This is a genomic window from Nonomuraea insulae, from assembly GCF_042656245.1.
The window spans coordinates 325,685-380,266 of sequence record NZ_JBHSPA010000031.1 but is presented as its reverse complement, the minus strand read 5'-3'; the positions used below and the strand labels follow the sequence as shown (position 1 = coordinate 380,266).

Genomic DNA, 54,582 nt, shown 5'->3' with positions numbered 1-54,582 from the left:
TCGGGCACGCCCTGCAGCTCATCGAGGAGGGCACCGCCGACATCGTCATCACCGGCGCCGCCGAGGCCCCCGTCTCGCCGATCACCGTCGCCTGTTTCGACGCGCTGAAGGCCACCACGCCGCGCAACGACGACCCCGCCACCGCCTGCCGCCCCTTCGACAAGGAGCGCAACGGCATCGTCCTGGGCGAGGGCTCGGCGGTGTTCGTGCTGGAGGAGGCCGAGCACGCCAGGCGCCGCGGCGCCAGGGCGCGCGCCGCCATCCCCTCCTACGCCAGCCGCGCCAACGCCTTCCACATGACCGGACTGAAGGAGGACGGAAGGGAGATGGCCGAGGCCATCAGGGTGGCGCTGCGCGACGCCGGGCTGACGCCGGCGGACGTGGACTATGTCAACGCCCACGGCTCGGGGACGAAGCAGAACGACCGGCACGAGACCGCCGCGGTGAAGGAGAGCCTGGGGGAGCGGGCGTACCAGGTGCCGATGAGCTCGATCAAGTCCATGATCGGCCATTCCCTGGGCGCGATCGGCGCCATCGAGATCGCCGCCAGCGTGCTGGCGATCGAGCACGACGTGGTGCCGCCGACCGCGAACCTGCGGAACTTCGACGAGGAGTGCGACCTGGACTACGTGCCGGTCGAGGCGCGCGAGCACAAGACCGACGTGGTGATCAGCATCGGCAGCGGCTTCGGCGGCTTCCAGAGCGCCGTGACGATCGCCGCCCCCCACAAGGTGGCGGCATGAGCGCGGCGGTGGTCACCGGCATCGGCGTGATGGCCCCGAACGGCCTCGGCGCCGAGGACTACTGGGCGGCCACGCTCGCCGGCAAGAGCGGCATCGACGTGATCTCGGCCTACGACGTCTCCGGCTTCCCCGTTCGGCTGGCCGGCGAGGTCAAGGGCTTCGACCCCGTGGAGCGCGTGCCCAAGCGGCTGCGCGCGCAGACCGACCACATGACCCACCTGGCACTGGCCGCCACCGACGAGGCGCTGGCCGACGCCGGGGTCGACCCGGCCGGGCTGTCCGAGTACACGATGTCGGTGATCACCGCGAACTCCTCGGGCGGCACCGTGTTCGGCCAGCGGGAGCTGCAGAAGTTGTGGGCCAAGGGCCCGTTGTACGTCGGCGCGTACATGTCGGTGGCCTGGTTCTACGCGGCCACCACCGGACAGCTGTCCATCAGGCACGGCATGCGCGGCCCCTGCGGCGTGATCGCGGCCGAGCAGGCGGGCGGCCTCGACGCGGTGGGCCACGCCCGCAGGCAACTGCGCCTGGGCAGCCGGCTGGTCGTCACCGGCGGCACCGACGCCTCGTTGTCCCCGGCGGGGCTCACCGCGCAGATCGCCACCCGGCTGCTCAGCCGCGGTGACGACCCCGCCACGGCGTACCTGCCGTTCTCGGCCGGCGCCCGCGGCTACGTGCCGGGGGAGGGCGGGGCGATCCTCATCGTCGAGGACGCGGCCGCGGTGACGCGCAGGCCGTACGGCAGGATCGCGGGCTACGCGGCCACGTTCGACCCGCCGCCGGGCTCACCGAGGCCGCCGACCCTGCGCAGGGCCATCGAGTCCGCGCTGGCCGACGCCATGGTGACGCCGGACGGGGTGGACGTGGTCTTCGCCGACGCCTACGGAGTCCCGGAGCTCGACGCGGCGGAGGCGGCCGCGCTGCGCGAGGTCTTCGGGCCGCGCCGGGTGCCCGTCACCGCCCCCAAGACCATGACGGGCCGCCTGTACGCGGGCGGCGCCGCCCTGGACCTGGCCACGGCCCTGCTCGCGATCCGCGACCAGGTGATCCCCCCGACCGTCAACGTGGCAGAACCGCTGCCCGCGTACGAGCTCGATCTCGTCTGCGGCGAGCCGCGGGAGGCCCGGTTGCGGACCGCCCTGGTGGTGGCCCGCGGTTACGGCGGATTCAACGCCGCCGCCGTCGTCAGAGACATCTGACCGAACTCAGGAGGAAGAGATGAGCCGGCTCACACTGGACGAGCTAAAAACGATCATGATTGCGGTGGACGCCGAGTCCGAGAAGGAGCTCAAGGGCGAGATCCTCGACACCGGACTCGACTACCTGGGCTTCGACTCGCTGGCTGTCCTGGAGATCGCCACCCGCATCCAGCAGACGCACCAGCTGCCGATCCCGGACGAGGCGATCGAGGAGATGACGACGCCCAGGAACATCCTGGACTACGTCAACGAACGGCTGGCGGCCTGACATGCCCGGCAAGACCGACAACGAGATCGTGATCGCCGCACCCGTGGACGTGGTCTGGGAGATGACCAACGACCTGGAGTCGTGGCCCACGCTGTTCACCGAGTACGAGCGGGTCGAGGTCCTGGACCGCGAGGGGGATCGTGTCCGCTTCCGGCTGACCATGCACCCCGAGCCCGACGGCACGGTGTGGAGCTGGGTCTCCGAGCGCCGTACCCACCCCGTCAGCCGCACGGTGCACGCCAAGCGCGTCGAGACCGGGCCGCTGCTGGAGTTCATGCACATCTTCTGGGAGTACCACGAGGTGGACGGCGGCACCCGGCTGCGCTGGATCCAGCAGTTCGAGATGAAGCCGAGCGCGCCGGTCGACAACGAGGGCGCCGCCCGGCACCTCAACGAGCAGACCAGGAACGAGATGCGGCACATCAAAGAGGTCATCGAACAGCGCGTCGCCGCCTGAGGACGCCGCGAGAAGGGGAGTGATGGCAGATGATCGACGCCCTGGTGCCACTGGCCCTGCTGGGCAGCGGTCTCGCGGCCGGAATCCTGTTGTCCACCACGCTCGGGATCATTCCCCTGATGGAGACGTTCCCCGCGGACAGGTACGTGTACTCCCACCGCTACCTGTGGGCCCGCTACGACCCGTTCATGCCGATCTGCTTCGGCCTCACCGTCGTCGCCGACGTCGTGCTGGCCGTCACCGCGCCGGACCGGGTCGCGCAGTTCCTGTTCGCGGCCGCGGCCGTCACCCTCTGCTGCGTGATGGGCATCTCGATCACCAAGCAGGTGCCCATCAACCGGTGGGTCAAGTCCATCGACCCCGAGGCGCTGCCCGAGGACTTCGAGCGCCTCGACCCGCGCTCGCGCTGGCGGAACTGGAACCTCATGCGCACGACCCTGTCGTGCGCGGGGTTCGCCCTCACCATCGCGGCCGCCTCCGTTCTGTGAAGGAGTCATCATGAGCCAGGAACTGTCAGGAAAGACGGTCCTCGTCACCGGGGGGAGCCGCGGGATCGGCCGCGAGATCACCCTCGGCGTGGCGCGGGCCGGAGCCAACGTCGTCTCCTGCTACCGGCAGGAAGGCGAGCACATCGAGACGCTCGCGGGCGAGCTCAAGAACATCCCCGGCGACCACCGCCTCGTCCCGGCCGACGTCACGGTCCCCGACGAGGTCGAACAGCTCGTGGCCGGGGTGCGCGACAACTACGGCTCGCTGCACGGCATCGTGCACAACGCGGGCGTCATCAGCCACGTGCCCTTCGGCAAGCTGCCGCTCGCCGAGTGGAACCGGGTCGTGGACACCTCGCTGACCGCCGCCTACCTCATCGTCAACCGGGCGCTGCCGCTGCTGTCCGAGGGCAGCTCCGTGGTGGCGATCGGCTCCCGCGTGGCCACCGTGGGCATCCCGCTGCGCGCCCACTACACCGCGGCGAAGTCGGCCCTCATCGGCCTCGTCCGCGGGCTCACCAAGGAGCTCGGACCGTCCGGCATCCGCGTCAACCTCGTCTCCCCCGGCATGATCGAGACCCCGGAGGCCGCCGCGAAGCTCACCCCCGAGCAGCGCCGTGTGTATGAGGAGCGCTACGCCGAGATCATCGCCATGGGCCGCTTCGGCCGGCCGCGGGACATCGCCGAGGCCGTGCTCTTCCTGCTCAGCGACCGCTCCGCGTACATCACCGGCGAGAACATCAACGTGGACGGAGGAATCTGACCATGACGGAGAACACGTTCCGCGTGATGTTGCGCGCGGAGATCAAGCAGGGCCTGGAGACGGAGTTCGAGCAGGCCTGGCTGGCGATCGGCACGGGCGTCACCGGTCATCCCGCCAATCTCGGGCAATGGCTCTACCGCAGCGAGTCGGAGGAGCGGGTCTACTACATCGTCAGCGACTGGGTCGACGAGCCCAGCTTCCGCGAGTTCGAGCGCGGCGACCAGCACGTCGAGCACCGGATGAAGCTGCACCCGTACCGCTCGGGCGGCTCGATGACCATCATGCGGACCGTCCACAGCCTGGTCGGCGGCCAGGCGGTGGCCCGATGAAAGGGCGCGCCAGGGTGATCATCTACCTGACCGTGCCCGAGGCGGGGCCGGCGGCGATCGAGGACGCCTACCACGACATCAGCGGCAGGCTCGCCGACACGCCTGGTCTGCTGCGGAACGAGCTGCTGCGCTCGGCGATGGACTCGACCGGGTTCGCCGTGTTGTCGGAGTGGGAGAGCATGGCCGACTTCAAGGCGTGGGAGGAAGGGGCGGGGCACCGCTCGTCCACCTCCCCGCTGCGGCCCTTCCAGGACCGCGCCGGTGAGCGGCACTACGGCATCTACGAGGTCGTGGCGGCGTACTGACCGCGCGGGGAGCGTGAGCATGAACGACGGGAACCGGGCCGGGCGCCTGGTGTGGGCCGCGCTGCGTGCCTTCGGCCGGGCCCTGGTCATCTGCGGCAGCTACCAGTGGATGATCACGTTCCCCGTGATCCACCACGCCGAGCCGGACCAGGCGCCCCCGAGCCCGCCCGAGACGCCGCCCGGCCATCCGGAACGGCTCACTCCCCTCACTCCGCCGACGGCCGCCGAGCGCGCTCTGCGGGCGGAGCTGGAGGAGATCTTCACGACACGAGGAGAGTCATGACCGACCTGGCCACCGACAGGACCGCGACAGGCTGGTCCACGTGCCCCGCCTGCCGCGGTCTGATCTACAACCGGCGTCTGGAGTCGCGGCTCGGCGTGTGCCCCGACTGCGGCCACCACGCGCGGCTGCGCGCGGACCAGCGCGTTCGGCAACTCCTCGACCCCGGCACGGCCGAGCCCATCCCCGGTCGGGCGGTGGCCGTGGATCCGCTGGAGTTCAGCGACGGCAGGCCGTACACGCGCCGGCTGATGGACGCCCGGGCGCGGACCGATATGGAGGACGCCGTCCTGTGCGTCAGAGGGACGATCGACGGCCGGCCCGTGGTCGTGGCCGCGATGGACTTCAGATTCATGGGCGGCAGCCTCGGCGTCGCCGAGGGGGAGCGGATCACGGGCGCGGCCGAGGTCGCGCTCCGCGAGCGCACGCCGCTGCTCATCGTGTCGGCGTCGGGTGGCGCCCGCATGCAGGAGGGCGCGCTGGCCCTCATGCAGATGGCCAAGACCAGCCAGGCGCTGGCCGCCCTCGACGAGGCGGGCGTGCTGACCCTGTCGCTGACCACCGACCCCACGTACGGGGGCGTCGCCGCCTCCTACGCCTCGCTCGGTGACGTGATCGTCGCCGAGCCGGGGGCGCGCATGGGCTTCGCCGGCCCGCGGGTCATCGAGCAGACCATCCGGCAGCGGCTGCCCGAGGGCTTCCAGACGGCCGAGTTCCTGCTGGAGCACGGGCTGATCGACGACGTCCAGCCGCGGGCGGCGCTGCGCGGGCTCCTGGCCAGGCTGGTGTCGGTCCAGGACCGTGGCGGCGTGGGCCGGCTGCCGGCGTACGCGGACGAGGGCGCCACCGAGCTGATCGAGGACTTCTCGCTGCTGCCCGAGATCCCGGCCTGGGACTGTGTACGGCTGGCCAGGGACGTCGAGCGCCCGACGACCCTGGAGTACCTCAGTCATGTCCTCGACTGGTTCGTCGAGCTGCGCGGCGACAGGATGGCGGGCGACTGCCCGGCGCTCGTGGGCGGCCTCGGCGTCTTCGCGGGCCAGCCGGTCGTGGTCATGGGCCACCAGAAGGGGCGCACCACGCACGAACTGGTCGCGCGCAACTTCGGCATGCCCAGCCCCGAGGGCTACCGCAAGGCGGCCAGACTGATGCGGCTGGCCGCCAAGCTGGGCCTGCCGGTCATCACGCTCATCGACACGCCCGGCGCGTACCCCGGCATGGAGGCCGAGGAGCGCGGGCAGGCGGGCGCGATCGCGGAGAACCTGCGGCTCATGTCGGGCCTGCCGGTGCCGATCGTCTCGGTCGTCATCGGCGAGGGCGGCAGCGGCGGCGCCCTCGCGCTCGGCGTCGCGAACCGGGTCCTGGCCTGCTCCAACGCCGTCTATTCGGTCATCAGCCCCGAAGGTTGCGCCTCGATCCTGTGGCACGACGCGGGGGCCGCCCCGGTCGCCGCGCAGGCGCTGCGGCTGCAGGCGCGGGAGCTGCTGCGCCTCGGGATCGTGGACGGGATCATCCCGGAGCCGGAGGGCGGCGCGCAGGCCGGCCACGTGGACGCGGCGGACGCCCTGCGGCACGCGCTGGCGGCCGCGCTGAACGAGCTCATGCCCATGACGTCCCAGGAACTGGTCCGGGACCGCCGGCGGCGATTCCGGAATTTCGGTCGAATCACTGAGTGAAGGTAGGGAGTGCCGTGGCCAAGAGGGAGAGACGGCCGGAGGACGGTTCCGAGCTGGAGCAGGTCCGCGCGAGCGCCATCGAGCTCATGCAGAACGCCTTGCCCCGGCTCAGGCGGATCAAGGTCCACTCGGGAGAGGCGGTCGTCGAACTGGAGTGGGCGGGGGACGACCCCGGCCCAGCAGGGGCTGAGGTCACGCTCGCCGTGGAGGCGCCGGACGCCGAGGACCTGCACTTCATCCGCTCGCCGATCGTCGGCACCTTCTACCACGCTCCCGAGCCGGGCGCCAAGCCGTTCGTCACGGCGGGCGGCAGGGTCGAGAAGGGCCAGCAGATCGGCATCGTCGAGGCCCTGAAGATGATGAACCCCATCGAGGCGGACTGCTCGGGAGAGGTCGTCGAGGTGCTGGCCGCCGACGCGGCCCCGGTCGAGTTCGACGAGCGCCTCATGGGAGTCAGGTCAGTCGAGTCCCCATGATCCGGTTAGGGAGCCCATGTTCAGCACCGTCCTGATTGCCAACCGAGGTGAGATCGCGTTGCGGGTCGCGCGGACGTGCCGGGAACTCGGCATCCGCACCGTCGCGGTCCACTCCACCGCAGACCGCGACTCCGCGGTGGCCCGCTTCGCCGACGAAGCCATCCAGATCGGACCGCCCCAGCCCAAGGCGAGCTACCTGAACGTGCCCGCCATCATGGAGGCCGCCCTGCGCACCGGGGCCGACGCCATCCACCCGGGGTACGGGTTCCTGTCCGAGGACCCGTACATCTCGGAGATCTGCGCCGCGCACGGCATCACCTTCGTCGGGCCGCCGCCGGAGGTGATGGCGCGGCTGGCCGACAAGGCGGAGACCCGGGCCGTCATGGCGGCGGCCGGGCTGCCGGTCCTGCCGGGCAGCAACCAGACGATCGCCGACGGGATGGCCGCCGCCGAACTCGCCGACGAGATCGGCTATCCGGTGATCGTCAAAGCCGCGGCGGGAGGGGGCGGGAGGGGCATGCGGGTGGTCGACGACCCGCGTGACTTCCGCTCCGCCTACCAGCGCACCAGGGCCGAGGCGCAGGCGATCTTCGGCGACGGCCGAGTCTATGTCGAGAAATATCTGGACAAGGCGCGGCATATTGAGGTGCAGGTGTTGTGCGACATGTACGGCAACGCCATTCACCTCGGCGAGCGGGACTGCTCGGTGCAGCGCCGGCACCAGAAGCTGGTCGAGGAGACCCCGGGACCCGGGCTGCCGCCCGGCCTCGGCGAGCGCATGGGGGAGATGGCGGTCCGCGGCTGCCGTGCGGTCGGCTACGCGGGCGCGGGCACGTTCGAGTTCCTGGTGGACACCGACGGGTCCTTCTACCTCATGGAGATCAACTGCCGGATCCAGGTCGAGCACCCGGTCACCGAGATGGTCACCGGGATCGACATCGTGGCCGAGCAGCTCAGGGTGGCGGCGGGCGAGCGGCTGGCGATCCGTCAGGAGGACGTCGCGCCGCGCGGGGTCTCGATCGAGTGCCGGGTCATCACCGAGGACGCCGAGCGCGGCTTCATCCCGACGCCGGGCCTGCTGGAGGAGTTCCAGCCGCCCGCGGGGCCGTTCGTCAGGGTGGACACGCACGCGCGGCCCGGATACCTGGTGACGCCCGACTACGACTCGCTGCTGGCCAAGCTCGTCGTCTGGGGCGCGGACCGGCCGCAGGCGATCGCCAGGATGGACCGGGCGCTGCAGGAGTTCACGGTGAGCGGCAAAGGCGTGCGCACGACGATCGGGTTCCTGCGGCGCATCCTGGCCGACCCGCAGTTCAGGGCCGGTGAGCACACCACGTCGCTGGTGGACAGGATGCTGGCGGAGGCCGCCAGGGCACGGGCCGGCTCACTCGCCTGAACGGGCACGAGAAAGGCGCTCCCGGCTTCCGGGAGCGCCTTCTTCGTGCCGGCTCAGAGGGTGCTGAACCAGTCGCGCCACTTGATGGCGAAGAAGGTGTTGCCCGACACCTTCATCTTGCCCGTCATGAACGCCTGCGGCCCCGCGAGTTTCCCGGTGGTCAGCTTGAGGAAGTCGTCCACGTCGATGCCGATCGTGACCTTGGGGGAGTCCAGCTGCCCCTGCCCGACCTCGCACGTGCCGTGGTCCACCGACACGTGGTAGAACTTCGGCCCCTCGGGCGTGGTGATCTCGTACTGGAAGGTCCCCTCGCCCTTGCGTGCCTTCTCCGCCCTGAAGCTCTCGGGCGTCAGCTCGAAGACCAGGCCGAGTACGCCGTCGATGCCGCCGGGCTGGTCCCCGATGTGGGTCAGTAGTTCGTCCCTGGAGCCGCCGTCGATGACGGGGCGCAGCTCTTCGAAACGGGTCCGTGCGTCACTCATGAACGCTCCTCCTTGGACGTGTCCTGCCCCGCAGCGTCACAGCAGCGCCTAGGAGGCACCTAGAGCTCCGCTCGACACCAGGAGTTCTCGATCTGGCTCCTAACCCAGGTTGCGACGATGCCTGCACCCGGATCGAAGGACGACCATGGAAACCACTCAGGCCCTGCTCACAGGGTTCGGCAGGACGGCGCCCACCCGGGCGTCGGTCGCCCGGCCGCGCTCCGTGCACGAGGTGGCCGAGCTGCTCGCCGGCCCGGGGGCGCGCGGCGTGATCGCCCGCGGCCTCGGCAGCTCCTACGGCGACGCCGCCCAGTGCGCAGGCGGCCTGGTGATCGACTGCACCGGCCTGCCCCCGTCGCTGCGCCTGGACCGGAACACGGGCCTGTGCGCCGTCGGCGGCGGCACCACCCTGGACGCGCTGATGCGCGCCCTGCTGCCGCGCGGCTGGTTCGTGCCGGTGACGCCGGGAACCCGCCAGGTCACGGTGGGCGGCGCGGTCGCGGCCGACGTCCACGGCAAGAACCACCACGTGGACGGCTCGATGGGCCACCACATCAGAAGCCTCACCCTGGTGCTGCCCGGCGGCGAGGTCAGGACGGTCACACCGGACTCCGACCCCGGCCTGTTCTGGGCCACGGTCGGGGGGATGGGCCTCACCGGTGTGATCACGCGGGCCGTCGTCCAGTGCGTGCCGGTGGAGACCTCGTTCCTGTGCGTGGACACCGAGCGGACGCGGAACCTCGACCACACGCTGGAGGTCATGGCGGCGACCGACGACCACCACCGGTACTCGGTCGCCTGGATCGACCTCACGGGACGTTCGGCGGGCAGGGGAGTGCTCACCCGCGGCCGGCACGCGCGCCGCGACGAGCTGCACCGGCGCGAGCGCCGGGACCCGCTGGCCTTCGCGCCCGGCCGCGGGCTGCGCGCCCCCGGCTGGGTGCCGCCCCACCTGCTGAACCGGCTCACGGTCGGCGCCTTCAACCAGGCGTGGTATCGCAGATCCCCCAAACTGCGCAGGAACGAGATCCAAGGCATCGGCTCCTTCTTCCACCCGCTCGACGGCGTACGTGGCTGGAACACCCTGTACGGCCCGCGCGGCCTGGTGCAGTACCAGTTCGTCGTGCCGTTCGGCGCGGAGGCGGCGCTGCGCGAGGCCGTCGCCCGGCTGTCGGGAGCGGGCGTGGCGTCCTTCCTGGCCGTGCTCAAGCGGTTCGGCCCCGGCAACCCGGCGCCGATGTCGTTCCCGATGCCCGGCTGGACGCTCGCCCTGGACCTGCCGGCCGCGGACCCCCGGCTGGGCCCCCTGCTCGCGGGGCTGGACGAGCTGGTGGCGGGTGCGGGCGGGCGCGTCTATCTCGCCAAGGACTCACGGATGCCGGCCGCGGTCGTGGCTCGCATGTATCCGCGGCTGCCCGAGTGGAACGCCGCCCGTCAGGCCGCCGACCCGGAGGGCCTGCTCGTCTCGGACCTGGCCCGCCGTCTGTCGTTGTCCGCCCGCCAGGAAGAGGTGCTCTCATGAAGAACGCGCTTGGGTCCGTCGCGACCGTGCTGCTGCTCGGCGGCCGCAGCGAGATCGGGCTGGCCATCACGGCCCGCCTGGTCCGCGACGGCGCCCGCCGGGTCGTGCTGGCGCCGCGCGCGGGCCACGCGCCGGAGGCCGTGGCAGGGCTGAAGGAGGCGGGCGCCGACGAGGTGCACGTGATCCCCTTCGACGCCGCCGAGCCGGACGGGCACGCGGCGCTCTTCCGCGACGCCCGGGAACTGCTGGGCGACGTGGACGTGGTCGTGGCGGCCTTCGGCGTGCTGGGCGACCAAGCCGCCTTCGAGCGCGACCCCAGGGCCGCCGCCCGCAGCGCGACGGTGAACTTCACCGGCCACGTCTCCACCGGCCTGCACGCCGCCGGCCTGCTGCGCGATCAGGGTCACGGCACCCTGGTCGTCCTGTCCTCGGTGGCCGGCGTGCGGGTGCGCAGGTCCAACTTCGTGTACGGCGCCGCCAAGGCCGGCCTCGACGCGTTCGCCCGCGGACTGGCCGACGCGCTGGCCGGCAGCGGGGCGCGGGTCATGGTGGTGCGCCCCGGCTTCGTTCGCACCCGCATGACCGAGGGCCTGCACCCGGCGCCGTTCGCGGCCACCGCCGAGCAGGTCGCGGACGCGGTGGCCGAGGGCCTGCGCCTGGACCGGCTCACGGTCTGGGTTCCAGCGCGGCTGAAAGCGCTCTTCGCCGGACTCCGCCTGATCCCCCTGCCCCTGTGGCGGCGGCTCACCCCCTGAACCGAGGAGATCTCATGACCACATCGACCAAGGCCACCCGGCCCCCGGAAGCCCCGCCGAGCACGTGGACCCGATCGATCCGCCCCGTCGCCTTCGCGCTGGGCGTGGCGATCACGCTGTCCATCCTGCTGTGGGCGGCCCAGCGCACGGTCATCTGGTGGATGGCCGACTGGAACGTCTACTACATGTCGAGCGAGGTCATCCTGCGCGGCGGCGGCGACCTCTACGACGTCGTGGCCCCGCCGCTGGGCCCTGACCTGGACTTCAACGCCCCCTTCAACTACCCGCCGTTCGCCGCGCTGCTGCTGACCCCGTTCAGTTTCTTCGGGGTGGACGCGCTGAGCCTGGTCTGGAACACGCTGAAGATGCTCACGCTCGGCGGCGTGGTGTGGGTGTCCCTGCGGGCGGTCGGCGTGGCGTACGGGCGCCGGCGGCTGGTGCTCACTGCGGTCATAGTCACGGTGGTCCAGCTGCTCGACCCCGTGCTGCAGGACGTGCAGGTCGGCAACATCAACGTCTTCATCCTGCTGGCCTTCCTCGACCTGATGCGCCCCGACGGGGCCAGGGGCAAGGGCTTCCTGGTCGGCCTGGCCGCCGGGATCAAGATCACACCCGGGATCTTCATCGTGTACCTGCTCGTCACCCGGCAGTTCAAGGCCGCCGTGACGGCGACCGCCACCTTCCTCGCCACGGTCGGCGTGGCCCACCTGGTGTTGCCCACCGACTCCCTGCGCTACTGGACCTCGGCCATGTGGGAGCCGGACCGGGTCTTCATCCCCGAGTTCACCTACAACCAGTCGTTGCGCGGAGTGGTCGTGCGGATGCTCGGCAACGACGACAACAACCTGCTGTGGCTGGCGCTGGCCGCGCTCACCTTCGTGGCCGCCCTGGCCATCGGCGCCGGCCTGCACCGCAAGGGGATGAACTTCGAAGGCGTCCTCGTGGTGTCGATCGCGATGTTGCTCATCTCGCCGTTCTCGTGGATCGCGCACTGGGTGTGGATCGTCCCCGTGCTGATCCTGCTGTGGACGATGGCGCGCCGGGTGCGGTCCCGATGGTTGTACGCGCTCACGACGTTCGTGGTGCTGGTCTTCATGCTCAGGCCGTACATGTTCGCCTCGTGGAACCCGCTGGAGGGCTACGGGCTGAGTCCGGGGGCGCAGCTCCTGGCCGCCTCCTTCGTGATCGCGGGCGTGCTGCTGATCGCGCTCGCCGAGGTCCACCGCCGGCGCGGGCCCCTGCCCGTGCTCACCGAGAGCGGTGAGGGACACGGTGCGGGACATGGCCTCCGTTGAGACCGCCCGCCGGGCCGGCACGCCGGCCCGGCGGCACGTCGCCCTCCTCGGCGGCCTGGTGCGGGCCGGCCGGCCCCGGCAGTGGGTCAAGAACGTGCTCGTGGTGGCCGCGCCGGGCGCCGCGGGCGTGCTCTTCACGGCGCGCGGCGGAGGGCTGACGCTCGTCGCGTTCGCCGCCCTCTGCCTGGCCGCGAGCGGCACCTACCTCATCAACGACGCGGCCGACGCCAAGGCCGACCGGCTGCATCCGGTCAAGCGGTTCCGGCCGGTCGCCGCGGGGATCGTCCCCGCCGGTGTGGCCGTCGCGGTGGGAGCCGTGCTGATCCTCATGGGGATGGGGGCGGCGCTGCTCGCGGGGCCCGAGCTGGTGGCGGCGGTGTTCGGATACGTCGCGCTCACCACGGCGTACACGTTCTGGCTCAAGCACATCGCGGTGCTCGACCTGATCGGGGTCGCCGGCGGGTTCGTCATCAGGGCGGTCGCGGGAGCGGTGGCGGTGGGCGTGCCGATCTCGGTCTGGTTCTACGCGGTCGTCTCGCTCGGGTCGCTGTTCATGGTCGCGGGCAAGCGCTCGGGCGAACTGCGGCACGCTGAGGCCGCGCGGACCAGGGCGACCCTGACTCAGTACTCGGCCCGGTACCTCGCGCACGTCCAGGCGATGTCGTCCGGGGCCGTGATCGTCACCTACAGCCTGTGGGTCTTCCAGCTCCACGACGGGATCGGGCTCGCGCTGCTGTCGCTCAGCATCGTGCCGTTCGTGGCGACCATCCTGCGTTACGCGCTGCTCATCGACAACGGGCAGGGCGAGGCGCCGGAAGAGCTGGTCTTCCGCGACCGGCACCTGCTCATCGCCGGTCTGATCCTGGTCGCGCTGCTCGTGGCCGGCACCTATCTGAACTGAGAGGAGATCACCGATGAGTGAGAGAGCCCATCGGCTGATGCGAGCCGGCCTGGTCGCCCTGACGGCGGGCGCCATTGTCGCGGTCCTGTGGACGTTACTCGGCGGGGTGCCGTGGTGGCTGGGTGACCTGCGGGTCTACGACTTCGGTGGTGAGCTGGCCAGATCCGGCCAGTCCCTGTACGGGGCGCCGCTCGTGGCGGAGCAGGCCACGGCCGATCAGTTGGAGATCAAGCTGTGGTTCACCTACCCGCCGTTCGCCGCCCTGCTGTTCGCGCCGCTGTCGTTCCTGCCCGTCTCAGCCTTCGGGGTGTTCATGCACCTGGCGACCGTGCTGAGCCTGATGGCCCTGGTGTGGCTGGTCCATCGGGCCGCCAGGCCCGAGCGGCGCCACCTGCGGCTGGTGCTGGCCGTGACCCCGGCGCTGCTCCTGCTCAACCCGGTCGCTGAGACGCTGATGCTCGGCCAGGTGAGCGTGCTGCTGGCGGTGATCGTCCTGGCCGACCTCATCCGGCCCGAGGGGGCCGCGTGGCGCGGCGTCGGGGTCGGCCTGGCGGCGGGCATCAAGATCGTGCCGGCCGTCTTCATCGTCCACCTGTTCCTCACCGGGCAACGCAGGTCCGCCATCACCGCGACGGTCACGTTCGCCGGGACGGTGCTCGCGGGCGCGCTGCTGTTCCCCGCGGACACGTGGAGGTACTGGACCGGGCTGCTGTGGGACGTGGCGCGCGTCGGCGAGGTGCACGTCACCTTCAACCAGTCGCTGCACGGCGTCGTGGCCAGACTGCTGCACGCGCCCGACGCCGGAATCACCGGAATGGTCCTGTCGGCGGTCGTGCTGGCCGCCGGCCTGTGGGTGGCGGCGCGGCTGCACCGGCGCGGCCACACCGTCGAGGGCCTGCTGGCCGTGGGGATCACCGCGCCGATGGTCACGCCCATCGGCTGGCATCACCACTGGTCGTGGATCGTGCCCGTGCTGGTGCTGCTCTACACGCTCGCGCGGCGGGCCCGCTCGGCCCGGATGTGGGCCTTCACCGCCTTCATCACGCTGTTGTACGCCGGCGGCCTGTTCTACCTGGCCAGCCCCTATCCGGTGCTCTATCCGGAGAGCGTGGCCGGGCACCTGCTCGCCAGTGTGTTCGTCATCGGCGGCCTCACCCTGCTGCTGGCCGGGGCGATCAGGTCCCGCCGCGCCACCGAGCCGTCGGGAGTGCGGCGCCGGGTTTCTCAGCTGGCGCACGAGGTGACCGCCTTCGGGGCGGTGGGCGCGGTCGCGTACGTGATCGACGTCGGCGGCACCAACCTGCTGTGGGTGCTGCTGGGCGAGGACCAGGGACACCTGACCGCCAAGGTGATCGCCGTCGCCGTGGCGACCACGCTCGCCTACTTCGGCAACCGGCACTGGACGTTCCGCGACCGCGAGCGCGGCGGCCTGGCCCGCGAGTACGTGCGCTTCGCCCTGCTCAACGGCGTCGCCGCCGGCATCTCCCTGCTGTGCCTGGGCTTCACGGTGTACGTGCTGCAGCTCGACGACCTGCTGGCCAAGAACGTCGCCGCGAACGTGGTCGGCGTCGCCCTCGGCGCGGCCTTCAGGTTCTGGTCCTACAAGAGGTGGGTGTTCCCGGCCCGCCTGGCCGAGGTCGAGCTCGCCCGGTGAACCGCACGGGCGGCTTCAGACGGCCTCGATTCCGCCCCTAGAGATGGTTGCGACGATGCGGAGGCCGCGGATCAAGGAGGTTTTCGATGGCAGCGAAGCAGGTCCGCCTGGCGATCGTCGCGTCGGTCACGGCCGCCGGGCTCATCGCCACCGCGGGGTTCGTCCTGGCGGAAGGCGGCGCGGCGGCGGGACCGCCCCAGGCGGCGAAGGGGCCCGCGCCCGCGGAGGCGCTGAAGAGCATGGCCTCCTTCGGCGGCGCGTGGCGGTGCGAGGGACGGAACTCCTCACCCGAGGGCACGTCCTTCCCGGTCCGGGCCACGGCGTGGGTCGAGTCCCGGCACGACGGCAACTGGCTGATGTTCGACCTGCGGGAGATGCGTACGAAGGAGAATCCGCGACCGGCCTCCGGCACCTGGATGTGGGGCTTCGAGAGCGCGAACAACCGCTACAGCGGGTTCTTCTTCGACAGCATCGGCAACCGCACCGAGCAGTACGCGCCCGGCTGGCGCGACGGCGGCCTGCTGTTCGAGGGCCGCATCCTCGGGCCGGGGTTCGAGGCGCCGTACAAGGACGTCATCAGGAAGACGGGTGACGCCTCCTTCAGCATCTCCGGCCAGGGCTACGTGGTCGGCAAGTGGATCGTCTTCCAGCATCTCGACTGTCACCGGTGAAGAGGAAGGAACGCGGATATGTGTGGAATCGCCGGTTTGGTGAACTTTGAACGGGACCTCTCCCAGGAGACCGGTCTCGCGGAGACGATGACCGACGCGATCGCCTGCCGGGGCCCCGACGGGAGGGGGATCTGGGTCGGCCGGCACGCCGTGCTCGGCCACACCCGCAACGCGGTCATCGACATCCCCGGCGGCGGCCAGCCCATGGTCGCCGAGGAGGACGGCCGGACCATCGCGGTGATCACCTACAACGGGGAGATCTACAACTACCGCGAGCTGAAGACCGAGCTGGAGTCGCACGGCCACCGCTTCCGCTCCAACTGCGACACCGAGGTGGCGCTGCGCGCGTACCTGCAGTGGGGCACCCGGTGCGGCGAGCACCTGAACGGCATGTTCGCCTTCGGCGTCTGGGACCTGCGCAATGAGCAGCTCGTGCTGGTCCGCGACCACCTCGGGATCAAGCCGCTGCACTACGCGCGCGTCCCCGGCGGCATCGTGTTCGGCTCCGAGCCCAAGGCGATCTTCGCCTCCGGCCGGCTGTCGCCCGAGGTGGATCTCGACGGCCTGCGCGAGCTGTTCGTCCAGGCCAAGACGCCCGGCGAGTCGGTCTACAAGGGCATGCGGGAGGTCGAGCCCGGCCACGTCATGGTGCTGCGCGAGAGCGGCGCGCGCCACGAGTGCTACTGGCGCCTTGAGTCCCGGCCGCACACCGACGGCCAGGCCGCGACCATCGACACCGTCCGCGGCCTGCTGGAGGAGTCCGTACGCTCGCAGCTCGTCTCCGACGTGCCGCTCGGCGTGCTGCTGTCCGGCGGCCTCGACTCCAGCGTGATCGCCGCGATCGCCGCCCGCGAGCTGCGCCGCCAGGGCGTGGAGTCGATGCCCACGTACGCGCTCACCTTCGCCGGCTACACCGAGAACTTCGAGCCCGACGAGGTCCGCGACACCCCCGACGCGCCCTACGCCCGCGAGATGGCCAAGCACATCGGCGCCCGCCATCGGGAGATCATGCTCACCCCCGAGCAGATGATGCACCCCGAGACGCGCAGAGCGACGCTGCGCGCGCAGGACCTGCCCACCCCCATGGGCGACGGCGACGCCTCCATCTACCTGCTGGCCCGCCAGGTCCGCGACGAGACCGTGGTGGTGCTCTCGGGCGAGACGGCCGACGAGATCTTCGGCGGCTTCAACTGGGTCCACGCGCCCCAGCTCGTGTACGCGCCCACCTTCCCGTGGGTGGCCATCGGCCAGCTCGTCGACCCGACGTGGCCCGGTCTCGGCGCCGGCCTGCTCGAACCCGGACTGCTGGAGAAGCTCGACATCCCCGGCGCCACCGCCCAGCGCTACCAGGAGGCGCTGTCGGAGGTGCCGCACCTGCCCGGCGAGGAGGGGCACGAGCGGCGCATGCGCGAGCTGCTGCACCTGCACATCACCCGCTGGCTGCCGGTGCTGTTCGACCGCACCGACCGGCTGGCGATGGCGGGCGCGCTGGAGATCCGGGTGCCGTTCTGCGACCCTCGCCTGGTCGAGTACGTCTTCAACGTCCCGTGGGCGCTGAAGAGCTTCGACGGCAGGGAGAAGAGCCTGCTGCGGGCCGCCTCGGCCGATCTGCTGCCCGCCTCCATCCTGGAGCGGCGCAAGAGCCCGTACCCGGTGACGCAGGACCCCGCGTACGCCGAGAAGTTGTGCGCCGAGTTCACCCGCTTCGCGGCCGACCCCGCCGCGCCCGCCGCCGGCTTCTACGACCCGAGGGCGGCGCGCGAGGTGCTGGCCGACCCCGACGAGCTGGCCACCGGCATGGGCGCCTGGGTGCAGCGCGCCAACCTGGAGATGGTCCTGCAGTTCAACTCCTGGCTGCGGGACTACGACGTCCGCCTGTCACTGTAGGGGAGGCACGATGAGCTATTCACCGCCCAGCGACGCGGAGGAACTGGCCGCCGCGATCGCTCGCGACCGCGTCGAGTTCCTGCTCGTGATGTTCGTCAACCTGTACGGCAAGCCGTGCGCCAAGCTCGTCCCCGCGAACACCGTCGGCACGCTGATGCGCGAGGGCATCGGGTTCGCGGGGCACGCCGCCGACGGACTGGGCCAGTCGCCCGCCGATCCCGACGTGGTGGCCGTCCCGGATCCGTGCTCGTACATGCCGGCCCCCTGGCAGGAGGGTCTGGCCGTGGTCCAGTGCGATCTGGAGGTCGAGGGCGAGCCCTGGCCGTACGCGCCGCGCGTCATGCTCAAGCGGCAGCTCGACCGGCTCTCCGCCAGGGGCATGGTGTTCAAGGCGGGGGCGGAGCCGGAGTACTTCCTCCTGGAGCGGGACGAGGCGGGCGTGCTCAAGGTCGCCGATCCCCTCGATGACGCCGGCTCGCCGTGCTATGACGCGCGGGCCGCCTCGCGCAACTTCGCGCACCTGGCCGCCGTCAGCCGGGCCATGAACCGGCTGGGATGGGAGAACTACTCCAACGACCACGAGGACGCCAACGGGCAGTTCGAGCACAACTTCGGCTACGCCGACGCGCTCACCACCGCCGACCGGGTGATCTTCCTGCGGTACATGGTGCACATGCTGGCCACGCGGGAGGGGAAGATCGCGACATTCATGCCCAAGCCGTTCGGCCACCTGACTGGCAACGGCCTGCATCTCCACCTCAGCCTGTGGGGTGAGGACGGGGAGGAGCTGTTCGACGGGCAGGACGCCCACGGGCTCGGCCTGTCCGCCCTCGGCCGGGCGTTCGTGGCCGGCCTGCTGGAGCACGCGCCCGGCCTGATGGCGCTGACCTGCCCGACCGTCAACTCCTACAAGCGGCTGGGCGCGGGGTCCGCCACCGCGTCCGGGTCGAGCTGGGCCCCGGGCTACGCGACGTACGGCGGCAACAACCGCACGCAGCTGCTCCGCGTGCCCGCGCCCGGCCGGGTCGAGGCCAGGTGCGTGGACGGGGCCGCCAACCCCTACCTGGCGCTGACGGGACTGCTGGCCGCGGGGCTGGACGGGATCGACAGGAACCTCGACCCCGGCCCCCCGAACACGCACGACCTGGAGCACCACAGCGGGGGCAGGCCCCTGCCCGGGACGCTCGTGCACGCGGTGGCCGAGCTGAGCGAGGACGCGGTGCTGCGGGCCGCGCTGGGCAAGGTCCCCGGTGGCGAATACTGCGACTACTACGCCAGGGTCAAGCAGGAGGAGTTCGCCGAATACCACTCCCAGATCACCGACTGGGAGCTCCGCCACTACCTGCTGGCCTGCTGACATGCCCGCCGACACGCAGGTCCTGGTCGTCGGGGCCGGACCCGCCGGGCTGACCGCGGCGGTGGAGCTCGCCCGCCGCGGGGTCGCCTGCCGCATCGTGGACCGCGCGCGGGGTCCCGCGCGCGGCACCGGCTGCCCCAACATCTGGCCGCGCACCCTGGAGACGCTGGACGCGCTGGGCCTGCCGATGACTTGTTACCTGTCCGCCGGTGTGCCGTTCACCAGGAAGGTGTGGCAGCCGTTCGGCGACGATCCGATCGCCATCGACATCCGCGAGGAGCACGGCCCATGGCCGACGCCGCTGCTGGTGCCGCAGGAGAGCACGGTGGCGCTGCTGCTCGCCCGGCTGCGTGAGCTCGGGGTCGAGGTGGAATGGGAGACGGACCTGCTCAGCCTCGACCAGGACGAGCGGGTGGCCACGGCGTGGTTGCCCTCTGGTGGCCTGCGGGCGGAATGGGTGATCGCCGCGGACGGGGCGGGCAGCACCGCGCGGGAGTCGCTCGGCATATCACGCGAGGTCACCGAATATCCGGACGTGACGTGGTTGCAGCTCGACGTCACCGTGAGGTCGCCGTACCCACTGGACCCCCACACCGAGTACATCTTCCACGGCCCCCGCACCCACGCGGGCCTGGTGCCGCTACCGGGCGGCCGGCACCGGCTGTTCATGAGCCGGCCGGGCGAGCTGGACGACGTCGAGGGGGTCCTGCGCGAGATCGCGGGCGCCGACCTGCGACTGTCCCATCCCGGACGCCCCTGGCGGGTGCGGCCCGCCGGGGTCCTGGCCTCCGCCTACCGCGCCGGGCGCTGCCTGCTGCTGGGCGAGGCGGCCAGGACCTTCCCGCTTCCCGTGCAGTCCATGAACACCGGCATCCAGGACGCCGCCAACCTGGCGTGGAAGCTGGCCTCGGTGATCGGCGGGACGGCCTCGTCCCGGCTGCTCGACACCTATGAGGCCGAGCGGCGGGCCGTGGCGCGCGAGCAGCTGGCCCGCACGGGATGGCTGCTGACGGGCAGCCTCGAACCCGACGCCGAGGCACTGTTCCGTGAGGGGCACCGGCGCAGGGGCGGCCGGCCGCTGATCCGCACCGAGCCGCCGGTGGACTACGCCGAAGGGGCGCTGAGCGGCCCGTCCTGTCCCGACGTGCTTCCCGCGGCGGGGCAGCGGGCGTTCGACGCGCCCGTCGCGACCCGCGAAGGGCACCTCACGCGGCTGTTCAGGCTGCTGAACGGGACCGAGTGGACGCTCCTCGTCCTGGCGGGCGCGGGCCTCGACCCGGCCGCGGAGCGACGGCTGACCGGCTACGCCCGCGCCGGGCTCGCCGTCAAGGTCGTGACCACCAGGGACGCCGGCGCCCTCCACGACGTGACCGGCCGGATCCACCAGACCTACGGGGCCGCCGGCCGGCCGCTCGCCTGCCTGGTGCGCCCCGACGGCTACCTCGCCGGCCACGCCACGCTCGACGGCGCCGCCGCCCTCGACGCGCACCTCCGCACCGTTCTCAGCTGACCCCACGGGAGACGATCATGTACGACGAGCACGTTCCCGTCCTGATCTCGGGCGGCAGCCTGGTGGGCCTGTCGACGGCGGTGTTCCTCGCCTGGCACGGCGTCACCCCCCTGCTGGTGGAGCGGCACCACGACACCTCCATCTACGCCAGGGCCTGGGGCGTGAACCCGCGCACGATGGAGCTCTACCGGTCCGTGCATCTGGAGCCCGCGATCCGCGCGGCGCAGCGCCGGCTGGAGGGCAAGGAGCGCGGCAGCGGGATCCTGCGTGCCGAGAGCCTCGCGGGGGAGGAGCACGAGTGGTTCGAGGTGCCCTACCTGCACGGCGTCTTCGAGGACTCCAGCCCGGTGAGCCCTACCGGCTGGGCGCCCTGCCCCCAGGACAAGCTGGAGCCGCTGCTGCGCGACCGGGCCGTGGAACTCGGCGCGGACCTGCGGTTCGGCGTCGAGCTGGTCTCGTTCGAGCAGGACGGCGACGGGGTCACGGCCGTGCTGGAGGAACGCCGCACGGGCACGCGCAGGACCGTGCGCGCCGGCTACCTCGTCGGCTGCGACGGCAACGCCAGCCCGGTACGCCACAACCTCGGCATCCCCACCGGCGGCCTCGGCACGATGGTGCACAACATGGCCATCCTGTTCCGCGCCGACCTGACCGAGGCGCTGCGCGGCCGGGCGTTCATGCACTGCCAGGTGATGAACGAGGACGTCATGGGCGTGCTGGGCACCGACGGCGAGCGCTGGCAGCTCGACGCCATGTACTTCCCCGGCGGGGAACAGGAGGAGTTCACCGAGGAACGCTGCGTCGCCCTGGTACGGGCCGCGGCCGGCGTGCCCGGCCTGGAGGTCGAGATTCTCGGCCGGCTGCCGTGGGAGCTCGCGGCCAGGGTCGCGGCGTCCCTCGGCTCCGGGCGCGTGTTCCTCGCCGGGGATTCCGCTCGCGTACACCCGCCCACCGGGGGCTTCGGGGCCAACACCGGGGTGCAGGACGCGCACAACCTGGCGTGGAAGCTGGCGTATGTGTTGGCGGGCAAGGCCGGCGCCGGGCTGCTCGGCAGCTATGAGGCCGAGCGGCTGCCGGTCGGCCGGTTCACCGTGGACCAGGCGGTCGCGCGATCGCTCGACCGGTTCAAGAACCCGGCGGTCGGGGACGTGACGGCGGTGCCGATCGCCGACGACCTGACGGTGATGATGGGCTACCGGTACCGGTCCCGCGCGGTGGTGCCCGAGCCGGGCGAGCCATGGGGGCCCGGCGGTGACCATGACGCCGGTGACTACGACCCCGGTGACTACGACGATGTGAACGCCCCCTCAGGGCGGCCGGGGACGAGGGCGCCGCACGTCGTGCTCGACTCAGGCGTCTCGACGCTCGACCTGCTGGGCAGGGACTTCACGCTGCTGGCAGGCGCGGACGGCGCCCCCTGGGCCGAGGCCGCCGCTCGTGCCGCCCGCCGCCGTGGCCTGCACCTCGACACCCACCTGATCGCCGACGAGCCGTGGGCCAAGGCGTACGGGGTGGGCAGCGGCGGCGCGGTGCTCGTCCGGCCCGACGGCTTCATCGCCTGGCGCACCACGCAGGAGTCCCGGCCGGGCACCGATCGCGAGAACACGTTCCTGGACGTCCTCGACCACGTGCTCGACCTGCCCCAAGACGACCGTTCTCACGAGGAGTCGAGATGAGGATCCTGTTCACCATGTCGCCGGGGCTCGGCCACTCGCTGAGCCTCGTCCCGCTGGCCTGGGCGGCCCGCGCCGCCGGTCACGACGTCCTGGTGGCCAGCAGCGGCCATTCGCTGCGGGCCATGGGCAAGGCCGGTCTGCCGGCCGTGGACGGCCACCCCGACGGCGACATCATGGCCGCCTTCGGGGAGCACGAGCAGAAGGCGGCCGCGGCGGGCTTCGAGCTGACCGGCTTCCTCGGCGGCCTGTTCGGCGACTTCACCGACCGGGTGGTGGACCGCTTCACGGCCCTGGCGGACGGCTGGGGGCCGGATCTGGTGGTGCACTCCTCGCTGGAGTACGCGGGCCCGATCGTGGCGGCGGCCCGTGGCGTGCCCGCCGTCTGCTACCACCTGGGCCTGCCCGTGCCGCCTGAGATCCGGGACGCGGTGCGCGCGAACGTGCGGGCCGCCGCCGAGCGCAACGGGGTCCGCGCCTGGCCCGTCGAGCCCGCCGTCATCCTCGACCCCATGCCCGCCAGCCTGCTCGACCCCGGCGTGGAGCTCGACCGGCCGATCCGGTTCGTCCCCTACAGCGGGGGCGACGCCGCCCGGCCGCCGTGGATGTTCCGCACGCCGCGACGGCCGCGCGTGTGCGTGACGCTCGGCACGGAGGTGCCGAGGTGGGCCGGGATCGGCGTACTGGAGGATTTCATCACGGCGGCGCGGGACCTGGACATCGAGCTGGTCCTGGCGCTCGGCGGCGCGGACCCCGCCGACCTGCCCGAACTGCCCGCCAACGTACGCGCCGCCACCTGGCTGCCGATCGCCGACGTGATCGGCACCTGCTCGGGCATCGTCCACCACGGCGGAGCGGCCACCATGCTGAACTCGTGCGCGGCCGGCGTGCCCCAGCTCGTCCTGCCGCACGGCGGCGACCAGTACATGCACGCGCCCCTGCTGGAGCGGCGCGGCCTGGCCGCGGTCCTGGACCCGTCGGAGGTGTCGGCGACGTCGGCCCGCGACGCGCTGCGCCGCCTGACGGAGGATGAGCACATGAGCCGGGCGGCCGCGGAGGTCCGGGCCGAGATGGACGCACTGCCCTCCCCTGCGGACGTCGTGCCGTTCCTGGAGAAACTGGCTTGACCCGGCGATGGCTACGCCACGCGCGGGACCGCCTGGAGCAGCGCCCGCGTGTAGGCGTGGCGGGGCTGCGCGAACAGGTCGGCGGCATGGGCGGTCTCCACGACGCGGCCCGCGCGCATGACCGCCACCCGGTCGCTGACCTGGCGAATGACGGCCAGGTCGTGCGAGATGAACAACATCGCCAGGCCGAGCTCGTCCCGCAACCTCAGCAGCAGGTCGAGCACCTGCGCCTGGATCGACACGTCCAGGGCCGAGACGGGCTCGTCGCAGATCAGCAGCGACGGCCGGACCGCCAGCGCCCTGGCGATGGCGACGCGCTGGCGCTGGCCGCCGGACAACTGGTGCGGGCGACGGCTCGCCAGCTCGGGCCCGAGCCCGACCATCGCCAGCGACTCCGCCACGGCGATCCCTCGCGAGTGCCGGGCGGAGAGGACCTCGCCGGTCTCTCGCGGGCGCCGGGCCTCGCCGGGTTCTCGCTCGTGGCGGGTGGAGAGGGCCTCGCCGATCAGCTTGGCGACCGTGTGGCGGGGGTCGAGCGAGCTGAGCGGGTCCTGCCAGACCACCCCGACCCTGTGCCGGAGCGGGCGGCGTTCGCGCTCGGTCAGCGCGCTCCACGGCTCGCCGTCGAGCAGCACCTCACCGCCGTCCGGCGCCAGCAGGCCCAGGGCGACGCGGGCCAGCGTGGTCTTGCCCGACCCCGACTCGCCGACCAGGCCGAGGATCTCGCCTGGCGACACCTCCAGCGACACGCCCTCCAGCGCCGCCGTGCCGTCGGCGAAGCGCTTGCCGACCTCCCGTACCGACAACAGGGCAGAGCCGGGGAACGTGCGCGCCGGGCGGGGCGCGGCGCTCGGCACGGCGGCCAGCAGCTCGCGCGTGTACGGGTGGCGCGGCTCGGACAGCACCTCCCCGGCGGGCCCCAGCTCCACGATCCGGCCCGCGCGCATGACCGCGATCCGGTCGGCCAGCCGGGCGACCACCGCCAGGTCGTGACTGATCAGCAGCAGCGCCGTCCCGGCCGCCCGGCGTTCGGCCAGCAGGTCGAGGATGCGCGCCTGCACGCTCACGTCCAGCGCGGTGGTCGGCTCGTCGGCGATCAGCAGCTCCGGTTCGCCCGCGAGCGCGCCCGCGATGAGCGCCCGCTGCCGCAGCCCGCCGGAGAGCTGGTGCGGGTACTGGTGACGGCGCTCGTCCGGATTGGGTACGCCGACCGCCCCCAGGAGCTCGCTAACCCTGCCGGCCACCTCGCCACGGGAGGCCAGGCGATGGGCCCGCAGCCCTTCCGCCACCTCCGCCCCGACCGTGCGGAGCGGGTCGAGCGCGGTCAGCGCGTCCTGCAGCACCAGGCCGATCCGCCGCCCCCTGAGCCGCCGCCAGTCCCTGGGCCGGTGACCGCGCAGGTCCTGGCCGTCGAGCACGAGCCGGCCCGCCCGCACCTTCGCGCCCTTCCCCGCCAGCCCGACCAGCGCGCGGGCGGTGACGCTCTTGCCCGAGCCGGACTCGCCGACGAGGGCCAGGCACTCCCCGGGCGCGATGGAGAACGACACCCCGTCCACCGCCACGGCGCCGTGGAACGACACGCTGAGGTTCTCGACGTCGAGGAGGCTTCCACCCGGGGAGAGCGTCATGCGCGGCGTCCCTCGAAGCGGAGCCGCAGGTGGCGGCCCATCACGTTCACCGCGACCACCGTGACGGTGATCGCCAGGCCGGGGAAGAGCGCCAGCCACCACGCCGTCGCCAGGAACTCGCGGCCCTCGGCGAGCAGCGCGCCCCATTCCGGCTGCGGCGGCCGGACGCCGAGGCCCAGGAAGCTGAGCGCCGAGCCGGCGAGTATCGCGGTGCCCGTGCCGAGGGTGGCCAGCACGAGGAGCGGGCTGAGAGAGTTGGGCAGGATGTGGCGGGCGACGACGGATCGGTGGGGGAGACCGAGCACGACGGCGGCGTCCACGTACTCGGCCCTGCGGACGACGAGCGCACGGGCGCGGATCATCCGCGCGTACCCCGGCATCTCGGACACGGCGATGGCGATCAGCGCGCTGCCCTGGCCAGGGCCGAGCACGGTGATCACGATGAGGGCCAGCAACATCCCCGGCAGGGCGAGCAGCACGTCGGCCGTCCGCATAACGGCCTGGTCGGCCGCCCGTCCGCCGAGCGCCGCCAGCAGGCCCGCGCACGTTCCCCCGGCCACCGCGAGCGCCGTGGCGGCCAGGCCGGTGAACAGCGACAGGCGCGTGCCGTACACGATGCGCGTCCATATGTCGCGCCCGAGCTGGTCCGTGCCCAGCAGGTGGCCGCCGCCGGGCGGGCGCAGCGCGAGCGCCGGATCCACCTCTGTCGGCGAGTACGCGGTGAACAGCCCGGGCCAGACGGCCGCCAGCACCAGCAGGCCCAGCACCAGCGCGGCGCCCGCCCTCATGACGCCGCCGGCCACCACATTCGCGCCCCGCGCGTCCACCTCCGCCGCGACCGCGCTCATGCCGGCCGCAACCGGGGGTCGATCAGCAGGTACGCCACGTCCACCAGCGTGTTCACCACCACGAAGACCAGGGCCGACAGCATGACCACGGCGATGACCACGGGAAAGTCGCGCCCCACGACCGCGGCCAGGGTGACCCGGCCCAGGCCCTGGCGCGCGAACACCGTCTCCACCAGCACCGCCCCGCCGAACAACCCGCCCAGCAGCCAGCCCGACAGGGTGACCATGGGGATCAGGGCGTGCCGCAACGCGTGCCTGACGCGTACGGCGGCTCCGCTGGCGCCCCTGGCCAGGGCGGTGGTGACGAACGGCTGCTCCAGCGCGTGCTCCAGCCCTTCGCGCAGCACCTGGGTGAGCGTCGCGCCGAGCGGCACCGCCAGCGTGAGCGACGGCAGCACCAGCGACGCGGGCTCCCCGTCTCCCACCGGCAGCAGCCCGAGCCGGAAGGAGAACACCGACAACAACACCAGCCCGAGCCAGAAGGTCGGCGTGGACAGCGCCACCAGCTCGGCCAGCGCGACCGTGCCGCGACCGCGACGCCCCGCGGTGAGCACCGCCACCAGGAGCGCCCCGGCGAGGGCCAGCCCGATCGCGCACACGGCGAGCTGCACGGTCGGCCACACCTGCTCGCCCAGCACCTCCGCCACCGGCCGCTCGATCTGGAACGAGCGGCCCAGGTCGCCGCGGGCCAGCCGGGCGAGGTAACGCAGGTACTGCTCGGCGAGCGGCAGGTCGAGCCCCATCTCGGCGCGGATGGCGGCCATGGTCTGCTCGGTGGCCGGCGCGCTGCCCACGATCGCCCTGGCGGGGTCGCCCGGGATGAGCTGCATCGCGACGAACGCCAGCGTGGCGGCCCCGAGCAGCACCCCCGCCGCCCGCGCCAGCCACCCGGCGACGAGCCGCAGGACGCCCGTCATCGGGGCAGCCGTACGCCGTCGAAGCGCGGGAAGCCGGCGGGATCGGAGGTGAGCCCTTCGACCGCCTTGGCGACGGCGACGAGCTGGACGGGCACGTACAGCGGGACGACCACCGCCCGGTCCACGGCCCACCGCTGCGCCTTCGCGTACGCCGACCGCCTGGCCTCCTCATCGCCGGTCCGCGCGGCGCCGGTCAGCCAGGAGTCCACCTCGGGGTCGTCGACCCTGGCGACGTTCTCGCCGGCCATCGGCAGGTTCTCCGAGTGCAGGAACCCGCGCAGGATGTCCGGGTCGGCGCGTGACCAGGCCATGTCGTACAGGTCGTACGTGCCGTCCTGCACCAGCCCGAACAGCTGCCCGTTCTGCACGCTGTCGCGCACCAGCTCGAACCCGGCCTTCCTGACCGCGGCCTGGATCCCCTGGGCGAGGATGCCACGCTGGTCGGCGCTCTCCTGCGCCTGGGTGGTCGGCCAGCGGACGGTCAGGCGGGCGCCGCCCTTGGTCCGGTACCCCTGGGCGTCCCTGGCCGTCCATCCGGCCTCGTCGAGCAGTTCGGCGGCGTGCTCCGGGTCGTACTTCCAGGAGTTCTCCACGGACTTGTCGTAGTACGGGGTGGTGGGGGAGAGGATGCTCCACGCGCGCTCGTACACGCCGAAGTGCGTGGTGCGGACCAGCAGGTCCACGTCGATGGCGGCGCGGAAGGCCGCGCGCAGGCGCGCGTCCTTGAAGACGCCGGAGCTGGAGTTGAGGTAGACGCCGTAGACGGCGCCCTGCGAGGGAGTGCGGACCAGGCGCACCCCGGGGTCGGCCTGGAGGGCGGCCACGCTGGAGGTGGGCACGGCCGCGATGCCGTCCACCTGCCCGCTGGTCAGCGCGCCCAGCCGGGTGGCGTTCTCCGGCAGGAACCGGAACGTCAGCGTGTCGAGATGAGCGGGACCCCCTCCTACCGGTGCGGCCCCGGGGCCCCACCGGTAGGAGGGGTTGCGGCGCAGGGTCACGCTCTTCTGCCTGGCGTAGGAGCCGAACACGAAAGGACCCGAGCCGACGACCTTCGCGCAGCGCGGCCCCTCGGGGCCCTTGGGGGACTGGATGCCCAGGTAGGCGGTGCTGGCCGCCTGGAGGAACGGCTGGAACGGCTCGGTGAACCTGACCCGTACGGTGTGCTCGTCCACGACGACGCTGTCCCGGTAGGGACCCAGCAGCACGTTCGCGTACTGCGACTTGGTGGTCCTGGCGACGACGCGGTCGAAGTTCGCCTTCACCGCGGCGGCGTCGAGCTTCGCGCCGTCGTGGAAGGTGACGTCCGTGCGCAGGTCGAAGGTGTACTCCTTGAGGTCCTTGGAGATCCGCCACGAGCGGGCCAGCCACGGGTGCAGGCCGCCGGAGGCGTCCTGGGAGACCAGCGAGTCGACCACGCCGCGCTGGATGAGCGCGGTGGCGTCGGCGATGCTGACGTGCGGGTCGAGGCAGCTCGGCTCGGTGTTGAGCGCGAAGCTGAACGCCGCGCCCGCCGAGGTGGCGGGCGGGGGGCCGCCGCCGCAGGCGGAGGCGAGGACGACGAGCGGTAGGACGGCGCGGGCAACCAGCCTCATGGAACATCCTCCGTGCGAGGTGGGCAGGTCAGTGGGACCGATCGTCGGAAGCGCCGCTGGAGCGCCGGTATAGGACAGCTGGAGCGGTCATCAGCGGCTCACCAGCGCAGGCCGCCGTTGACCTCCAGCACGTGGCCGTTGACGTACGAGGCCTCCGCGCTCGCCAGGAACACGGCCGCCGCCGTCACCTCCGCCGCGGTGCCCATCCGCCCCGAGGCCAGCGTCGCCCGATACCGCGGCCACACCTGCTCGTTGGCCGCCAGCGCCCGCCCCATCCCCACGTCCACGAAGCCGGGCGACAGGCAGTTCACGGTGACGCCGGACGGCGCGGCCTCCAGCGCGAGCACGCGGGTGAGCATCTCGACTCCGGCCTTCGACGCCGCGTACGCCGCCGCCCCCGGCGCCGGCCGCACGCCCAGCGCCGACGACATCGTGATGATCCGCCCGGCGGCCGACTTCTCCAGGTACGGCAGCGCCGCGGACACGCAGTGGAAGACCCCGGTGAGGTTCGTCCCCACGACGTCGTCCCAGTCCCCGGCCGACAACGCGCGCACCGGCCCAGGACGACTCACCCCGGCGTTGGCCACCACGATGTCCAGTCCGCCGAACCGGTCCGCCACCCCGGCCATCAGCTCCCGCACCGACTCCGGGTCCCGCACGTCCACCGGATGGAACTCGCCGTCGCCGGTCCTGGCGGCCCGGACCACGTGGCAGCCCTCGGCGGTGAACGCCTCCGCCACGGCCGCGCCTAGCCCGCGGGTGCCGCCCGTCACGACGGCGACCTTGTCCTTCAGTCTCATGGCGGGCAGCGTAGGAAGGCCCGCTCGAGTCGCTCTATAGCGCGCCCGCCCACCCTGGACGGCATGATCATGGTGATTGGTGCGACAGGGGCCATCGGCCGCGAGGTGGTGGCGGAGCTGCGCGGCTCCGGCGCCCGGATCCGGGCGCTGACCCGCGACCCGGCGCGGGCCGCCCTCCCGGAGGACGTCGAGGTGGCACGCGGTGATCTCGGCGACCCCGCCACGCTCCCGCCCGCCCTCGACGGCGTGCGCACGGTGTTCCTGACCGGCGTCGGCCACCGGCGGGCCGAGCACGACCGGGCCCTGGTGAAGGCGGCGTCGGCCGCGGGCGTCGCGCGCGTGGTGCAGTTGTCCTCGCTGGCCGTCGAGGAGCGCACGGCGGGGGTGCTGGCGGGCTGGCACGCCGAGGGCGAGCGGGCGGTCCGCGAGTCGGGCCTGCGCTGGACGATCCTGCGGCCGAACGGCTTCATGTCCAACGCCCTGCAGTGGGCCCAGGCCATCGCCGCCACCGGCGTGGTGCGGGCCCCGTACGGCGACCTGGCCTCTTCGGTGGTGCACCCGCGCGACGTGGCGGCGGTGGCGGCGGCCGTGCTGCTCGGCGAGGGGCACGACGAGGCCGTCTACCCGATCACCGGCCCGCACGCGCTCACGCCGGGCGAGCAGGTGGCCGTCATCGGCGAGGTGCTCGGCAGGCCCCTGCGGTTCGAGGAACTGCCGGTCGAGCGGGCGCGGGAGCAGATGCTCAGGCACATGCCGCCGGAGACCGCCGACGCCGTGTTGTCGGCTCGCGGCAACGCCGACGTGGCCGTCCGCGCACGGGTGGACTCCACGATCGCCGACCTGACCGGCCGGCCCGCCCGCACCTTCCGCGAGTGGGCCGGGGAGCACTTCACGCGTGACAGGTGAGCGGTCCGCCGTTCAGCGTCACCATCTCGGCGAAGACGGGAGCGGAGGGCAGGTACGCGCCGCGCCGCCCGCCCGCCGCCTCCTGGTAGGCGCGGTGCAGGTTGGCCACGAGCCGCTCCGGGTCACGCAGGCCGCCGAAGCGCCCAGGCCCGTACCGCCCGGCCAGCTCCAGCGGCGAAAGCCCCGCCTCGACCCCCTTGGCGGCCAGGTCCCGCACCCACAGCAGGTAGTCCTCGGCCACGTCGAACACCTCGGGCCCGCACACCGGCCCGTGCCCGCACACCACGGCGACGGGCTCCAGGGCGCGCAGCCGCCGGATCGCCGCCAGCGTCCCGTCCAGCGACCCCATCAGCACGAACGGCGCGCAGCCCGACAACACCACGTCGCCAGCCACCAGCACCCGCGCGTCCGGGAGCCAGGCGACCACGTCGTTGCTGGTGTGCGCGGGCCCCACGTGCAGCAGCTCGACGGTCCTGCCCAGGTGCAGGGTGAGCCGGTCGGCGAAGGTCACGCCGGGCAGGACGGGCGGCACCTCACCCCAGTCCACCTCCGGCCACACGGCCCGCAGCGCGCCGCCCTTGGCCGCCATCTCGGCCCTGGCCAGGTCGTGCGCCACGACGACCGCCTCGGGGAAGAGCCCGTTGCCGAAGGTGTGGTCGCCGTGGTGGTGGGTGTTGACCAGCACGCGTACCGGATCGGGGGTGAGCGTGGCCACGGCGTCTCGCAGGCCGCGGGCGCGCGCCTCGGTGGCGGCCGTGTCGATCAGGACCGGGCCGGCGCCGCCGGTCAGGACGACGGCGTTGCTCACGCACCAGCCGCCGTCCGGCTGCACGTACGCGTGCACCCCGCCGGCCACCTCCCGCAGGTACGGCCGCGGGTACGGCCTCACCCCGACGACACCACCGAGCACAGGTGCGGATCGCCGGTCGACACCTTGCCCACGCGGGCGGCCACGCGGAAGGCCTCCTGGCGGGTGGCCCGGCGGAACGACTCCTCATCCGTCCAGGCCGCGATGTTGATGTACACGTTCGGATCACTCTCGGAGCGCAGGAACTGGTACGACAGGAACCCCGGCTGCGCCGAGAAGAACGCCGCCACCCCCGCGTAGATCTTCTCCAGCTCCTGTGCGGAGCCCTTGAGCGTGAGCTTGTTCACGAAGACGACCATGCCGCCGACCTTCGCGGACACGTCTGGAGTCTCGGTATAGCGCGGTCCAGGGGGACTCCACTTCGACTCCAGGGCCCCTGCGGAGTATGGCCCACGTACCGGACAGACGAAAGGGCACAACGTGAGGCGTACGAACCGCAGAGTTGTGATAACCGGCATAGGAGTGATATCCCCCGGCGGGATCGGGGTCAAGGCGTTCTGGCAGTTGCTCACGGACGGGCGCACCGCGACACGGCTCATCACGGGGTTCGACGCCTCCCCTTTCCGCTCGCGGGTGGCCGCCGAGGCCGACTTCGACCCGGCGGCCCACGGCCTGACCCCGCAGGAGAGACGGAGGATGGACCGGGCGGCGCAGTTCGCCGTGGTCGCCGCCCGCGAGGCGGTGGCGGGCAGCGGCATCGACCTGTCCGCCACAGACCCCGCCAGGACGGGCGTGACCGTGGGCAGCGCGGTGGGCTGCACGATGAGCCTGGAGCGCGAGTACGTCGTGGTCAGCGACGGGGGCAGGAAGCGGCTCGTCGACCATGAATACGCCGTCCCCCACCTGTACGACTACCTGGTCCCCGGCTCGCTGGCCGCCGAGGTGGCCTGGGCGGTCGGCGCGGAGGGGCCGGCCGCCGTGGTCTCCACCGGCTGCACGTCCGGCCTGGACGCGGTCGGGCACGCCGTCGAACTGATCAGGGAGGGCTCGGCGGACGTCATGGTGGCCGGCGCCACCGACGCCCCCATCTCACCCATCACGCTGGCCTGCTTCGACGCGATCAAGGCCACTACGCCGCGCAACGACGACCCCGAGCACGCCTCCAGGCCCTTCGACCGGACCCGCAACGGGTTCGTGCTCGGCGAGGGGGCGGCCGTGTTCGTGCTGGAGGAGCGGGACTCCGCGCTGCGCAGGGGCGCGCGGATCCTGGCCGAGATCGCCGGCTTCGCCGCGCGCTGCAACGCCTACCACATGACCGGGCTGCGCGCCGACGGCAACGAGATGGCCGCGGCGATCGGCGCGGCGCTCGACGAGGCCCGGCTCGACCCGGGCGCCGTCGACTACGTCAACGCGCACGGCTCAGGCACCCGGCAGAACGACCGCCACGAGACGGCCGCCGTCAAGCTCGCGCTCGGCCACCACGCCTGGGACACCCCGATGAGCTCGATCAAGTCGATGGTCGGCCACTCGCTGGGGGCCATCGGGTCGATCGAGATCGCGGCGTGCGTGCTGGCCATCCAGCACCAGGTGGTGCCGCCCACGGCCAACCTGCACGAGCCCGACCCCGAGTGCGACCTCGACTACGTGCCGGTGACCGCCCGGGACCACCAGACCGACGTGGTGGTGTCGGTGGGCAGCGGCTTCGGCGGGTTCCAGAGTGCCATGGTGCTCACCAGTTGACATTCACCCGGCCCTCGATGACCGGGATCCAACCGTCGCCGGTTGGTCTTCCTGCTTCACGGCCAGTCGCCCGCCCGAGAGGATTCTCGTTGAGGTCTTACACCGGCTCCACAGGCGTTTCAGCTCTCCGCCAGCCCGGCGGCGAGGGTGTTTCCGATGGTTCGCCTGGTGGCTTTGTTATCACCACCGTCGAACACCTTACCGAACCGTGCGGTGTCGCGCCGCGTTTTGACGCCGCTCCGTATGGCGACGAATCGCCATGAGCGTTTCCGAGGTCCGGGCCGTCGTCACGGGGCTCGGGGTGGTGGCGCCGAACGGCCTGGGCGCCGAGGCGTACTGGGCGGCGACGCTCGAAGGGCGCGGCGGCATCGGCGCCGTCACGCGCTTCGACCCGCGGCAGTACCCGGCCCGGCTGGCCGGTGAGGTGCCGGGCTTCGACCCGGCCGCTCACCTGCCGGGACGGCTGCTGCCGCAGACCGATCACATGACGCGGCTGGCGCTGGTCGCCTCGGACTGGGCGCTGGCCGACGCCGGGCTCGACCCGTCGGCGGAGCCCGAGTACAGCGTGGGCGTGGTCACGGCCGCGGCTTCGGGCGGGTTCGACTTCGGGCACCGCGAGCTGGAGAAGTTGTGGAGCCGGGGGCCTGAGCACGTCAGCGCGTACCAGTCGTTCGCCTGGTTCTACGCCGTGAACACCGGCCAGATCTCCATCAGGCACGGGCTGCGCGGCCCGAGCGGCGTGCTCGTCACCGACCAGGCGGGCGGGCTGGACGCGGTCGCGCAGGCCAGACGGCAACTGCGCAAGGGCGGGCGGGCCGTGCTCACGGGCGGCGTGGACTCCGCGCTGTGCCCGTGGGGGTGGGTCGCGCAGATCGCCGGCGGACGGGTGTCGGCCTCGGACGATCCCGCGCGGGCGTACCTGCCCTTCGACGCGGCGGCGGCCGGGCACGTGCCGGGTGAGGGCGGGGCGATCCTGCTGCTGGAGGACGCCGCCAGGACGACCGCGACCCCGTACGGGGAGGTCGCGGGGTACGCCTCCGGCTTCGACCCGCCCGCGCACACGGGACGGCCGCCCGTGTTGCGCCGGGTGGTCGAGCAGGCGCTGGCCGACGCGGGAGAGTCCGGCGTGGACGTGGTCTTCGCCGACGGGGCGGCGGCGCCCGAGGCCGACCGCGTGGAGGCGGGGGTGCTGACCGGGCTGTTCGGGCCGTACGGCGTCCCCGTGACCGTGCCCAAGACGATGACCGGGCGCCTCTACTCGGGCGGCGCCGCGTTGGACCTGGCCACGGCCCTGCTGGCGCTGCGCGACCAGGTCATCCCGCCGACCGTGAACGTCACCGCGCCCGCTCCGGGGCTCGACCTCGACCTCGTCACGGGCAAGGCCAGGCCCGCGGCGCTGCGTACGGCGCTGGTGCTGGCCAGGGGGCACGGGGGGTTCACCTCGGCCATGGTCGTGCGCACGCATTCATGAGACGTAAGGCAAGAAGGGGACACACGATGTCGAAGCGCGATCTGACGATCGACGACCTCAGGCGGCTGCTGCTGGTGGCCGCGGGCGACAGTGACGTGGCGGACCTGCACGGCGACATCGCCGACGTCAGGTTCGAGGCGCTGGGCTACGACTCCATCGCGTTGCTGGAGACGGCGAGCCTGATAGAGCGGGATTTCGGGGTGAAGGTCGGCGACGACATCGCCGGCGCGGACACGCCGCGCGAGTTCCTGGCCCAGGTCAACGCGGCCGTGGGGGCTCCATGAGCGTCGAAGCCGAGGTGCGGGCGGGAAACTGGGAGCGCTGCGCCGGATGCGGTTCGACGGTGTACGGCCCGCGCCTGGAACGTGCGCAGCGCGTCTGCCCCGACTGCGGGCACCATCACCGGATCGGGGCGGCCGACCGGCTGCGCCTGCTCCTGGACCCGGGCTCGTTCAAACCCCTGACCTACCGGGCGGGGCCCGACGACCCGCTGGACTTCGCCGGCTACCGCGAGCAGCTCGCGCGGGCGCGCCGCCGCACCGGCAGGCCGGACGCCGTGTGCGTCGGCCTGGCCGCGATCGGCGGGCACCGGGTGATCGTGGCCGCCATGGACTTCGGGTTCATGGGCGGCAGCATGGGCACGGCCGTGGGCGAGGCGGTGACGGCCGCGGCGGAGGAGGCGCTGGCGTTACGCGTGCCCCTGGTGGTCGTGGCCGCCTCGGGCGGGGCGCGCATGCAGGAGGGCGCGCTATCTCTCATGCAACTGGCCAAGACGGCGCGGGCGATGCGGCTGCTGCGCCAGGCCGGGGTGTTGTCGGTGTGCGTGCTGACCGACCCCACGTTCGGGGGAGTGACCGCCTCGTTCGCGACGCTGGCCGACGTGCTGGTGGCCGAGCGGGGCAGCAGGATCGGTTTCGCCGGGCCGCGGGTCATCGCGGCGGCCACCCGCGAGCCGCTGCCGGAGGGCTTCCAGAGCGCCGGCGACCTGTTCGCCCGCGGGCTGGTGGACCTCGTGGAGTCCCGCGAGGCCGTCCGCCCGCTCCTGACCCGCCTCCTGGCCCTGCTCGGCCCCGCGCCGGCGCCCCAGCACCGTCCGGTGGACGGCGTGGCGCCTGCCCCCGCGGCGGGCGGGGATCCGTGGGAGACGTTACGGCTGGCCAGGGACATCGCCAGGCCGACCACGCTCGACCACATCCACCGCATCTGCGATGACTTCGTCGAGCTGCACGGCGACCGCGCGTACGGGGACGACCCGGCCGTCGTGGGCGGCGTCGGCTCGCTCGGCGGCACCGGCGTCATGCTGATCGGGCATCAGAAGGGCCACGACACGGCCGAGCTGGTGGCGCGCAACTTCGGCATGCCGCAACCGGAGGGCTATCGCAAGGCGGTCAGGCTCATGGCGCTGGCCGACCGGCTCGGCCTGCCGGTGGTGACGTTCGTGGACACCCAGGGCGCGGCGCCCGGCGTCGGGCCCGAGCAGCGCGGCCAGGCGTGGGCGGTGGCCGAGTCGATCGCCGCCATGTCCGAGCTGGGCGTGCCCGTGGTGGCCGCCGTCACCGGCGAGGGCGGCAGCGGCGGCGCGCTGGCCCTGGCGGTGGCGAACCGGGTGCTCATGCTGGAGAACGCCTGCTACTCGGTGATCAGCCCGGAGAGCTGCTCGACCATCCTGTACGGCGACCCGTCCCGCGGCAGGGAGATGGCCGCCGCGCTCCGGGTCGGGGCCTGCGAACTGGTCCGGCTCGGCGTGGCCGACACGATCGTGCCTGAGCCGCCCGGCGGCGCGCAGGCCGACGGCGCCGAGGCGTCCGCCCTGCTGGGCGCGGCCGTCCAGGCGGCACTGTCGGAGCTGCGCGGCCTGACCCCCGACGAACTGCGCCGCCAACGCCACGACCGCTTCCGCCGTCTGGGGGCGGCGTCATGACCGACCGCGAGGCGACGGCGGGCGACCGCGCCGTGGGCGGAGAGCGCGAGGCGACGCCCGGTGGGCGGGCCGCGAACGGGGAGCAGCGGGAGCGGCCGACGCTCGGCGAGTTGTCCTCGGAGCTCACCAGCCTGGTACGCGCCCTGCCCGGCCCGCTGGCCAGCGTGTCGCTGCGGGCCGGCGACTACGAGGTCGAGCTCACCTGGGCCAGGTCCGGCACCCCCGACCAGCCGCGGGAGCCGGACCCCGAGCCGGGAGAGCCGGGCTTCGAGGCCGCGGTGGCCCCCGTCGTCGGCACCTTCTACCACGCGCCCGAGCCGGGCGCGGAGCCGTACGTGAAGCCCGGCGACCGCGTGGAGCAGGGCCAGACGCTCGGCGTCGTCGAGGCGATGAAGCTCATGAACCCCATCTCCGCGCCGCGTCCAGGCGAGGTGGTCGAGGTGCTGGTGGACAACGGCACTCCGGTCGAGTTCGGCCAGGACCTCGTGCTGCTCCGCACGGAGCTGCCATGACCCTGTCCAGCGTGCTGATCGCGAACCGCGGCGAGATCGCCCTGAGAGTGGCGCGCACCTGCCGCGAGATGGGCATCAGGGTCATCGCCGTGTACTCCACCGCAGACCGGGACTCGCCCGTCGTGCGGTTCGCCGACGAGGCCGTGCTCATCGGCCCGCCGTCGGCCCGCCACAGCTACCTGTACATGCCCTCGCTCATCGAGGCGGCGCTGCGCACCGGCGCGGAGGCCGTGCATCCCGGCTACGGCTTCCTGTCGGAGGACCCGGACTTCGCGCGGGTGTGCGCCGAGCACGGCATCACCTTCATCGGCCCGCGCCCGGAGGTGATGGCATCGCTCGGCGACAAGGCCGAGGTCAGAGCGCTGATGGCGGCCGCGGGGCTGCCGGTGCTGCCGGGCAGCGACGGCACCCTGTCGGGGATCGCCGAGGCCGAGGAGGTGGCCGCCGCGATCGGCTACCCGGTCGTGGTCAAGGCCGCGGCCGGCGGCGGCGGGCGGGGCATCGCGGTGGCGGCCGACCGGGCCGGGCTGCGGCAGGCCTACCGGGAGACGACCGCGCTGGCCAGGCAGGTGTTCGGCAACGGCGAGGTGTACGTGGAGCGCTACCTCACCCGTACCAGGCACGTCGAGGTGCAGGTGCTCTGCGACGGCCACGGCGGCGCGGTGCACCTGGGCGAGCGCGACTGCTCGTTGCAGCGGCGCAACCAGAAGCTGGTCGAGGAGTCGCCCGCGCCCCGCCTGCCGGGCGGGCTGCGCGAGGAGATCGGCGCGTACGCGGTGGCCGGCGCCCAGGCCGTCGGCTACACCGGCGCCGGCACCATGGAGTTCCTCGTGGACGGCTCGGGCGCGGTCGCGTTCATGGAGTTCAACGCCAGGATCCAGGTCGAGCACCCGGTCACGGAGATGCTCACCGGGATCGACCTGGTCAGGCAGCAGATCCTCATCGCCTCGGGCGAGCCGCTGGCCTTCACGCAGCCGGAGGTGGCGCCGCGCGGCGCGGCCATCGAGTGCCGGGTCAACGCCGAGGACCCCGGCGCGGGCTTCCGCCCCACGCCGGGCACGCTGCGCGTCTTCCGCCCGCCCGGCGGCCCCGGCATCCGGGTGGACTCCGGGTTCGTGCACGGCGCCACCGTGCCCGCCGCGTACGACCCGCTGATCGCCAAGCTCGTGGCCTGGGCGCCCACCAGGGAGCAGGCCATCGCCCGCGCCGACCGGGCGCTGGCCGAGTTCGAGGTCGAGGGGCCGGGCGTGGCCACCACGATCCCGCTGCTGCGGCGGCTCCTGGCAACCCCGGAGTTCCTCAGCGGCGAGCACACGACGCGTTTCGTCGACGATCTCATGGCCCGCGAGAGGGCCGCATAGGGAGGTTCCATGTCCAAGGCAGTTCCCGCCGTGGTGACCGGCGCGACCAGCGGAATCGGGCTGGCCGTCGCCAGGTTCCTGGCGGCGCGGGGCCATCCCGTGTTCATCTGCGCGCGCACCGCCGACACGGTCGCGCTCACCGTCAAGGACCTGCGCGAGCAGGGCTACGAGGTGGACGGTGCCGCCGCCGACGTCCGCGACGCCGCCTCGGTGAGCGCGTTCGTGCGGGCGGCCGTCGCCCGGTACGGCCCCCTCGGCATCGTGGTCAACAACGCGGGCCGCAGCGGCGGCGGGCCCACCGCCGACATCGCCGACGAGATGTGGCTGGACGTCATGCGCACCAACCTCGACAGCGTGTTCTGGGTCTCGCGCGCTGTGCTAAAGGAGGGCGGCATGCGCGAGCGCGGGTGGGGTCGGATCGTCAACATCGCCTCGACCGGCGGCAAGCAGGGCGTCGTGCTCGGGGCCCCGTACTCGGCCTCCAAACACGGCGTCGTCGGCTTCACCAAGGCGCTCGGCCTGGAGCTGGCCAAGACCGGCATCACGGTCAACGCGGTCTGCCCCGGCTACGTCGAGACCCCGATGGCCGCGCGCGTGCGCCGCGGCTACGCCGAGGTCTGGCAGACCACCGAGGACGACGTGCTCGAACGGTTCAACGCGAAGATCCCGCTCGGCCGCTACTCCGAACCCGACGAGGTCGCCGCCATGGTCGGCTACCTGGTCACGGACGCGGCGGCCCCGATCACCGCCCAGGCGATCAACGTCTGCGGCGGCCTCGGCAACTACTAGGAGAGAATGTGGCGACAACCCATCACGCCGTCCACGAGATCACCGTGGCCGCCTCGGCCTCGCGGGTCTACGACCTGGTCGCCGACGTGGCGGCCTGGCCGGCGGTGTTCCCGCCGACCGTGCACGTCGAGGTCGTGGAGCGCGCGGGGCAGGACGAGCGGATCCGGATCTGGGCGACGGCCAACGGCGAGGTCAAGAACTGGACCTCGCGCCGCACCCTCGACCCCGAGGCCCTGTGCGTGCACTTCCGGCAGGAGGTGTCGCAACACCCGGTGGCCGCCATGGGAGGCACCTGGGTGATCAGGCCGGTGACCGACGGCCTGACCGCGATCACCCTCGAACACGACTACCAGGCGGTCAGCGACACCCACCTCGGCTGGATCGAGGAGGCCGTCGACCGTAACAGCCAGGCGGAGCTGTCGGCGCTCAAGAACCGCGCCGAGCACGCCCGGTCAGAAGATCTGACGCTGTCGTTCGAGGACACGCTCGAGGTCGCGGGCAAGGCCAGGGACCTGTACGCGTTCGTCGACGAGGCCGAGCACTGGCCCGACCGGCTCCCGCACGTGGCCAGGGTCGAGCTCACCGAGCCCGCGCCCGGCGTGCAGCGCCTGGCCATGGACACCCTCGCGCCCGACGGCTCCACCCACACCACCGAGTCGATCAGGCTCACCTTCCCGACGGGCCGGATCGTCTACAAGCAGCTCGGCCTGCCGAAACTGCTGACGGTGCACACCGGGGAATGGCGCTTCGCCGAGACAGGGACAGGTTCGAGGATCACCTCCCAGCACACCGTCGTGCTGGATCCTGACGCCATCGTCCCCGTGCTCGGCCCCGCCGCCGGCATCACTGACGCGCGCGAGTACGTACGCGACGCGCTCAGTCACAACAGCGCCACCACCATGCGCCACGCCAAGGACCACGCCGAGAGGAATGCCCGATGACCCAGCAGTCACTGACGGCCGCTCGCCCCGCGCACGAGCACTTCCAGTCGGTCCACCACTTCCTCAACCGGCAGATGCAACTCCTCGACGAGGGCGACGCCGCGGGGTGGGCCGCCACATTCACCGAGGAGGGCGTGTTCGCCCAGGACACCAGGCCGGAGGGCCGCAAGGGCCGGGCCATGCTGGCCGAGCGCATGACCCACCACGTCGGGGTGATCAGGCGCAGGGGCCTGACCCGGCGGCACTGGCTCGGCATGCTCACCGTGGACCACGGCGGCGACGGCACCGTGCGCGCCCGCTACTACGCCATCGTCGTCGACACCCCCGCCGGTGGCGAGGCGGCGCTGCACCTGAGCACGTCCTGCGAGGACGTGCTGGTGCCCGACGGTGACAGCTGGCTGGTGTCCTACCGGTTCATCCACCACGACAACATCGACAAGGGGCTGGGTTCGTGAGCGGTCCTGAGGCGGTGCTGCGGATCGCGTCCGGCGCCCGCGCGGCACAGGTGCTGTTCTCGGCGGTGGAGCTGGGTGTGTTCACCGCGCTGTCCGCCGAGCCGCTGAGCGCCGACGAGCTGGCGGGCAAGCTCGGGCTGCACCCGGCCGCCGTCCGCGACCTGCTGTCCGCGCTGGCGGCGCTCGGCCTGCTGGCACGCGAGTCGGGCCGCTACCGCCCGGCGGAGGCGGCCGAGACGTACCTGGTGGCCGGGCGACCCGACTACCTGGGCGGTTTCCTGGCCTTCCTGGACGGGGCGCTGCACCCCGCCTGGCGCGGCCTCACCGAGAGCCTGCGCACCGGCAGGCCCGTACGGCCGGGCGACCCGTACGGCTCCCTCTACACCGACCCGGCGGAACGGGACGGCTTCCTGAACGCCATGGACGTGCTCAACCGGCCGATCGGCGCCGCCCTGGCCCGGCTGGGCGGCTGGCGCCTGGCCGGCTCGTTCGTGGACGTGGGCGGGGCCCGCGGCAACCTGGCCGCCCAGCTCGTCCGCGCCCACCCCGGGCTGGAGGCGACCGTGTTCGACCTGCCCGCGCTGCGGCCCGCGTTCGACGCGCACATGGCCGCGCTCGGGCTCGGCACGCGGGTGCGCTTCGAGCCCGGCGACTTCTTCGCCGGCCCGCTGCCCGAGGCCGACGCGCTGATCTTCGGGCACGTGCTGCACAACTGGCCGGTCGAGCGCCGCCGCGAACTGCTGCGCAAGGCCCACGACGCGCTGCGGCCGGGCGGCCGGGTGCTCGTCTACGACCCGATGACCGACGAGCGGCGGCCCCGGCTGCCGATCGCGCTGGCCAGCCTCAACATGCTGGTCTGGTCGGACGGCGGCGCCGAGTACCCGGTGGGCGACCTGCGGGGCTGGCTGTTCGAGGCCGGGTTCGCCTCGGTCACGACCGGGCCGCTCACTCCTTCCAGCACGCTCGTCGTGGCCAGGAAGGCCCCGCGATGACCGTCGGGCAGGCGTGCGCTCCGGTGGGGGTTCCGGCGGGGACGCCGTTGGACGAGGGGTGGAGCGAGGCGAGCGCGGGTGTGGACGCGGGCCGGTTCAAGGCGCTCTTCGGGGCGCTGCCGACCGCCGTGGCCGTGGTGACCGTGCTGGAGCGCGGCGCCGTGCCGCGCGGGCTGACCTGCAACGCCGTGACCGCGGTCTCGCTGCGCCCGCCCCTGCTGCTGGTCTGCGTGGACCGGCGGGCCCGCTCGCTGCCCGCGCTGCGCCGCTCGTCCACGTTCGCGGTCAACTTCCTGGCCGAGGACGGCGATGAGCTGGCGGCCAGGTTCGCCGGCAAGGACGAGGACAAGTTCGCGGGCCTGCGGTGGGCGCCCTCGCCCGCGAACGGCGCGCCGCTGCTGACGGACGGCGTGCTCGCGCACGCCGCCTGCCGCCTGACCGAGGCCATCGAGGCCGGCGACCACTGGATCCTGCTGGGCCTGGTCGAGTCCGGCGAGGTGTACGACCGGCCGCCCCTGGTGTACAGGAACGGCGAGTACAGGAGGCTGTTGTGAGATTCGGCGTCAACTTCTTCCCGACGGTGGGCCCCGCCGACAAGAGCGCGGCCCGCTACTTCGAGGAGACGCTTCACCTGGCGGTCCTGGCGGAGCAGCTCGGGTTCGACCACGTCAAGACCATCGAGCACTACTTCGCCCGCTACGGCGGCTACAGCCCCGATCCGGTGACGTTCCTGGCGGCCGTGGCCGCGCGGACGAGCCGGATCCGGCTGGTGACCGGCGCGGTGATCCCGGCGTTCACGCATCCGGTGCAGCTCGCGGGCAAGCTGGCCATGCTCGACAACATCTCGGGCGGGCGGCTGGACGTGGGGTTCGGCCGGGCGTTCCTGCCCGAGGAGTTCGAGGCGTTCGAGATCCCCCTGGACGAGAGCCGGCCGAGGTTCGAGGAGGGCGTCGAGGCGTGCCGGCGGCTCTGGACGGAGGAGGACGTGGTCGTCGAGGGCCGCTTCCACCGCTTCGGGCCCGTGACGCTGCTGCCCAGGCCGTACCAGGTGCCCAGGCCGCCGATCCTGGTGGCCACGGCCATCTCGCCCGAGTCGTGCGTGGCGGCGGGGGAGAAGGGCTACGGCCTGATGCTGGTGCCCTCCATCCACAAGCCGGAGGCCGTACAGGAGCTGCTGACCCTCTACCGCAAGGCGTGGGCCGACGCGGGCCACGAGGGGCAGGGCACGATCCAGATGACCTACAACTGCTACCTGGCCGAGGACGGGGACGAGGCCAGGCGGCTCGGCCGCCTCTACAGCGAGCGCACCAACCAGGTGATGGCCGAGGCCGTGGCGTCGTGGGCGACCACCCGCAGCGAGGGCTACCGAGGCTACGAGAAGATCGCCGAGCGGGTGGCCTCCAGCGACTTCGGCCGTCAGCTGGAGCAGGGCAAGGTGTTGGTCGGCGATCCCGACGACGTGCTGGCCCTGCTCGCGGGCATCCGCGGCAGGTTCGGCGACGTGACGATCAGCCTGCAGGTGATCTCCGGGAACCTGCCGCCGGAGGAGTCGGAGCGAACTCTGCGGCTGTTCGCCGCACACGTGCTGCCCGCGATGTAGTTTATTTATACAAACCGCCTATTCAGTTAGACTGGTGAGTCCACACGCGAGACGGGAGGCCAGCCGTGGGCGGTGAAGTGCCGAGGGGGTTGCCCGCCAAGCGGGCCGCGGTGATGCGCGCGGCCCAGGAGGCGTTCATCCAGGAAGGATACGGCGGCGCGAGCATCGACAAGATCGCGGCTGACGCGGGCGTGTCGAAGCAGACGGTCTACAACCACTTCGGTGACAAGCAGCGGCTCTTCCTGGCCGTGGTCGAGGCGGCCAGGGCGGAGGTCGACGCGCAGTCGGTGGTCGACGACTCCCTGCTGCGCTCTCCCGAGCGTCTCGAACGTGATCTCACCACGCTCGGCACCGAGTTGCTGCGGGTGGTCCTCGACGAGCGCGTCTCCGCCATGCGCCGTCTGCTGATCGCCGAGTCCGCTCGGCATCCGGAACTCAACGATCGATGTGGGGGAGGTGGTCAGGGCAAGGGGACGATCCCCAGGGTCGTCGAGTGGCTGACGCTGCGCCTGGCCCTGCTCACCGTCCAGGGAGTCCTTCACGTTCCCGACCCGGAGGAAGCGGCGTCGCATTTCGTCGCGCTGCTGTCTTTCCCCGGCCAGCAACAGTCGAACTACGGGGCGCAACCACTTACCGACAAGCAAATGGAGAAACTGTCACGCTCGGCCGCCGACATTTTCCTGCGCGCTTATCGCGCGCACGACTGAATCTTTCAGGTCGCCCGGATTCCGTTACTTCGGCAGCACGGCGTAATTTGACTGAAACGATTTTCCTACTTGACATGTAGAGAATGTGGATTATTCTCATGTCATGCATGCTAGCTGCACCCGGGGGGATGGGGAGCATGCAACTCCGGGGGCAGGCTGCCATTGTAAATCGCGCCGCCCACACGGGGAGAGCATTGTGCGATTCGGAATTCTGGGCCCTCTTTTCATTTCCACAGACGAAGCGGCGCGCATGCCGACAGCGCCGAAACAGCGGAAGCTCCTGGCACTCCTTCTGCTCAACGCCAACCAACTCGTATCGGTGTCCGAATGCGTCGAGGAGCTGTGGGAGTACGACCCGCCGGCCAGCGCATTGGCCACCTTGCAGACGTACGTCATGCAATTGCGCCGTTTCCTGCGCACCGGCGCCGAGCCGCGCCTGGCGAGCATGGAGCGGCTGATCACCCGTGATCGCGGGTACGGCATTGTCACCCGCGAGGGAGAGCTGGACCTGGCGATCTACCACGACAAGGTGCGCCAGGGGCAGACCGCCCTGGCGATGGGGGACGACCGTACCGCCGCCCGTGTGCTGCGCTGCGCCCTGTCACTCTGGCGGGGCTCGGCCCTGTCCGACGTGGAGCCGGGGCCGCTGCTCAGCATCCAGCTCGGCGGGCTCGAGGAGAGCAGGCTCGGCGTGCTCCAGCAGCGCATCGAGGCGGACCTGCGGCTCGGACGGCACCAGGAGCTGCTCGGCGAGCTCAGCGTGCTGACCCGCCGTCAGCCGTTGCACGAGAACATGCACGCGCAGTTCATGCTCGCCCTCTATCGCTCGGGGCGTCAGGTCGACGCGCTCCAGGTCTTCCATCGCATCCGCCGGGTGCTCGCCGACGAGCTGGGACTCAGCCCGTCGCCGGTGCTGCAGCGCCTGCACGAGGCCATGTTGTCGGCCGATCCCGTCCTGGAGGCGCCCACCGAGGCTCCTCCGGCGATCTACAGCCTGATCTAGGCGCCTTTCCTCGCAGGCCGGCCGCCTGTCCCGAGCGAGATCCTCGCCGGAACGCGGCGGCCGGTTTCGGCGGCGTGCGGAAAACGGGCCCGGCCCTGTCGTTGACGGACTGGACCTTTTCGTCTAATACTTTGGACGAGTAGTCCAAATCTGGAGGTGTACTCCGTCATGTCCGTGCCAAAGCAGGCACCCGGATGGGCCGTGCTGACGCTGCTCTGCCTCGGTCAGCTCATGGTCGTGCTCGACGTCTCGATCGTGAACGTCGCCTTACCGGCCATCCGCGCCGACCTGGGCTTCACCGAGGTCGGCCTGCAGTGGGTGGTCAACTCCTACGCCCTGACCTACTGCGGCTTCCTGCTCCTGGGCGGCCGGGCGGCCGACCTGTTCGGCCGCCGCCGGGTGTTCGTCGCAGGCCTCGCCCTGTTCACGCTGGCCAGCCTGGCCGGCGCGGTCGCGCAGGACCCGACGGTGCTCGTGGTCGCCCGCTCGGTCCAGGGCCTCGGCGGCGCCATCCTGTCGCCCGCCACGCTCACCCTCGTCACCACGATCTTCACCGGAGCCGCGCGGCCACGGGCGATGGCCGCCTGGACCGCGGTCGCCGGCGGCGGCGCGGCGCTCGGGTCCGTGCTCGGCGGCGTGCTCACCGGCCTGATCGACTGGCGCTGGATCCTCTGGGTGAACGTGCCGATCGGCGTGCTCGCCATCGTGGCGGCGTACATGGTGCTGCCGGAGAGCCGGGCGGAGGGCGAGCGGCCCCGCCTCGACGTACTGGGCTCGCTGCTGGTCACCGTCGGGCTGATCGCGCTGGCGTACGGGATCGTGAACACCACCGGCGAGGGCTGGGGCGCGATCGGCACGCTCGTGCCGCTGATCGGCGGCGCCGTGTTGCTGGCCTGGTTCCTCTTCCACGAGGAGCGGGTGGCCCGCGAGCCGCTGATGCCGCTGCGCTTCTTCAGGACCCGGTCGGTGACCGTGGCCAACCTGACGATGTTCTGGCTGGGCTGCGCCGTCATCGCGCACTTCTACTTCCTGTCCCTCTACATGCAGAACGTGCTGCACTACGGACCGCTCGCCGCGGGCCTGGGCTTCCTGCCCGGGGCGGCGGTGATGACGATCGGCGCCTACAGCGGGCCCGCGTTGATGAAGAGGTTCGGCCTGCGCCCGCTGGCGATCTTCGGGCCGGTGCTCGTCGTGGCCGGGCTGGTGTGGTTGTCGTTCATCCCGGTGCAGGGCTCGTTCGTGACGCACCTGCTCGTGCCGATGATGCTGGTGACGTTCGGCACCGGCGTGGCCATGATGCCGATCAACTTCGCGGCCATGACCGGCATCGCGCCCCAGGAGGCCGGGCTGGCCTCCGGCATGATCAACACCACCCGTCAGGTGGGCGGGGCGGTCGGGCTCGCGGTGCTGGCCACGATCGCCGCCACCCGAACGGGCGCCTCGGCGCAGACCATGGTCGACGGGTACGGCCTCGCGTTCCTCATCGGCGGCGGCTTCGCCGTGCTCGCCGTGCTGACCTCCCTGGCCATGCCGAAGACGGCGGGACTGCCCGCCGCGCCACCCCCGCAACCCGCGGAATCCACCGATGCCAGTCCCTCACCAGCGTGACCCCGAGCTGACCCGCGAACGGCTGCGCGCCTGGCTGCCAGGCGGGCCCGCCGTGGGCCCGGTCTCGATCCCCGGCTCCGGCTTCTCCACCGAGACGCTGATCTTCGAGGCGTCCTGGCCGGACCGGGATCGGCGGCTGGTCGCCCGCGTGGCCGGACCGGGTCACCGCCTGTATCCCCAGGCCAGGCTCGACGTCGAGTTCCAGGTCATGAGGGTGCTCGGGCGTGGCGCCGACGTGCCCGTGCCCGCCGTCCACTGGTACGAGGACGACCCCGCCATCCTCGGAGGGCCGTTCTTCGTCATGGACCACGTCGACGGCCGGACCCCGGCGGACCTGCCCTCCTACCACCGGGAGGGCTGGGTCGCCGACCTGCCCGAGAAGGACAGGGCCCGGCTCTGGTGGTCGGGCGTCGAGACCCTGCGGCGCATCCACAGTCTCGACGCCTCCGATCTCGCCTTCGCCGACCTGCCTGTCACTGGGCCGAACCGCGGCGCGAGCGGCCTGGAGCGGCAGCTCGACCACTATGAGGAGCACCTCGGCTTCTTCGACGCCGAGCCCGCCCTGGCCCGCGACGCGCTGGCCTGGCTGCGCGAGCACCGTCCCCCCGAACCACCCGCGCCCAGCCTGCTGTGGGGCGACGCCCGGCTCGGGAACATGTTGTTCACCGCCTCGGGGCGGCCCGCCGCCGTGCTGGACTGGGAGATGACCTCGCTCGGCGACCCCGAGTCCGACCTGGCCTGGTACCTCTACCTCGACCGGCACCTCAGCGAGGGCATCGGCGCGGCGCGGCTGCCGGGCCTGCCGGACCGCGAGGAGACCGTCGCCGGATACGAGAAGTCGTCCGGCCGCCCCGTCCGCCATCTGCACTACTACGAGGTCTTCGCCGGGTTCCGGCTGATGCTCATCACCGCCCGGCTCACCAGACTGTTGCGGGCGAACGGGACCGTGGGTCCCGGCTTCCCGCTCGCCCGCAACACCGCAGCCCTGCTCGCCCGTACCTTGTGAGGAGTCGACGGTTGAAACTGTCCGTGCTCGACCAGTCCACCGTGGCGGAGGGCACCTCTCCCGCCCAGGCCCTGCACAACACGATCGAGCTGGCCCGCCTGGCCGACCGGCTCGGCTACGAGCGCTACTGGGTCGCAGAACACCACGGCATCCCCTCCCACGCCGGGCCCGCGCCCGAGATCCTCATCCCGAGGATCGCGGCCGAGACCACCGGCATCAGGGTCGGCTCCGGCGGCGTGCTGCTGCCCTACTACAGCCCGCTCAAGGTGGCCGAGGTGTTCCGCGTGCTCGAAGCGCTCCACCCCGGCCGCATCGACCTCGGCATCGGCCGGGCCGGCGGCGCCAGCCCCGCGGAGGCGCGCGCCATGCGCTGGGACGACCCGCGCGACGTGGACGACTTCGACGACAAGCTCGCCGCGCTGCGGGCCTACCTGCACGAGGACTTCTCCGCCGGCCAGACGCCGATCACGGTCATGCCGCGGGTGCCCTCCGTGCCTCCCGTGTGGCTGCTCGGATCGAGCGTGCGCAGCGCCGTCGCGGCCGCCCGCCTGGGGCTTCCGTACGCCTACGCGCACTTCATCAACCCCGAGTCCACCCGCGAGGCGGTCGAGGCGTACACCAAGACCTTCGCCGGCTCCAACCCGCGGCTCATCGTGGGCGTGGGCGTCTACGTGGCCGACACGGAGGCGCGGTCGCAGCGGCTGCTGGCCAGCCACCTGCTGGTGCGCAAGAGGTTGTTCGCCGGCGACATCCGCGCCATCCCCCCGGCCGACGAGGCCGCGGCCGAGCTGGCCAGAGGGCGGCACCCGCTCGCGGGGGAGGTCACCGAGTGGCCGCGGTACTTCGCCGGTCCGCCCGAGCGCGTCCGCGGGCTCATCGAGAGCCTGCGCGACGAGCTCGGCGTGACCGAGCTGATCGCGATGAACATGATCCACGACCATGGCGACCGGCTGCGCTGCTACCAGTTGCTGGCCGAGGCGCTCGAACTGACCTCGCGGGCCGATCCAGCCACGCTATAGAGCAGCTATACCGGCCATCTGCACTCTCGTTCGTAGGAAGTTCCCACAGAAACGAGGTTGCAGATGGCCCTGTTCGCCGTCATCAACGACGCCACGCCGACCGGCATCAGCGCCGATGAGTTCATGCGACGCCTGCCCGAGGGTTTCGTGTACATGAAAGGCCTGATCGACAAGGGCGTGATCGTCCACAGCTGGGTACGGGTGGGCGAGTCGGGCGGGCTGAACATCTTCGACGTCTCCTCGCACGAGGAACTGCTCGACGCCCTTTACAGCAATCCGATCAGCCCGCACCTGAAGTTCACCGTCTATCCGCTGACCGAGGTGGAGGCGTTCGATCCCACCGGCGGCTCGGCCGGCTGACCGCCCGTGAGGAACCCCTCCACGGCGGAGGCGAAGCGCTCGGGCTGGTCCACCCACGGGAAGTGACCGGCTCCGCCGAGCGTGATGTGGCGGGCGTCCGGGAAGTAGGAGGCGGCGACGTCACCGACCGCGACGCCCGTCAGCCCGTCACGCTCACCGGTCACCACCAGCACCCGCCCGCTCACCTCGGACAACCGGCCGAGCACGGCCTCGGGACCGGTTCCCGCCGCCCAGAACCCGGACCAGGCGGTCAGGGAGAAGCCCTTCAGCTGCGCCGCCGCGTGCTCGCGCTGCCGCTCGTCCCACTCGCCGTAGCCGGCCGGGGTGTAGCGGCTGAGCACGTCGAAGACGCGTTCCGGGTCCGCGCCCGGCCCGAGGGTCACCAGTTCCCCGGCCGCCGCCGAGACCTCCTCGAACCAGGGGGCGTCGGACCGCTTGGCGAGGATGTCCGGGATGTCCTCGCCACCCGCCCCGAACAGGTCGGGGCCGGGACCGACCAGCACGAGCCTGGCCACCCGCTCGGGCCGGGCCGCGGCGTAGGCGAGTGCGACGACCGTGCCGCTGGAGTGGGCGAGCAGGTCGATCCGCTCCTCCCCGAGCTCGGCGCGCAGCGCCTCCACGTCGTCGGCGAGCGACGGGTAGGCGTACGTGGCCGGGTCCCGTGGCACGGCCGACTCGCCGGTGCCACGGGCGTCGTAGCGGATGAGCGTCCTGGTGGCGTCGAGCCCGCCCAGGTTCTCCAGGTAGACAGAGGCGCGGGGGCCGCCGGGGACGAGGAGCAGCGGGGGGCCTTGACCGAGGGTCTCGTAGGCGAGCTCGGTGCCGTCGTACGAGGTGAATCGTGTCGTCATGCGGCGGACGCTACGGACGGGCGCTGGAGTTCCGGTGGAGCACGACGCGGCCCACGAGCCCGCCGTTCTCGAAGTCCTCCAGCGCCCGGCCGGCCTCGCCGAACCCGTAAGGACCGGCCACGAACGGCCGGATCCCGAGCGCGAGGACATGCGCGAGGACCCGCGGCGAGGGCCCGGTGTCCGCGACCACCACGCGCGGATCGCCCAGCCGCTCCAGGTCCGCGAGGTGCGCGCCGCGCGGCAGGTCACGGGTCGCCCAGTTGCCGTACGAGACCAGCACGCCGCCGGGCTTGAGCAGGCCCAGCGACTCGGTCAGGTTCGGCCCGCCGATGGTGTCGAAGACGGCGTCCACCCCGTCCGGCGCGTACGCGGCCACCCGGGACGGAACATCCTCGGTCCAGTGGTCGATCGGCTCGAACTCCAGCCCCTCGCACTCGGCGAGCTGCCGCGTGCTCGACACCCCGATGACCCGCGCCCCGGCCAGCCCGGCGAGCTGGACCAGCACGGTCCCCACCCAGCCGGGCGCCCCCGGCACCACGATGGTCTGACCGGCCGTGACCTGGGCCGGCTCGTGCAGCATGCGCCAGGCCAGCACGCCGGGGTAGGCGAGCGAGACGGCCTGCTCCCAGCTCAGCCCGTCGGGGATGGGCACGACGTCGGCGGCGGGCACGTTCACGCCCGTGGCCCAGCCGCCGCGTTCGACGAGCGCCGCCACCCGCCGCCCGCCGAGCCCGGTCACCCCCGGGCCCTCACGCTCGACGGTCCCGGCGACGTCGCGGCCGGGGACGAGGGGGAAGCCGGGGTGGCCGGGGGAGGTGCCGCGGCGCATGAGCATGTCGTCGAACGACACTCCGGCCGCCGACACGGCGATCTGGACGTGTCCCGGCGCGGGCGGCTCCAGGGTCCGCACGGACGGGCGGAGCTTTTCCGGCGCGATGAGGGGCTCGGGGAAAACGATCTCGGTGATCTCCACGCCTGTGAACCTTAGGGCCCGCGACTATAGCCGGGCTCGAGCGCGCCATGCCGCCTTGGCTAAGCGGACACGTGTCCGGTAGGGTTCGAGTCAACCGGACACATGTCCGCTTTGTCTTGGAAGGATTCATCGTGACCACCATCAGCGGCAAGGTCGTCGCCATCACCGGAGCGAGCAGCGGCATCGGCGAGGCCACGGCGCGCCTGCTCGCCGAGCGCGGCGCGGCCGTCGTCCTCGGCGCCCGCAGGACGGAGCGCCTCGACGAGATCGCCCGGAGCATTCGCGACCACGGCGGGCGTGCCGTCACCCGCGCCACGGACGTCACCCGGCGCGAGGACCTCGAACGGCTCGTCGGCCTGGCCGTGGCGGAGTTCGGCCGGCTCGACGTGCTGGTGGGCAACGCCGGCATCAGCAAGATCGGGCCCATGGCCGACCTCGACGTCGACGGCTGGTCGGCGATGATCGACGTCAACCTGCGCGGGGTGCTGCACGGCATCGCCGCCGCGCTGCCGGTGTTCCGCCGTCAGGGCCGGGGCCACCTGGTGACCACGGTGTCGACGGCCGGGCTGAAGATCGTCCCCACGATGGCGGTCTACGCCGGGACCAAGAACGCCGTCCGTACCCTCATGGAAGGGCTGCGGCAGGAGTCGACCGACGGCACGCTGCGGACGACGATGGTGTCGCCGGGCTACGTCCGCACCGAACTCGCCGACTCGATCGACGACGTCCGGGTGCGCGATGAGATCCGCCGCAACATGGACGCACACGCCATCGCACCGGAAGCCGTCGCCCGCGTCATCGCCTTCGCCGTCGAGCAGCCCGACGACGTCGAGATCGGCGACGTCACCATCCGCCCGACCGTCCAGGGCTAGCCGCAGGGGCGGCCTTCGAGCGCTTCACCGACGCCGCCACCACGCGCGGCCATCTGGAGCACTTCTTCGCCGAGTTGGGCTAGGCCTACCGCCTGCCCTTCTCCGTCAGCTGTCCTGCGGTGGGGCCGAGAAACGTTCGAGGTTGGCGACGGTCGAGAGTGAGCGTGGCTCGGCCCGGTCGAGGTACAGGACGCCGTTGAGGTGGTCGGTCTCGTGCTGCGCGATCCGCGCCGGCCAGCCGGACAACTCCACCTCGTACGGGCGCCCGTCACCGTCCAGGGCCGACAACCGGACGTGCGTGTGGCGCGGGACGACGGCGGTCAGCCCTTCGACGCTCAGGCACCCCTCGTAGAACGCCTGGTAGGCGAACCCCAGGGGAGTGACGACCGGGTTGACCAGCTCCAGCGGCGGCCGGGGCACGCGCCCCCGCTCCGCGGCGATCTCCGGCGGCACCTCGGCGGGATCCTCGATGACGGCCAGCGCCAGCGGGATGCCGATCTGCGGGGCGGCGAGCCCCACGCCGACGCCCGGCAGGTGCTCGAACATCGCGTCGAGCAGCTCGCGCAGGAGGTCGTCGGGGAGCTGGCCGTCGTACGGTTCGGCCGTGCGGCGCAGCACGGGGTCGCCGATCTGGGTGACGGACCAGGGCCTCGGCTCCGCCAGCAGGGCTCGCACCCGCTCGGCCAGGTTCTTCATGCGCAATGGGGTCCTTCCGGTCGGGGGCCGACACATGACCATACTAAACCCATTAAACCAGTAGGATTTGACGGAATTGAGGGGATCGTGCTGAGCTGATGTTTGCTGACGAAACACCAGAAAGGCCACATGCGGGTGGAACTCTTCGGTATCGGCGGGACCAACGACAGCTCGGAGATCCTCGACGACCCGGCACGTGCCTCGCTCCTCGGGGCGCACGCCCACCTCGCGGAACGGCGCGGCCGGGTGCTGCGCTATCCCCTCGACGTCGCCCCGTTCCTGTCGATGCCGCCAGACCCGGGCCCGGCCGACTGGGACGACGTCGCCGCGCTGGTGGGACCGGGCGGACACGTCTCCCTGCCCGGCCTGGCGGCGGCGGCCCCGGCCGGCTGGACCGAGATCAGCGCCGCCTGCGCCGTACCACGGCCTTCCGCACCGTACGGGTCCCGGCGCCGGCCCCCGCGTCACGGTGACGGAACCCGATGGAACGCCTAAGAGGTGGGTGCCGATCCGGCATCGCTTCGCGACGGGGGCACACATGTCACACCATCGATCAGGCCACCTCCAAGGGCAGCGCGCCGCGATCAGGTACCGGGCCCGGCCGAACGGCCTGATGCCAGGTCGTTCCTGCGTGGATGAGGAGCGTGCGCGGCGCGTGCCTCCACCGCCACGCTCACCCTGGTGATCCGCGTGGGGCCTACCGCTAAGGCAGGGTGGGCACGGCCGGCGCGGCATCGGTCCAGCCGGCCTGGAGCAGGGTCTGGGTCATGGTCTTGTTGGGGAACACCTTGCCGTTGATCGTGGCCGTGTGGCTCGTCGACAGCAGGAGCATCGTGCCGGTGTCGACGATCAGGTCGGTCCTGTTCCCGTACGTCTTGTCCTTCCGCACGTCGTCCGGATACTCGATCGACACGGCCGAGCCGGTCCTGCCCACGCCGTCCTTGGCCGTGCCCCGCGAGTGGACGCCGGGCATCGTCAGCAGGGCCTGGTAGGCCGCGGCCCTGACCTCCTTCGGCGCGGGGAGGCTGTGGAGCAGCTCGGGCAGCGTCCCGGTGACGTTGTCGTCCACGCGGTTCTGCGGGATCCGCGATACCTGCGCGGCCTTCGCCAGCCAGGACTTCAGCGCGCTCGGGTCGGCGGGCAGTCGCTGGACCTCCTCGTACGTCAGCTTCTGCCAGCCCAGACGGAAGGTGTTCTCACCCCGTGCCTGGCCGAAGCGGCCCTTGTCCGGCTTGGTGGACAACTTCACGACCTGGCCGTCGGCCGTGCGGGTCCACTTGGCAGGCGAGCCGTCGCGGCGCCACGCCTTCTGGTCCGCCGCGCTCTTCGGGTACGCCCCCGCCTCGCGGAACCCGAACCAGGACGTGCCGTCGGGCCTGATCCACTCCTCGGAGAGCCGCCGCCTCTCCACCTGGTAACTATTCGCCCCGCTGCCGAGCAGGCGGGGGTTGATGCTGGTCGAGAGCGTCTTCGTATGCCAGTAGGCGCCTTCGGGCGGAGCCGACGCGGCGGCCGTGAGCCGTACCTCCCGTGCCTGCGGCAGGCCCGCCACAGCGGTGGCGCCCACCGCGGCGAGGCCGGCTCCGACGACGATCAGCAGCCGGACCCGTGCGGTCGCGAGCTTCATGTGCTTCCTCCAGACGTCCGTGTGACGCCCTTCAATACGTCTGGGCGCCGCACAAGGTTGCCTGCGGCGGCCGGGCAACTGTTGGAGCGGCCGAGGCGTATTAGTAGGCGTGAAACGGGACAGACAACCATGAGCGATGAGGTGCAGGACTTCGGCGCGTTCGTGGCCACGAGGGCCACGACCCTGCTGCGCGTCGCCTACCTCGCCTGCGGGGACCGGGCGGAGGCGGAGGACCTGCTGCAGACGGCGCTGGAGCGCACGTACAGGAACTGGGACCGGGTACGCCGGGACAGCCCCGAGCCGTACGTGCGCCGCGTCATCGTCAACGCCGCCATCAGCCGGGCCCGCCGGCGGGCGATCCTGAACATCATCCCGATGCGCGTCCCGCCGGAGACGGCGGCCCGCTCGACCGACGTCGATCTGCGGCACGTGCTCATGACCGCGCTGCGCGGCCTGCCTCCCCGGCAGCGCGCGGTGATCGTCCTGCGGTACTGGGAGGACCTCAGCGAGACGCAGACCGCCGAGATCCTCGGTTGCACGGTCGGCACCGTGAAGAGTCAGGCATCGAAGGCGATGGCCAAGCTGCGTACGGCACTCGGCGAGACGTCCGTGGAAGGAGTGATCGGCAATGCCCGCGCTTGAGGACCGGATCCGCCAGATCATGGCAGACGAGACCGCGCACCTGCACGCGGCGCCCGACCTGGTGGACCGGGTCATCCGCGCCTCCCACCGCAAGCGGACGCGGGGCAGGATCGCGGCTGTGGCGGCGTCGCTGGCCGTCGTGGCGACAGCCCCCCTGTATATGGTGGCGGCCCCGGGCGCCGTGCAGACGCCCGTCGTCTCCGAGACGCCGGAGCCACCCGCCATCGACGACACCCCGCCCATACCGTCCCCGAACCCGAGCTTCGGGGATCTGGGCGACGGCAGGGCGTTCGGGCACGTCAGGGTGGGCTACCTGCCGGAGGGCCTGCGGTGGGGCCACTGGTCCGTGGACTTCGGCGAGCGCTACTCGACCTCGTGGAACTACGACGGTGACGAGAGCGGCGCCTACTGCGTCCAGATCTACGTGTACGAGGGCGCGGCCGTCCAGGAGGCCGACGACCGCGTGCGGGAGTACCGCCAGGAAGGGGAGGGCGAGGAGACGGCCGTCGGCGACCGTACCGGCTACTTCGTCATCGCGAACGTCGGCGAGGACGGCATGGCGGGCACCCCCACGCTCATCCTGAACATGGGCGAGCGGCGCCGGGCCGAGATCATGTTCAGCCCCCCGTACGCCAAGGAATTCGACGGCGCCAAGGCCGTCGAGCGCGAGCTGATCAAGATCGCGGAAGGACTCACCGCCGACGACTAGGTGAGTCGCCGGGG

The 54,582-nt window shown here is 72.2% G+C and carries 58 protein-coding genes (1 of these 58 running past the window's edge); 46 read left to right on the top strand and 12 right to left on the bottom strand.

All coding sequences use genetic code 11. The features are described from left to right. The 12 genes in view from ACFPZ3_RS29075 to ACFPZ3_RS29020 are tightly spaced (at most 29 nt apart) and all read left to right on the top strand, a layout consistent with a single transcriptional unit that may run on beyond the window. Window positions 1–743 carry the 3' portion of a beta-ketoacyl-[acyl-carrier-protein] synthase family protein gene (locus tag ACFPZ3_RS29075; RefSeq protein WP_379517433.1) on the top strand. The gene continues 529 nt to the left of window position 1, outside the view, so the window shows 743 of its 1,272 coding nt (coding positions 530–1,272); its start codon lies beyond the left edge, outside the window; the stop codon is at window positions 741–743. After that, window positions 740–1,942 (top strand): ketosynthase chain-length factor, encoded by a 1,203-nt coding sequence (locus tag ACFPZ3_RS29070; protein ID WP_379517432.1) that lies wholly within the window; start codon window positions 740–742, stop codon window positions 1,940–1,942. The genes ACFPZ3_RS29075 and ACFPZ3_RS29070 overlap by 4 nt, the downstream gene beginning before the upstream one ends. A gap of 19 nt (window positions 1,943–1,961) precedes the next feature. Beyond that, complete coding sequence (locus ACFPZ3_RS29065; protein ID WP_379517431.1) at window positions 1,962–2,210, top strand: acyl carrier protein; 249 nt, start codon at window positions 1,962–1,964, stop codon at window positions 2,208–2,210. A 1-nt stretch (window position 2,211) separates the two neighbouring features. Continuing rightward, window positions 2,212–2,667 (top strand): SRPBCC family protein, encoded by a 456-nt coding sequence (locus ACFPZ3_RS29060; protein WP_379517430.1) that lies wholly within the window; start codon window positions 2,212–2,214, stop codon window positions 2,665–2,667. A 29-nt stretch (window positions 2,668–2,696) separates the two neighbouring features. Continuing rightward, window positions 2,697–3,155 carry an anthrone oxygenase family protein gene (locus ACFPZ3_RS29055; protein WP_379517429.1) on the top strand — a complete coding sequence of 153 codons (459 nt, stop codon included), beginning with the start codon at window positions 2,697–2,699 and terminating at the stop codon, window positions 3,153–3,155. Between the two features lie 10 nt (window positions 3,156–3,165). Next, a complete protein-coding gene (locus ACFPZ3_RS29050; RefSeq protein ID WP_379517428.1) occupies window positions 3,166–3,918 on the top strand; it encodes an SDR family NAD(P)-dependent oxidoreductase in 753 nt (250 codons plus the stop codon). Window positions 3,919–3,920: 2 nt separating this feature from the next. After that, entirely contained in the window at window positions 3,921–4,247 is a 327-nt protein-coding gene (locus ACFPZ3_RS29045; RefSeq protein WP_379517427.1) for an antibiotic biosynthesis monooxygenase family protein, read from the top strand. Beyond that, a complete protein-coding gene (locus ACFPZ3_RS29040) occupies window positions 4,244–4,552 on the top strand; it encodes an antibiotic biosynthesis monooxygenase family protein (protein ID WP_379517426.1) in 309 nt (102 codons plus the stop codon). Before ACFPZ3_RS29045 ends, ACFPZ3_RS29040 begins: the two co-directional genes overlap by 4 nt. Before the next feature lie 19 nt (window positions 4,553–4,571). Beyond that, complete coding sequence (locus ACFPZ3_RS29035) at window positions 4,572–4,835, top strand: DUF6059 family protein (RefSeq protein ID WP_379517425.1); 264 nt, start codon at window positions 4,572–4,574, stop codon at window positions 4,833–4,835. Continuing rightward, the gene (locus tag ACFPZ3_RS29030; protein WP_379517424.1) at window positions 4,832–6,508 is read left to right on the top strand and encodes an acetyl-CoA carboxylase carboxyltransferase subunit alpha; all 1,677 of its coding nucleotides are present in this window, start codon (window positions 4,832–4,834) and stop codon (window positions 6,506–6,508) included. Before ACFPZ3_RS29035 ends, ACFPZ3_RS29030 begins: the two co-directional genes overlap by 4 nt. 14 nt (window positions 6,509–6,522) lie before the next feature. Further along, window positions 6,523–6,984 carry an acetyl-CoA carboxylase biotin carboxyl carrier protein gene (gene accB, locus ACFPZ3_RS29025; RefSeq protein WP_379517423.1) on the top strand — a complete coding sequence of 154 codons (462 nt, stop codon included), beginning with the start codon at window positions 6,523–6,525 and terminating at the stop codon, window positions 6,982–6,984. Between the two features lie 16 nt (window positions 6,985–7,000). Continuing rightward, window positions 7,001–8,380: an acetyl-CoA carboxylase biotin carboxylase subunit gene (locus ACFPZ3_RS29020; protein WP_379517422.1), complete on the top strand. Its 1,380-nt coding sequence runs from the start codon at window positions 7,001–7,003 to the stop codon at window positions 8,378–8,380. A 53-nt stretch (window positions 8,381–8,433) separates the two neighbouring features. Here ACFPZ3_RS29020 and ACFPZ3_RS29015 read toward each other — a convergent pair whose 3' ends face one another. After that, window positions 8,434–8,862, bottom strand: a complete 429-nt coding sequence (locus ACFPZ3_RS29015) for an SCP2 sterol-binding domain-containing protein (protein ID WP_379517421.1) — start codon at window positions 8,860–8,862, stop codon at window positions 8,434–8,436. 145 nt (window positions 8,863–9,007) lie between these two features. On the opposite strand from ACFPZ3_RS29015, the gene ACFPZ3_RS29010 reads away from it, so the two are divergent. The 11 genes from ACFPZ3_RS29010 to ACFPZ3_RS28960 all read left to right on the top strand — a co-directional run bounded on the left by ACFPZ3_RS29010 (window position 9,008) and on the right by ACFPZ3_RS28960 (window position 23,214). Further along, window positions 9,008–10,384: an FAD-binding protein gene (locus tag ACFPZ3_RS29010; RefSeq protein WP_379517420.1), complete on the top strand. Its 1,377-nt coding sequence runs from the start codon at window positions 9,008–9,010 to the stop codon at window positions 10,382–10,384. Continuing rightward, a complete protein-coding gene (locus ACFPZ3_RS29005; protein ID WP_379517419.1) occupies window positions 10,381–11,139 on the top strand; it encodes a decaprenylphospho-beta-D-erythro-pentofuranosid-2-ulose 2-reductase in 759 nt (252 codons plus the stop codon). The genes ACFPZ3_RS29010 and ACFPZ3_RS29005 overlap by 4 nt, the downstream gene beginning before the upstream one ends. A 14-nt stretch (window positions 11,140–11,153) precedes the next feature. Further along, window positions 11,154–12,434 (top strand): glycosyltransferase 87 family protein, encoded by a 1,281-nt coding sequence (locus tag ACFPZ3_RS29000; protein ID WP_379517418.1) that lies wholly within the window; start codon window positions 11,154–11,156, stop codon window positions 12,432–12,434. Beyond that, window positions 12,421–13,335, top strand: coding sequence for a decaprenyl-phosphate phosphoribosyltransferase (locus tag ACFPZ3_RS28995; protein ID WP_379517417.1), 915 nt, complete (start codon window positions 12,421–12,423; stop codon window positions 13,333–13,335). Before ACFPZ3_RS29000 ends, ACFPZ3_RS28995 begins: the two co-directional genes overlap by 14 nt. A gap of 13 nt (window positions 13,336–13,348) precedes the next feature. After that, window positions 13,349–14,989: a glycosyltransferase 87 family protein gene (locus tag ACFPZ3_RS28990; RefSeq protein ID WP_379517416.1), complete on the top strand. Its 1,641-nt coding sequence runs from the start codon at window positions 13,349–13,351 to the stop codon at window positions 14,987–14,989. Window positions 14,990–15,075: 86 nt separating this feature from the next. After that, on the top strand, window positions 15,076–15,660 hold the full coding sequence (locus ACFPZ3_RS28985; protein ID WP_379517415.1) for a DUF1579 family protein: 585 nt from the start codon (window positions 15,076–15,078) through the stop codon (window positions 15,658–15,660). Between the two features lie 18 nt (window positions 15,661–15,678). Further along, the gene (asnB, locus tag ACFPZ3_RS28980) at window positions 15,679–17,547 is read left to right on the top strand and encodes an asparagine synthase (glutamine-hydrolyzing) (protein WP_379517414.1); all 1,869 of its coding nucleotides are present in this window, start codon (window positions 15,679–15,681) and stop codon (window positions 17,545–17,547) included. A gap of 10 nt (window positions 17,548–17,557) precedes the next feature. Next, window positions 17,558–18,904 carry a type III glutamate--ammonia ligase gene (gene glnT / locus ACFPZ3_RS28975; RefSeq protein ID WP_379517413.1) on the top strand — a complete coding sequence of 449 codons (1,347 nt, stop codon included), beginning with the start codon at window positions 17,558–17,560 and terminating at the stop codon, window positions 18,902–18,904. Between the two features lies 1 nt (window position 18,905). Next, the gene (locus ACFPZ3_RS28970) at window positions 18,906–20,414 is read left to right on the top strand and encodes an FAD-dependent monooxygenase (RefSeq protein WP_379517412.1); all 1,509 of its coding nucleotides are present in this window, start codon (window positions 18,906–18,908) and stop codon (window positions 20,412–20,414) included. 17 nt (window positions 20,415–20,431) lie between these two features. Beyond that, window positions 20,432–22,090, top strand: coding sequence for an FAD-dependent monooxygenase (locus ACFPZ3_RS28965; RefSeq protein WP_379517411.1), 1,659 nt, complete (start codon window positions 20,432–20,434; stop codon window positions 22,088–22,090). Further along, window positions 22,087–23,214 (top strand): nucleotide disphospho-sugar-binding domain-containing protein, encoded by a 1,128-nt coding sequence (locus tag ACFPZ3_RS28960; protein WP_379517410.1) that lies wholly within the window; start codon window positions 22,087–22,089, stop codon window positions 23,212–23,214. The genes ACFPZ3_RS28965 and ACFPZ3_RS28960 overlap by 4 nt, the downstream gene beginning before the upstream one ends. A gap of 11 nt (window positions 23,215–23,225) precedes the next feature. Here ACFPZ3_RS28960 and ACFPZ3_RS28955 read toward each other — a convergent pair whose 3' ends face one another. The 5 genes from ACFPZ3_RS28955 to ACFPZ3_RS28935 form a co-directional block, all read right to left on the bottom strand. After that, window positions 23,226–24,842, bottom strand: coding sequence for a dipeptide ABC transporter ATP-binding protein (locus tag ACFPZ3_RS28955; protein WP_379517409.1), 1,617 nt, complete (start codon window positions 24,840–24,842; stop codon window positions 23,226–23,228). Beyond that, a complete protein-coding gene (locus ACFPZ3_RS28950) occupies window positions 24,839–25,690 on the bottom strand; it encodes an ABC transporter permease (RefSeq protein ID WP_379517408.1) in 852 nt (283 codons plus the stop codon). Before ACFPZ3_RS28950 ends, ACFPZ3_RS28955 begins: the two co-directional genes overlap by 4 nt. Beyond that, on the bottom strand, window positions 25,687–26,607 hold the full coding sequence (locus tag ACFPZ3_RS28945) for an ABC transporter permease (protein ID WP_379517407.1): 921 nt from the start codon (window positions 26,605–26,607) through the stop codon (window positions 25,687–25,689). Before ACFPZ3_RS28945 ends, ACFPZ3_RS28950 begins: the two co-directional genes overlap by 4 nt. Then, complete coding sequence (locus ACFPZ3_RS28940; RefSeq protein ID WP_379517406.1) at window positions 26,604–28,199, bottom strand: ABC transporter substrate-binding protein; 1,596 nt, start codon at window positions 28,197–28,199, stop codon at window positions 26,604–26,606. Before ACFPZ3_RS28940 ends, ACFPZ3_RS28945 begins: the two co-directional genes overlap by 4 nt. Window positions 28,200–28,297: 98 nt before the next feature. Further along, window positions 28,298–28,999: an SDR family NAD(P)-dependent oxidoreductase gene (locus ACFPZ3_RS28935; protein ID WP_379517405.1), complete on the bottom strand. Its 702-nt coding sequence runs from the start codon at window positions 28,997–28,999 to the stop codon at window positions 28,298–28,300. Between the two features lie 63 nt (window positions 29,000–29,062). On the opposite strand from ACFPZ3_RS28935, the gene ACFPZ3_RS28930 reads away from it, so the two are divergent. After that, a complete protein-coding gene (locus ACFPZ3_RS28930) occupies window positions 29,063–29,905 on the top strand; it encodes an NAD(P)H-binding protein (RefSeq protein WP_379517404.1) in 843 nt (280 codons plus the stop codon). Here the strand turns inward: ACFPZ3_RS28930 and ACFPZ3_RS28925 are convergent. Then, entirely contained in the window at window positions 29,889–30,794 is a 906-nt protein-coding gene (locus tag ACFPZ3_RS28925; RefSeq protein ID WP_379517403.1) for an MBL fold metallo-hydrolase, read from the bottom strand. The genes ACFPZ3_RS28930 and ACFPZ3_RS28925 overlap by 17 nt on opposite strands. Beyond that, window positions 30,791–31,093, bottom strand: coding sequence for an antibiotic biosynthesis monooxygenase family protein (locus ACFPZ3_RS28920; protein WP_379517402.1), 303 nt, complete (start codon window positions 31,091–31,093; stop codon window positions 30,791–30,793). The genes ACFPZ3_RS28925 and ACFPZ3_RS28920 overlap by 4 nt, the downstream gene beginning before the upstream one ends. 100 nt (window positions 31,094–31,193) lie before the next feature. Here ACFPZ3_RS28920 and ACFPZ3_RS28915 point away from each other — a divergent pair, with 100 nt between their 5' ends. From ACFPZ3_RS28915 to ACFPZ3_RS28830, 18 genes are all read left to right on the top strand, one after another. Beyond that, entirely contained in the window at window positions 31,194–32,453 is a 1,260-nt protein-coding gene (locus ACFPZ3_RS28915; protein ID WP_379517401.1) for a beta-ketoacyl-[acyl-carrier-protein] synthase family protein, read from the top strand. 259 nt (window positions 32,454–32,712) lie between these two features. Beyond that, entirely contained in the window at window positions 32,713–33,924 is a 1,212-nt protein-coding gene (locus ACFPZ3_RS28910) for a ketosynthase chain-length factor (RefSeq protein ID WP_379517400.1), read from the top strand. A 26-nt stretch (window positions 33,925–33,950) separates the two neighbouring features. Further along, window positions 33,951–34,208, top strand: coding sequence for an acyl carrier protein (locus ACFPZ3_RS28905; RefSeq protein ID WP_379517399.1), 258 nt, complete (start codon window positions 33,951–33,953; stop codon window positions 34,206–34,208). After that, entirely contained in the window at window positions 34,205–35,845 is a 1,641-nt protein-coding gene (locus ACFPZ3_RS28900) for an acetyl-CoA carboxylase carboxyltransferase subunit alpha (protein ID WP_379517398.1), read from the top strand. The genes ACFPZ3_RS28905 and ACFPZ3_RS28900 overlap by 4 nt, the downstream gene beginning before the upstream one ends. Further along, the gene (locus ACFPZ3_RS28895) at window positions 35,842–36,357 is read left to right on the top strand and encodes an acetyl-CoA carboxylase biotin carboxyl carrier protein (protein WP_379517397.1); all 516 of its coding nucleotides are present in this window, start codon (window positions 35,842–35,844) and stop codon (window positions 36,355–36,357) included. The genes ACFPZ3_RS28900 and ACFPZ3_RS28895 overlap by 4 nt, the downstream gene beginning before the upstream one ends. After that, on the top strand, window positions 36,354–37,718 hold the full coding sequence (locus ACFPZ3_RS28890) for an acetyl-CoA carboxylase biotin carboxylase subunit (RefSeq protein WP_379517396.1): 1,365 nt from the start codon (window positions 36,354–36,356) through the stop codon (window positions 37,716–37,718). Before ACFPZ3_RS28895 ends, ACFPZ3_RS28890 begins: the two co-directional genes overlap by 4 nt. Before the next feature lie 9 nt (window positions 37,719–37,727). Further along, on the top strand, window positions 37,728–38,507 hold the full coding sequence (locus ACFPZ3_RS28885; protein WP_379517395.1) for an SDR family NAD(P)-dependent oxidoreductase: 780 nt from the start codon (window positions 37,728–37,730) through the stop codon (window positions 38,505–38,507). An 8-nt stretch (window positions 38,508–38,515) separates the two neighbouring features. Next, window positions 38,516–39,448 carry an aromatase/cyclase gene (locus ACFPZ3_RS28880; RefSeq protein ID WP_379517394.1) on the top strand — a complete coding sequence of 311 codons (933 nt, stop codon included), beginning with the start codon at window positions 38,516–38,518 and terminating at the stop codon, window positions 39,446–39,448. Beyond that, complete coding sequence (locus tag ACFPZ3_RS28875) at window positions 39,445–39,903, top strand: nuclear transport factor 2 family protein (protein ID WP_379517393.1); 459 nt, start codon at window positions 39,445–39,447, stop codon at window positions 39,901–39,903. The genes ACFPZ3_RS28880 and ACFPZ3_RS28875 overlap by 4 nt, the downstream gene beginning before the upstream one ends. Beyond that, the gene (locus ACFPZ3_RS28870) at window positions 39,900–40,895 is read left to right on the top strand and encodes a methyltransferase (protein WP_379517392.1); all 996 of its coding nucleotides are present in this window, start codon (window positions 39,900–39,902) and stop codon (window positions 40,893–40,895) included. Before ACFPZ3_RS28875 ends, ACFPZ3_RS28870 begins: the two co-directional genes overlap by 4 nt. Continuing rightward, window positions 40,892–41,449: a flavin reductase family protein gene (locus ACFPZ3_RS28865; protein ID WP_379517391.1), complete on the top strand. Its 558-nt coding sequence runs from the start codon at window positions 40,892–40,894 to the stop codon at window positions 41,447–41,449. Before ACFPZ3_RS28870 ends, ACFPZ3_RS28865 begins: the two co-directional genes overlap by 4 nt. Continuing rightward, complete coding sequence (locus tag ACFPZ3_RS28860) at window positions 41,446–42,495, top strand: LLM class flavin-dependent oxidoreductase (RefSeq protein ID WP_379517390.1); 1,050 nt, start codon at window positions 41,446–41,448, stop codon at window positions 42,493–42,495. Before ACFPZ3_RS28865 ends, ACFPZ3_RS28860 begins: the two co-directional genes overlap by 4 nt. A gap of 65 nt (window positions 42,496–42,560) precedes the next feature. Next, window positions 42,561–43,202 (top strand): TetR/AcrR family transcriptional regulator, encoded by a 642-nt coding sequence (locus tag ACFPZ3_RS28855; protein ID WP_379517389.1) that lies wholly within the window; start codon window positions 42,561–42,563, stop codon window positions 43,200–43,202. 250 nt (window positions 43,203–43,452) lie between these two features. Next, complete coding sequence (locus ACFPZ3_RS28850) at window positions 43,453–44,205, top strand: AfsR/SARP family transcriptional regulator (RefSeq protein WP_379517388.1); 753 nt, start codon at window positions 43,453–43,455, stop codon at window positions 44,203–44,205. A 168-nt stretch (window positions 44,206–44,373) separates the two neighbouring features. Continuing rightward, a complete protein-coding gene (locus ACFPZ3_RS28845; RefSeq protein ID WP_379517387.1) occupies window positions 44,374–45,813 on the top strand; it encodes a DHA2 family efflux MFS transporter permease subunit in 1,440 nt (479 codons plus the stop codon). Further along, a complete protein-coding gene (locus tag ACFPZ3_RS28840; protein ID WP_379517386.1) occupies window positions 45,791–46,819 on the top strand; it encodes a phosphotransferase family protein in 1,029 nt (342 codons plus the stop codon). The genes ACFPZ3_RS28845 and ACFPZ3_RS28840 overlap by 23 nt, the downstream gene beginning before the upstream one ends. Window positions 46,820–46,830: 11 nt before the next feature. Beyond that, on the top strand, window positions 46,831–47,838 hold the full coding sequence (locus ACFPZ3_RS28835) for an LLM class flavin-dependent oxidoreductase (protein WP_379517385.1): 1,008 nt from the start codon (window positions 46,831–46,833) through the stop codon (window positions 47,836–47,838). Window positions 47,839–47,901: 63 nt separating this feature from the next. Then, complete coding sequence (locus tag ACFPZ3_RS28830; RefSeq protein ID WP_379517384.1) at window positions 47,902–48,198, top strand: muconolactone Delta-isomerase; 297 nt, start codon at window positions 47,902–47,904, stop codon at window positions 48,196–48,198. Here the strand turns inward: ACFPZ3_RS28830 and ACFPZ3_RS28825 are convergent. Beyond that, window positions 48,144–49,049, bottom strand: a complete 906-nt coding sequence (locus ACFPZ3_RS28825) for an alpha/beta fold hydrolase (protein WP_379517383.1) — start codon at window positions 49,047–49,049, stop codon at window positions 48,144–48,146. The two genes, ACFPZ3_RS28830 and ACFPZ3_RS28825, sit on opposite strands and share 55 nt — an antisense overlap. A gap of 10 nt (window positions 49,050–49,059) precedes the next feature. Beyond that, a complete protein-coding gene (locus ACFPZ3_RS28820) occupies window positions 49,060–50,022 on the bottom strand; it encodes a quinone oxidoreductase family protein (RefSeq protein ID WP_379517382.1) in 963 nt (320 codons plus the stop codon). Window positions 50,023–50,153: 131 nt separating this feature from the next. Here ACFPZ3_RS28820 and ACFPZ3_RS28815 point away from each other — a divergent pair, with 131 nt between their 5' ends. Beyond that, window positions 50,154–50,894 (top strand): SDR family oxidoreductase, encoded by a 741-nt coding sequence (locus ACFPZ3_RS28815; RefSeq protein ID WP_379517381.1) that lies wholly within the window; start codon window positions 50,154–50,156, stop codon window positions 50,892–50,894. Window positions 50,895–50,999: 105 nt separating this feature from the next. On the opposite strand, the gene ACFPZ3_RS28810 is transcribed toward ACFPZ3_RS28815, so the two are convergent. Further along, window positions 51,000–51,590, bottom strand: coding sequence for a peptide deformylase (locus tag ACFPZ3_RS28810; protein WP_379517380.1), 591 nt, complete (start codon window positions 51,588–51,590; stop codon window positions 51,000–51,002). A gap of 129 nt (window positions 51,591–51,719) precedes the next feature. On the opposite strand from ACFPZ3_RS28810, the gene ACFPZ3_RS28805 reads away from it, so the two are divergent. Continuing rightward, window positions 51,720–52,085, top strand: a complete 366-nt coding sequence (locus tag ACFPZ3_RS28805) for a hypothetical protein (RefSeq protein ID WP_379517379.1) — start codon at window positions 51,720–51,722, stop codon at window positions 52,083–52,085. Between the two features lie 208 nt (window positions 52,086–52,293). On the opposite strand, the gene ACFPZ3_RS28800 is transcribed toward ACFPZ3_RS28805, so the two are convergent. Then, window positions 52,294–53,340, bottom strand: a complete 1,047-nt coding sequence (locus tag ACFPZ3_RS28800; protein ID WP_379517479.1) for a hypothetical protein — start codon at window positions 53,338–53,340, stop codon at window positions 52,294–52,296. Window positions 53,341–53,346: 6 nt separating this feature from the next. On the opposite strand from ACFPZ3_RS28800, the gene ACFPZ3_RS28795 reads away from it, so the two are divergent. Both ACFPZ3_RS28795 and ACFPZ3_RS28790 read left to right on the top strand, forming a co-directional pair. Continuing rightward, window positions 53,347–53,859: a SigE family RNA polymerase sigma factor gene (locus tag ACFPZ3_RS28795; RefSeq protein ID WP_379517378.1), complete on the top strand. Its 513-nt coding sequence runs from the start codon at window positions 53,347–53,349 to the stop codon at window positions 53,857–53,859. Continuing rightward, complete coding sequence (locus ACFPZ3_RS28790; RefSeq protein ID WP_379517377.1) at window positions 53,846–54,568, top strand: hypothetical protein; 723 nt, start codon at window positions 53,846–53,848, stop codon at window positions 54,566–54,568. Before ACFPZ3_RS28795 ends, ACFPZ3_RS28790 begins: the two co-directional genes overlap by 14 nt. Window positions 54,569–54,582: the final 14 nt, after the last annotated feature.

Excerpts from the sequence above, each read along its gene's own strand:
- ACFPZ3_RS29070 (WP_379517432.1), top strand. The coding sequence starts at position 740 with ATGAGCGCGGCGGTGGTCACCGGCATCGGCGTGATGGCCCCGAACGGC.
- ACFPZ3_RS29065 (WP_379517431.1), top strand. The coding sequence starts at position 1,962 with ATGAGCCGGCTCACACTGGACGAGCTAAAAACGATCATGATTGCGGTG.
- ACFPZ3_RS29060 (WP_379517430.1), top strand. The coding sequence starts at position 2,212 with ATGCCCGGCAAGACCGACAACGAGATCGTGATCGCCGCACCCGTGGAC.
- ACFPZ3_RS29055 (WP_379517429.1), top strand. The coding sequence starts at position 2,697 with ATGATCGACGCCCTGGTGCCACTGGCCCTGCTGGGCAGCGGTCTCGCG.
- ACFPZ3_RS29050 (WP_379517428.1), top strand. The coding sequence starts at position 3,166 with ATGAGCCAGGAACTGTCAGGAAAGACGGTCCTCGTCACCGGGGGGAGC.
- ACFPZ3_RS29045 (WP_379517427.1), top strand. The coding sequence starts at position 3,921 with ATGACGGAGAACACGTTCCGCGTGATGTTGCGCGCGGAGATCAAGCAG.
- ACFPZ3_RS29040 (WP_379517426.1), top strand. The coding sequence starts at position 4,244 with ATGAAAGGGCGCGCCAGGGTGATCATCTACCTGACCGTGCCCGAGGCG.
- ACFPZ3_RS29035 (WP_379517425.1), top strand. The coding sequence starts at position 4,572 with ATGAACGACGGGAACCGGGCCGGGCGCCTGGTGTGGGCCGCGCTGCGT.
- ACFPZ3_RS29030 (WP_379517424.1), top strand. The coding sequence starts at position 4,832 with ATGACCGACCTGGCCACCGACAGGACCGCGACAGGCTGGTCCACGTGC.
- ACFPZ3_RS29020 (WP_379517422.1), top strand. The coding sequence starts at position 7,001 with ATGTTCAGCACCGTCCTGATTGCCAACCGAGGTGAGATCGCGTTGCGG.
- ACFPZ3_RS29015 (WP_379517421.1), bottom strand. The coding sequence starts at position 8,862 with ATGAGTGACGCACGGACCCGTTTCGAAGAGCTGCGCCCCGTCATCGAC.
- ACFPZ3_RS29010 (WP_379517420.1), top strand. The coding sequence starts at position 9,008 with ATGGAAACCACTCAGGCCCTGCTCACAGGGTTCGGCAGGACGGCGCCC.
- ACFPZ3_RS29005 (WP_379517419.1), top strand. The coding sequence starts at position 10,381 with ATGAAGAACGCGCTTGGGTCCGTCGCGACCGTGCTGCTGCTCGGCGGC.
- ACFPZ3_RS29000 (WP_379517418.1), top strand. The coding sequence starts at position 11,154 with ATGACCACATCGACCAAGGCCACCCGGCCCCCGGAAGCCCCGCCGAGC.
- ACFPZ3_RS28995 (WP_379517417.1), top strand. The coding sequence starts at position 12,421 with ATGGCCTCCGTTGAGACCGCCCGCCGGGCCGGCACGCCGGCCCGGCGG.
- ACFPZ3_RS28990 (WP_379517416.1), top strand. The coding sequence starts at position 13,349 with ATGAGTGAGAGAGCCCATCGGCTGATGCGAGCCGGCCTGGTCGCCCTG.
- ACFPZ3_RS28985 (WP_379517415.1), top strand. The coding sequence starts at position 15,076 with ATGGCAGCGAAGCAGGTCCGCCTGGCGATCGTCGCGTCGGTCACGGCC.
- asnB (WP_379517414.1), top strand. The coding sequence starts at position 15,679 with ATGTGTGGAATCGCCGGTTTGGTGAACTTTGAACGGGACCTCTCCCAG.
- glnT (WP_379517413.1), top strand. The coding sequence starts at position 17,558 with ATGAGCTATTCACCGCCCAGCGACGCGGAGGAACTGGCCGCCGCGATC.
- ACFPZ3_RS28970 (WP_379517412.1), top strand. The coding sequence starts at position 18,906 with ATGCCCGCCGACACGCAGGTCCTGGTCGTCGGGGCCGGACCCGCCGGG.
- ACFPZ3_RS28965 (WP_379517411.1), top strand. The coding sequence starts at position 20,432 with ATGTACGACGAGCACGTTCCCGTCCTGATCTCGGGCGGCAGCCTGGTG.
- ACFPZ3_RS28960 (WP_379517410.1), top strand. The coding sequence starts at position 22,087 with ATGAGGATCCTGTTCACCATGTCGCCGGGGCTCGGCCACTCGCTGAGC.
- ACFPZ3_RS28955 (WP_379517409.1), bottom strand. The coding sequence starts at position 24,842 with ATGACGCTCTCCCCGGGTGGAAGCCTCCTCGACGTCGAGAACCTCAGC.
- ACFPZ3_RS28950 (WP_379517408.1), bottom strand. The coding sequence starts at position 25,690 with ATGAGCGCGGTCGCGGCGGAGGTGGACGCGCGGGGCGCGAATGTGGTG.
- ACFPZ3_RS28945 (WP_379517407.1), bottom strand. The coding sequence starts at position 26,607 with ATGACGGGCGTCCTGCGGCTCGTCGCCGGGTGGCTGGCGCGGGCGGCG.
- ACFPZ3_RS28940 (WP_379517406.1), bottom strand. The coding sequence starts at position 28,199 with ATGAGGCTGGTTGCCCGCGCCGTCCTACCGCTCGTCGTCCTCGCCTCC.
- ACFPZ3_RS28935 (WP_379517405.1), bottom strand. The coding sequence starts at position 28,999 with ATGAGACTGAAGGACAAGGTCGCCGTCGTGACGGGCGGCACCCGCGGG.
- ACFPZ3_RS28930 (WP_379517404.1), top strand. The coding sequence starts at position 29,063 with ATGATCATGGTGATTGGTGCGACAGGGGCCATCGGCCGCGAGGTGGTG.
- ACFPZ3_RS28910 (WP_379517400.1), top strand. The coding sequence starts at position 32,713 with ATGAGCGTTTCCGAGGTCCGGGCCGTCGTCACGGGGCTCGGGGTGGTG.
- ACFPZ3_RS28905 (WP_379517399.1), top strand. The coding sequence starts at position 33,951 with ATGTCGAAGCGCGATCTGACGATCGACGACCTCAGGCGGCTGCTGCTG.
- ACFPZ3_RS28900 (WP_379517398.1), top strand. The coding sequence starts at position 34,205 with ATGAGCGTCGAAGCCGAGGTGCGGGCGGGAAACTGGGAGCGCTGCGCC.
- ACFPZ3_RS28895 (WP_379517397.1), top strand. The coding sequence starts at position 35,842 with ATGACCGACCGCGAGGCGACGGCGGGCGACCGCGCCGTGGGCGGAGAG.
- ACFPZ3_RS28890 (WP_379517396.1), top strand. The coding sequence starts at position 36,354 with ATGACCCTGTCCAGCGTGCTGATCGCGAACCGCGGCGAGATCGCCCTG.
- ACFPZ3_RS28885 (WP_379517395.1), top strand. The coding sequence starts at position 37,728 with ATGTCCAAGGCAGTTCCCGCCGTGGTGACCGGCGCGACCAGCGGAATC.
- ACFPZ3_RS28875 (WP_379517393.1), top strand. The coding sequence starts at position 39,445 with ATGACCCAGCAGTCACTGACGGCCGCTCGCCCCGCGCACGAGCACTTC.
- ACFPZ3_RS28865 (WP_379517391.1), top strand. The coding sequence starts at position 40,892 with ATGACCGTCGGGCAGGCGTGCGCTCCGGTGGGGGTTCCGGCGGGGACG.
- ACFPZ3_RS28850 (WP_379517388.1), top strand. The coding sequence starts at position 43,453 with ATGCCGACAGCGCCGAAACAGCGGAAGCTCCTGGCACTCCTTCTGCTC.
- ACFPZ3_RS28845 (WP_379517387.1), top strand. The coding sequence starts at position 44,374 with ATGTCCGTGCCAAAGCAGGCACCCGGATGGGCCGTGCTGACGCTGCTC.
- ACFPZ3_RS28840 (WP_379517386.1), top strand. The coding sequence starts at position 45,791 with ATGCCAGTCCCTCACCAGCGTGACCCCGAGCTGACCCGCGAACGGCTG.
- ACFPZ3_RS28830 (WP_379517384.1), top strand. The coding sequence starts at position 47,902 with ATGGCCCTGTTCGCCGTCATCAACGACGCCACGCCGACCGGCATCAGC.
- ACFPZ3_RS28825 (WP_379517383.1), bottom strand. The coding sequence starts at position 49,049 with ATGACGACACGATTCACCTCGTACGACGGCACCGAGCTCGCCTACGAG.
- ACFPZ3_RS28810 (WP_379517380.1), bottom strand. The coding sequence starts at position 51,590 with ATGAAGAACCTGGCCGAGCGGGTGCGAGCCCTGCTGGCGGAGCCGAGG.
- ACFPZ3_RS28805 (WP_379517379.1), top strand. The coding sequence starts at position 51,720 with ATGCGGGTGGAACTCTTCGGTATCGGCGGGACCAACGACAGCTCGGAG.
- ACFPZ3_RS28795 (WP_379517378.1), top strand. The coding sequence starts at position 53,347 with ATGAGCGATGAGGTGCAGGACTTCGGCGCGTTCGTGGCCACGAGGGCC.
- ACFPZ3_RS28790 (WP_379517377.1), top strand. The coding sequence starts at position 53,846 with ATGCCCGCGCTTGAGGACCGGATCCGCCAGATCATGGCAGACGAGACC.